Source organism: Puniceibacterium sp. IMCC21224 (assembly GCF_001038505.1).
Classification (GTDB): Bacteria; Pseudomonadota; Alphaproteobacteria; order Rhodobacterales; family Rhodobacteraceae; genus Puniceibacterium.
In genome coordinates, this window is sequence record NZ_LDPY01000006.1 from 1 (window position 1) to 57,671 (window position 57,671).

Below are 57,671 nucleotides of genomic sequence, written 5' to 3' on the forward strand. Positions count from 1 at the left end.
GCAAAGTGGCCGACTTTGATATGCCGACCACATGCTTGGCGGAATTAAAAGCGCGACTGAGTTGCCTTGCCGAGATCGGGTTAATCTTAGGTTTGCCCGGAAACAACCATCCCGCAGGCTGCGCTTCACGCCGATAGTCGCGCAGCAAATCCAGCAGGTCAGGCGACAGCATCACCTTGCGATCCTTGCCCTCGTCAACGTGGATCAGCACCCGGTCGCTATCAATACGCTGACCTTCAGGCTGCAGACCTCAGACGCCCGCAAACCCGCACCATAGCTAATACTGAGGGCCGCGCGATATTTGAGGCCCGGCCCAGGGGCTGCAGCAATAACCTCAGCGATCTTCGTCTTCGTAGCCTTCGCCTGAAGCATCGTTGCCAAGATTCAGCGTTCATCCAGGTTCAATTTTCGGTAGGGTCGTCTCATCACATCCTCCTGATCTGCATCAGAAACATATCCAGTGATGCAATCCAAAATGGAATGTGCCCCGGCTACATGAGAATATCCAATAATCATTGTTATGTAAAATATTTAGACTCTACAACTTAGAGCCGGCCCATGATGGCCGCCACCCAAAGCGCTGCCTGACTGGCAAAGGACTGGCGGTAAAGCCGCAGCCGCCTGAGTCCCGAAAGGCGCCCCCAGAGGCCGGCCTGATGCAACCCCTCGAATTCAGCAAGGCGGGCGCGGTTGAGCGGTGTCAGGCGGTGGGCCGATGCCGACAGTGCGGCGATATTGGCCGCGTTCCATTTGCGAAAATCACCCCGCAGCAACTGGCGGACGCGTTTGACCCGCGCGCGGGTCGTGTCGTTGGCGCCGATCTGGTTCACCCCGTGCTGCCGGTAGAGCAGCGTCGGTTGATCGTCATGCACGATGCGCCCCCCTGCTCCGGTAACGATCTGGTAGATCCACCAGTCATGCACCACAACGCTGTCGGCCTCGCTCGCGGCGGCGCAAACCAGTTCGGCACCGGCGGCATTCAGCAGGATGGTGTTGCCTGCCACCACGTTCTGCACCAACGCGTTGCGGAACGACGGCGGGCGCGGGCGCGGCGCGGACAAACGGCGGGTGGTCAGCGTCTCGTCGGTGATCCAGGTGCGGCTGCAATATAGCGCGGGCCGGTCAGCAGGCAGCGCACTCAGCGCCGCAATCCCGCGCGACAGCCGGTCGGGCAGCCAGACATCATCCTGATCGCAGCAGGCCAGCCAGCTGCCCGTTGGCAGGTGATCCTGTACCCGGCGGATCAGTGACATGAAATTGGCCGGCCCATTGCCCAGCCGTGGCCCCGGCAGTCGGATCAGCGGATGCCCTGCGGCAAAGCGGTCCAGTCGCGCCGGGCTGTCATCCCCCGATCCGTCATCGCTGGCCAGCACCTGCCAGCGCGGATGATCCTGCGCCGCGATACTGCCAAGCTGAGCATCAAGGTTGTCGCCGCCATCATACACCGCCAGCAGAATCCCAACGAGGGGCACCAGCTCGGTTGTCCCGCTGTCGGGGATTATGCTTTGTCCGCCCCGGTTCACGGCCGACGGGCGTATTGGGTGGCAAGCCCCGCCAGATAGGCACCGTACCCGTTCTTGGAGAACAGGCGCGCGCGTTCGGCCAGCGCCTCGGCGTCGATCCAGCCCTGGGCAAAGGCGACCTCTTCGAGGCAGCCGACCTGCTGGCCCTGACGCCGCTCAAGGGTGCGGACAAAATTGCCCGCATCCAGCAGCGATCCGTGCGTGCCAGTGTCGAGCCAGGCATAACCGCGTCCCATCAGTTCGACCGACAGCAAGCCTTCGTGCAGATACATCTCGAGCAGGGTGGTGATCTCAAGCTCGCCCCGGGCCGATGGCTTGACATTGCGGGCGCGCGTCGGCGCGTCGCCATCCAGAAAATACAGCCCGGTGACCGCGTAGTTCGAGGCCGGGACCGCTGGCTTTTCGACAATCGACACGGCCTTGCCTGACGCATCGAAGTCCACCACGCCGTAGCGTTCGGGATCAGCGACACGGTAGCCAAAGACGGTGCCACCGGTGGTCTTGGCATCGGCGGCCGCCAGTTGCTCGGGCAGGCCGTGGCCGTAAAAGATGTTGTCGCCCAGAACCAGAGCCGAGGGTGCGCCGGCCAGAAACTCCTCGGCCAGCAGGTAGGCTTGGGCCAAACCATCGGGCGATTCCTGCACCACATAGGTAAAGTCGACGCCCCACTGGCTGCCATCCCCAAGGGTGCGGCGGAACTGCTCCTGATCCTGCGGCGTGGTGATCACGCAAATCTCGCGGATGCCCGCCAGCATCAGGACCGAGATCGGGTAATGGATCATCGGCTTGTCATAAACCGGCAGCAGCTGTTTGCTGATGCCCATGGTCACCGGATAGAGCCGCGTGCCGGAGCCCCCCGCCAGGATAATGCCCTTGCGTGTCGTCATTGCGCTCATCTTCCGTTCCTTGCCTCGTTACCATTCCTGTATTAACCAGAGTTTCAAAGGCTATGCGACAGGTCTCTTGCGCTTTGGATACCGCTGATCGGTCATAGCCGCCTGTCTGCTGCAGCAGAACAACAGGGAATGGACATGATCACAGTCTGTCCGGTCGGACATTACGCCCATCGCCAGCCTCTTGCCTATGCGCCAATCCGGACCGCTGTTGCGGGGCGGGTTGGCGTGATCGACCGTCCTGAGACGGCGGATATCGTGATTGTCAGCCACAGCAAGGATCTGGACAGCTGCGCCGCCGCGCTGAGTGCCGCGCAACGCAACGGCGCACGCATCGTGCTGCTGTCCGAAGAACCGCTGTGGGACACGGTCTGGGCCCGCAATCCGTTACAGCGTCAGCAGCACCACACCCATCCGCAGGGCAGCTTTGACTTTGCCTATCTCAACCACATGACCTCGGGGCTGTATGAGTTTTTGCAGATCCCCTATTTTCTGCTGACCGACCGCAGCTTTTTTGCCCGCTATGCAAGCTGGTTCGCCCAGACGGCGCAAAAGACCCCGAAGGATTGGCTGGACACCTGGGCCAGGGCCCCGCGCGATGTCGCCTTTGTCGCCGAATACCGCGATGATCCGAAATTCGACCGGGCCTTTGCGGGCATTGACATCTTTGGCCTTGGGGCATGGCGCACCCGGGTTGCCCTTGGCTGCAACACCGGCACTGTGCTGCGCACCGGCGCGGGCTGGAACACGCTGCCACGGCGTCAGGATCTGCCGGACTGGCATCTGGACAAATATCTGGACCTGCACGATGGATGCCGCATGGTTTCGGCGATCGAGAATACCCACCAGAACGCCTATGTGTCGGAAAAGATCTTTGATGCCTTTGCTGTCGGGGCCGTGCCGCTGACCGTTGCAGGGCCCGATCACCGGCTGCACGATCTGGCGCACCCAGACAGTCACCTCAACCTATACGGCCTGACCGAAGCTGATGCGGCCGCCACGATCGGGGCCTTTGCGCCCACGGCAGCGCTGGCCGAAGCCTATGCGCGCGCGCAGGCAAAGCTGCACACGCTCTTTGCCACGCCGGACAGGATTCTGGCGGAATACGCGTGGTTTGCCCAGAAGCTGACGCAGGAACTGACACAGGAGTTAGAGGCTGCGCCGTCACCACAGTCGCACGGATGAATGCGGCACAGGCAGGCATTCCGGCGCAAAGACAGCGACGCTGGCCCGGATCGGGGACAGATCGCTTTCATCATTGGCACAGGCACGCTAGGACCTTTGCGAAATGGCGGATTGAGACCGGGACACCCGGCGCAGACCCCAGACAAAAAGGAAAAGACCATGATCGTCGAGCAGACAGATTTGCCGGAAGTTCTGAAAATCACGCCAAAGCGGCACAAGGATTCGCGCGGATTTTTCTCGGAAACCTGGCAGAGCGACGTGCTCGCCCGCGAGGCCGGGATCGAGGTCGCGTTTGTGCAGGACAACCAATCGTTTTCGATGCTCAAGGGCACATTGCGGGGGCTGCATTACCAATCTCCGCCGGCCGCACAGGACAAGCTGGTGCGCTGTGGTCGTGGGCGGCTTTTGGACGTTGCGGTTGATTTTCGCAAGAACAGCCCCCGGTTTGGCCAGTGGGTCGCCGTAGAGCTGAGCTTTGAAAACGGCGCGCAGCTGTTTGTGCCCAAGGGGTTTCTGCACGGGTTTGTCACCCTCGAACCCGACACCGAAATTCTGTACAAATGCAGCCATGGCTATGCCCCCGTATGCGACGGCGCGGTGCGCTGGGATGACCCTGATATCGGTATTTCCTGGGGCCTCGACAGCCCGCCGATGCTCAGCGATAAAGATGCGCGCGCGCCATTTCTGGCCGATTTTGACAGTCCCTTTATCTACGAGGCATAGGCCATGAAAATTCTGATCACCGGTGGCGCGGGCTTTATCGGATCCGCGGTGGTGCGCCGCGCCATCGCCGACGGGCACGAGGTGGTCAACCTTGACGCACTGACCTATGCCGCCTGTCTCGACAATGTGGCACAGGTGGCGGACCATCCCGGCTATGCCTTTGAGCAGGCCGATATCCGTGACCGTGCTGCCGTGGACGGCGTTCTGGCCCGGCACACGCCGGATGCTATCATGCATCTTGCCGCCGAAAGCCATGTCGACCGTTCGATCGATGCGCCGGACGCCTTTGTCACCACCAATATCAACGGCACCTACACCATGCTTGAGGCCGCCCGCGCCTATTGGCAGGCGCAGGGCCGCCCCGAGGGATTCCGGTTTCACCACATCTCGACCGATGAGGTGTTTGGGTCGCTGGGCGCGACCGGGCAGTTCACCGAAGACACGCCCTATGCGCCCAATTCGCCCTATTCCGCCAGCAAGGCGGCGTCGGATCATCTGGTTCGCGCCTGGCATGAAACCTACGGCCTGCCCACGGTGATGACCAATTGCTCGAACAATTACGGCCCCTACCATTTCCCCGAAAAGCTGATCCCGGTGGTCATCCTCAAGGCGCTGGCTGGTGAGCCGATCCCGGTTTACGGACAGGGCTTAAACGTGCGCGACTGGCTGTTTGTCGAGGATCACGCCGCAGCCCTGCTGCTGGTGCTGCAACAGGGACAGGTCGGGCGCAGCTACAATATCGGCGGCGAAAACGAGGTCAGCAATATCGATCTGGTGCGGATGCTCTGCGCCATTCTTGACGACCGGCGCCCGCAGGCCCGGCCCCACGCTGACCTGATCACCTATGTCACCGACCGCCCCGGGCATGACCTGCGCTATGCGATCGACCCCAGCCGCATGCGCGACGAGCTGAACTGGCGCCCGTCGCTGACGCTGGCAGAGGGGCTGGCGCGCACCGTCGACTGGTATCTGGAAAACGAAGGCTGGTGGCGCGCGTTGCAGGACCGGCAGGGGGTTGGCCAGCGGCTGGGCACCGGCGGCGAAACGCCCGCACCGGCGGTGTCGGCATGACGCTGCTGGTGTTCGGAAAAACCGGTCAGGTCGCGACCGAGCTTGCCCGCCTCTCTGGCCGCGGCGGTCTCGAGCTGATCTGTCTGAGCCGCGCCGAGGCGGATCTGTCCGATCCCGCCGCCTGCGCCGCAGCGATTGCGACGCACACTCCCAGCGCGGTGATCAATGCGGCCGCCTGGACGCAGGTGGACGGTGCCGAAACCGATGAACCTGCCGCCAGAGTGGTCAATGCGGATGCCCCCGCCGCCATGGCGCAGGCCTGCGCCGGTATGGGTATTCCACTGGTCCATATCTCGACCGACTACGTGTTTGACGGCACCGGGGACAGCCCCTGGACCACGTCGGATCCGGTTGCGCCGCAGAACGCCTATGGCCGCACCAAACTGGCTGGAGAAGACGCGGTGCGCACCGCTGGTGGCCCACATGCCGTCCTGCGCACAGCTTGGGTGTTTTCGGCCCATGGGGCCAATTTTGTGAAAACCATGCTGCGACTGGCCGAAACCCGTGACCAGCTGCGCGTTGTCAGCGACCAGATCGGCGGACCAACCCCGGCCCGCGCCATCGCCGAAGCCTGCCATGAGATCGCCCTGACGCTGATCCGAGATCCGGGCAAAAGCGGCACCTATCATTTCTCGGGGGGGCCTGACATCAGCTGGGCCGGGTTTGCCCGCGCGATCTTTGCCGCGACCGGCGCACAGGTCGAGGTTGCGGATATCCCGTCATCCGACTATCCGACTCCTGCCCCGCGTCCGCTGAATTCACGCTTGGATTGCAGCGCCACCCAGCAGGCGTTTGGCATCGCACGGCCCGACTGGGCCACCGGGCTTAGGGATGTTCTGAGCGATCTGAGAGCAATCTGACCCACCGTCGCAGCTGCCGAATCCGTATCAGGCGGCTGCGGGAAATAGGGCGTCAGGCGCCCTGCCGGACAATCTTGCCATCCACAATGTGAATGCCGCATTCGCTCTTTTCACTGTCAGCCCAGCGGCCGGCACGGGGATCTTCGTCCGGGCGCACGGCGCGGGTGCAGGGCGCGCAGCCGATGGACAGATACCCCTGAGCTTTGAGCGGATGCTCGGGCAGGTCATGCGCCTTGAAATACGAGGCGATGTCGTCACGACCCCAATCCAGCAGCGGATTGACCTTGAGCCAGCGATCCTGCGCCTCGAACAGCGCAAGATCGTCACGATCCGCTGTCTGGCCCCGCTTGCGCCCGGTGATCCAGCAGCTAAGGCTGCGCAGGGCCGCCAGCATCGGCAGCGTCTTGCGCACATGACAGCACAGATCGGGGTTGGTTTTGCTCAAATCGCCGTCGGGATCGTCGGCGGCAACCCCGGCGGGGCGCGGCGTCACCACCTGAATGTTGCACAGACCCAGCTTGGCGACCAGCGTATCCCGGTATTCGATGGTTTCGGGGAAATGCTTCCACGTGTCGAGAAAGATTACCGGCACGTAGGGGTCAATCATGGCCACCATATGCAACAGAACCGCAGATTCTGCCCCAAACGACGAGACCAGCCCGATCTTGCCGGCAAAATCCTGACGGATGGCGGATTCAAGCACCTCCTGCGCGGACTGCCCCTCGTAGCGGTTGCTAAGACCATGGGCACGATCCTGAAGTTCAAGCCGTGCGGACGTTTCGAACGCTGCCATGCAATGCTCCTACGGATAAAGACCCCCGGACATCCGGGATCACGAGAGGGGGTTTCGTTCTGTTTCTACCACCGGGCCCTGGGGATCAACAGCGCCCGATGCGGCAATCCGCCGATCTGTCCCGCCAAAATACACGCTGGGGCCGCGCGGTTCAACAAATGTGCGTAAAATATATGCGATCCGCCCAATATCCGGGCGGACCGCCTGTTCCTGCTGACCAGACTTTGGGTCAGCCCCCCGATATCAACGCCAGAGCGAGACGCAGGGGATCTTGGTCTTGTCGCAGCGCTCGGCGTATTTCGAGGCAATTTCCTTGACCTCACCCATGACGCCGTCCGACAGCTTGATCGGCTTGAGGCCCATACCAAGGAACCGGTCGTTGGCGACGTGCAGCTCGTTCTCGGCGGCCTCGTTGCGCGGGTTTTCCAGATAGGCAATCTCGGTGCCCGTCATGTCGTGGATCATCTGCGCCAGATCGCGGACCCGGTGGGTCTCGGTCATCTGGTTGAGGATGTTCACGCGCTCGCCTTCTTGCGGCGGGTTTTCCAGCGCCAGCTCGATGCAGCGGCAGGTGTCCTGAACGTGAATGAACGCACGTGTCTGACCACCGGTGCCATGCACGGTCATCGGATATTCGACCGCCGCCTGCATGATAAAGCGGTTCAGCACGGTGCCGTAATCGCCATCGTAGTCAAAGCGGTTGATCAGACGCTCGTCTTTCTTGGTCTCGTCGGTCTGCGTACCCCAGACGATGCCCTGATGCAGGTCGGTGATCTTTACGCCGTCGTTCTTGTTATAGAAGTGGAAGAACAGCTGATCCTGCGACTTGGTCATGTGGTAGATTGAGCCGGGGTTGGTCGGATACAGGATCTCCTGCTCGGACTCGCCTGCGGGTGTGTCGATCTTGACCTTGAGGTAGCCCTCGGGGATCTGCATGCCGGCGGTGCCGTAGCCATAGACACCCATGGTGCCCAGGTGAACCAGGTGGATGTCCTGACCGGATTCCACGATGGCGGCCAGCACGTCATTGGTGGCGCTGAGGTTGTTGTTGACGGTGTAGCGCTTGTGATAGCTCGACTTCATCGAATAGGGCGCGGCGCGCTGTTCGGCAAAGTGGATGATCGCGTCGGGCTTTTCGTCCTGGATCAGGGTCAGCAGGCGATGATAATTTTCGCCGACAGTAAAGTTGTGAAACTTGATCTCGTTGCCGGTCAGTTCTTTCCACACCCGGATGCGTTCGCCAATCGGGCGGATCGGGGTCAGGCTATCAACTTCGAGTTCGAGATCAATGGCGCGGCGCGAGAGGTTGTCGACGATAATGACGTCATGGCCACGGTTGGACAGGTACAACGCATTCGGCCAGCCGCAGAAACCGTCCCCCCCCAAAATTATTACTTTCATCTTGTAAGCACCTCTTTCGATTAGATAGCCGATTTTCATTGGTCGAATCAGTGCCAATTACTAGCCCAGTCTCAGAAAGATCAAAAGGCCATTAATCGGCACGAAACCGCACATCATCAGCGGCTTTGTCAGCTTGCGAGCCAGAGCGTTATACCGCTGCCTGCCCGGGCACAATCGGCTGAATTCAAAACCGAACCCGCCGTCCCAGACGGCGCCCCAGGCCGTTCCCAAGACTGCGGCGGTCCTGCGCTGAATCCACTCCCCGAGGGGACTACATCCGGCTCTGATACATAAGACGACATGTTCGAATCCCTGAAACCGGCGGGGTCCCCCGGCATCCGCCAGCGCCAATTTTCCCCGCCTCCAGACCACGTCTGCATTCTGCCCATGAAAGCGGCAAAATCCGCCGGTGCGGGAAAAATAGGCGCCAAGACCCTTGAACCTGCAAAGCGATACAGTGCATGAGAATTGCGCAGACAGGCAGGCTCTGCACCCGGTTCTCCGCAGTGTGGGCCATGGATGCGACTTAACAGAAAGGCGATTATGGCACAGTCATTGATCCTCATCGGCGGCCTTGGATTTGTCGGCCGCAACATCCTCGATGTTGTCCGCGACACCCCGGATTTTGCCGATTTCGAACCGGTTGTGGTGGACGATTTGTCCAATGCCGTCCCAGGGCACGAGGCGCTCGATGTTGCGCTCCACATCGGACCTTATCAGGGACAGGCCGCGATCGATTTTCTGGCCGCCCGCGCGGATACGCAGCGCACCTTTGTGTTCCTTGCCGGTGAGACCCGGGTGGCGGAATCCAAAGACCGGCCGATGGATTTTATCGCGGCCAACATCACCGAGCCGTCAAAATTTGTCATGGAAGCGGTCCGCCCCGGCGATCATTTCATCCTGATCTCGACCGCGGGCGCGCTGTTCGACGGCACATTCGAAGTCAGCGTCGATGCCCCCTACTGCCCCAAGAACTTTTACGGTGCGACCAAAGCCGCCGAAGAGATGGTGCTTGAGAAGCTGGTCGGGCTGCGCAGTGCCAGCTTTTCGGTGATCCGCATGACCAACGTATACGGCCGCCATTCCGTCAAAAAGAAAAGCGCCATCCACGCCTTTACCCGCGCCGCCATCGCCGGGGACACCGTTACGCTGAACGGCGACGGCAAGCAGTCGCGCGATTTCATCTTTTCGGGGGATGTGGGTTTCGGCATTGCCACTCTGGCCAACCGCCTGCGTCTGGGGGAAGCCACGAACAAGATCAACATGCTGGGCAGCGGTGTGTCGACCTCGCTTCTGGATGTGGTGCACACCATCGAAAAGGTGACGGGCAACCCGCTGAAATACAACCAGATCCCGGCCGAAGATCTGATCGCCACCGAACCGCGCGACGTAATCGCCAAAAAATCGGATATCCTGGTGCTGCTTGACGGGCACATCACCCCGTTCGACGAGGGGATCCGCGCGACCTATGCATATTATGCGGTGCCCTAGGTTTTAAAGAGCAGGCCCGGGCTCTCGCTCCGGGCTTGCTCTTGAATTTATTTTATTTTGACGCGCGTTTCCGCACTTTCTTCCACGAAAACAAGGGAAAAGCTTTGCTAACTCACCGAGGCATCGTGAAATATGTGTTACATGGATGATCGCAAGAAACTTGTCGGCCGCTACCTCAGCTATCCCGATCTGACCGGTAAACGGGTCGCCGAGGGCGGTCGCCGTCTCGGGGGAATGACCCGCAAAAGTCGGCCCGAAGCGCCGCTGGTCACGATCATCACCGTTTGCTGGAATTCCGCCAAAACCATCGAACAGACGATCCAGTCGGTGCTGCGGCAGACCTATGACAATGTCGAATATGTCATCGTCGACGGCAATTCCAGCGATGCAACACTGGATATCCTGCGCAAATACGAAGACCGGATCGACTATTACGTCTCGGAACCGGATGACGGCCTGTATTATGCAATGAACAAAGGGCTGGAGCTGGCCCAGGGCGATTATGTCCTGATCCTGAATTCGGACGACTGGTTCGCCTCGGACGGGATTGCGGCGCTGGTCGCTGCGCAGAATTACAGCGGCTGCGATTTTGTCGCAGCGCTGGCGCGCTATATGGACGAGGACAAAGGCGAGGCCGAGATCCTGCGCCCGATGCCGTTTGACGATTCCGTCTATTTCCGCATGCCGCTGCGCCACGAGACGATGCTGATTCCGGCCCGGCTCTATGACAAACTGGGCCCGTACAACACCGATTACCGGATCATTGCTGACCGCGACTATACCGCCCGGCTGTTTGATGCCGGTGCCACGTTCTATGAGCTGCCCCGGGCGCTGCTGGATTTCCGCACAACCGGCGTATCCAGCACCAATCTCAAGCTTCTGGCCCGCGAAAAGGATGCGCTTCTGGCGCAGGAGTTTCCATTTCTGACGGCATTGGAACGGCAAACCCTGAACGACCCTGTAAAAGCCACACCCGAAGATTTTGCGCGGATCGCAAACACGCATCTGGACCAGCCGAAATTCGTCAAGGCCTGCCGCGCCGTGCTGGACGACCGCCGCGCCAAAGGCGGCAAGCGTTGGCAGTCGGATGCGCTTGTGACCATCGGCGCCAGCGATCCCGTGGCCTGGCCAAAGGTCAGCGTCATCCTGCCGTTCTACGAGGCCGAAACCTCGATTGCGGCCAGTCTCGACTCGGTCTTGGCGCAAAGCCTGACGGAATTCGAAATCATCTGCGTCAACGATTGCGCGATCGACGGCAGCCAGAGCGTCGTCGATGCCTATGCTGCCCGCGACCCACGGGTGAAATGCCTGCGCAATGACCGCAATATCGGACTGGGCGCCAGTCGGAATGCCGGGATCCGCGCTGCCTGCGGGCGGTATATCTTTCATCTCGATCCTGATGACACCCTGCCGCAGGACGCGCTTGAGCGGCTTTATGACACCGCCGTGCAGCATGGTAGCGACATGGTCAAAGGCGCGTATCGCGCCGGCCAGGGCCTGCACGATCAGCAGGCGGAAAATGTCACCGTCAAATATCCCTGTGGCGTCCGCAAACAGACCATCGTCAACACTCGTCTGGGGCCAACCCCACGACTTTTGCACACCACCGAAGGACACTGGTCCTATCTTTACGAGGCCAACTTTGCCCGCAGGGTGCCCTATCCGACCGATCTGAAGATGGGGCAGGACAGCATCTTTCTAGTGAATGCAGTGGCCCGGGCCCGCAAGGTCACCCTGCTGCCAGTGGTGGTCTACAATTACGAGGCCAACCCCAACAGCGCGATGAACCACTTCACCGCCCGCAAGTATTTCGACGGTCTGGAGTGGCGCCGCCGCGCCTGGTACGTGCTACGCGACGCCGGCTACATCCGCTCGGGCGAACGACTGCTGTTCGCCTTCTGGAGTGAGGCGTTCTTTGACGGTCTTGATGCCACGATGACCGGTGATGAAAAGTTGACCTTTTACAGCCGTCTGGCCCGGTTCCTGCGCGAGGCCGGGTACCCTGGCACGGCACCGCTGACCAACCCGGTGCTGCGGGCGCGATTTGCCGACAGTCTGGCGCGGTTTCCCGCGCCACCCGCCGACATGGCACCACAGGATGTCGTCTGGGATCGGGACAGACCGCTGCGGATCGCGACCTTCTCTACACAGGATCACGGCGGTGCCGGCCTGGGCAGCCAGCGCCGGGTCGAGGCGCTGCGCAACACCCGCGTCGATGCCGAAATCCACTGCGTTTTTCAAAAGACGGACAAAGCGCATGTCCACCGCGTGCCACTGCTCGGCCCGCTGCCCAAAGACCCGGCCCCCGAAGAGCTGCACGCCGCCTGGCGCCAGGCCGCAGTTCTGACCCGCAAGGAACACCCCGGCCTGAAGGCGCGCGAGATGTTCTCAAAACCCGGCACCGTGGCGGATTATGCCGCCCTGGCTCCGGTTTTTGACAAGGCGGATATCGTCCACATGCACTGGGTTTCGGGCCTGTTTGATTTCGAACGGACCGATCTGCTGAGTGACACACCGGTGGCCTGGACCCTGGCGGACATGAACGCCTTTACCGGCGGCTGTCATTATTCCGAGGGCTGCACCCGGTATCGCAACGACTGCCGCAACTGCCCGCTTCTGGAGCCCGGATCAACGCTGGCCCACGAGACCTGGAATATCAAGCGCAAGGCCTATGCCAAGATCCCGAACCTGCATGTGATCTGCCCGTCGCAATGGCTGGCCGATTGTGCGCAGGAAAGTTCGCTGTTCGGCGACCGGCCGATCCATGTGATCCCCAATGCCTTTCCGGTAGACCGGTTCACCCCCACCAACAAACAGCTGGCGCGCCGCAGGCTGGGTCTGCCTCTGGACAAGAAACTGGTGGTGTTCGGGGCCGACAGTCTCAATAACCGGCGCAAGGGCGGCGACATCCTCCGCGCGAGCCTTCAGCACCTCAAGAGTATGGGCAAGGCCGACGGGGTCGAGGGGCTGTTCTTTGGATCGAGCAGCCTCGATCTCGGGGTCAGGGCGCATAACATGGGCCATGTCACAGACGAGCGGAAGATGTCACTGATCTATGCCGCCGCTGACGTGTTTGCCTTCCCCTCGCGCGAAGACAACGCACCGCTGACCGTGGCCGAGTCTCTGTTGTCGGGCACGCCTGTCGTAGCCTTTCCAGTGGGAAATGTGCCGCAGATGATCCAGCACCGCGACACCGGCTTTATCGCGCGCTACGAAGATGCCAAGGAATTCGCCGAGGGTCTGGCCTGGGCGCTTGCAGATCCGCGATCAATCGAGACACTTGAGCGGGGCTTGCGTGGCCACATCCAGGCCAGGGCTCACAACGATCCCAAGACCGCTGTGAACCGGCACCTCGCGTTGTACCGCGAAATGACCAATGATCCGGCGGGCGGCTTGACGCCATAGACCTTTGCCTGGCCCGGTTGTTTCGCGCCGATGCCAAAGGCCCGTCAATCAGTCCGGACAACCGCGCTGCGCCATCCGTGTCCCACAATCGGGGCACCCGGTTTTACAGTCCCGATCCGGCGGGCAGCCCGGGCCAAAGCGCCCGGGATCCACAGTTGACGGGCTACTTGCCTGCTAATACTCAGACGGGCATTATGCCCGTCGTTTGAGCCCAAGAATCGGAGTTTTCCATGCAACAACATCCCATTGCAGCTGGGGGCCAGGGCGATACAGATAGCGGTTTCACGGCGTTTGTTCTGAGCAATCCAGACGGGGTGTTTCAAAAATGCGATGACCTTGCGACCTTCGTGACCATGATGGACACTGACGCGGCCCGCGGCCTGCTGCTTTATGATCCCCCTGCCGAATGTCTTGCCAAATGGCTCGCGTCGGGCCATGTCGGCGGAGCCGAGCTCGACCGATGGGCCACCGGCGCAATGGGCTATCTCAAGCTGCGCCGCAAGGTACCGAACCGATTTGTGATCCTTGAAAAGCCGGGGGATCCGACCGCGCTCGCCGCAGTGAGGGCGGCCTTTGAAAAAGCGTTCCCCGGGGCTGAGATGCCGTTTTCCACGCCGCTCTCCAATCGGGCCGAACCGTTCTATGGTGCGCTTGCAGCGCTGGCCGTCGCGCAGCATGCGATCGCTGCCCGCCTGCACACCGAACTGCAGGCGGGCAGCGCGACCTCTTTTCACCAGGTCCAGGACCCGGCCGACAGCCTGCAAGCCGCCTGCGCCGCCTGGGAACGCCTCATCGCGGATCGCGACAGCATAGAGCTGTCCCAGAGCCAGAGCGGCATCGACATTGCGGCCCTGCAGGACGCGCACAGCACTGCGCGGAGCGAGACCGCCACCATCCGGTCAGAGCTTGAGGCCGCCCTGGCCGCCAAGGCGCAGGCCAGCGATCTGCAACGCCTGATTGGCGGCCAGCTCAAGGAGCTTGAGGGCGAACTGGCCAGCCTGCAATCCGAGAATGCCGCCCTAAGCCAGACCATCTCCAGCATTGGAACCCGCGAAACCGAAGCCCAAGCCGCGCTGCGCGACGCTCGGGACGATCTGGCCAAAGCGATCGCGGCCGAGATTGCGGCCCAGGCAGCCTTGCGCGCTGCGCAGGATCAACTAACCAAAGCAGCCGCAAGCGAGGTGAAGATACAGGCCGCGCTGCGTGACGCCCGGGATGAGCTGACCAGAACACAAACCAGCCTGACAGCCGCCGGCGTGGAACTGCGGATCACCACCGGCACGCTGGACAAAACCCGGACAAGCGAGATCGACGCGCGGGCCACCATCAAGGTCATGGAACGCGACCTTGCCACAGCACGCGCGGACAATGCAGATGGACGGGACCGGCTAAACGCCGTTCTCGAAGAGCTGAGCGCCACCCGGACCAGCGGCAACGCAGCACAGCAAGAGGTGCAGACGCTCAGAGCAGCGCAGGACCAGCACGCCCGCTCGGACTCTGTCCTCGTTGGACAGATCAGGCAGCTGGAAGGGGAACTGCTGCGCGCGCAAACCCGGCAGACCGAGCAGGTCAGACAATTGACCGCCGAACTCCAGAAGAGCGAACAACTGCAGCTCAAAACACTGCAAAAGACCCGCGCTCTCGAAACCCGAATAGGGCAGGACGAACAGAGCCGCGCCGAAATCCTGCACGGTAAAATTCTGGCCGAACAGGCGGTCGAGGCTCTGACTTATGAGCTGAGCCTGGTCTATTCGTCCAGCTCGTGGCGCATGAGCAAACCGCTCCGGTTTTTCAAACGCATGTTCGGAGGCGCAGACTCGACACCCGGAAATGAGAGCAAGACATGATACTTGACGCGCTCTTGCGGAAAACCGGCACCGAGGACTCTGTGATCTTTGTCGGCTCCGGGCTGCTGAACAATCCTGATGCGATCGCTCCGGACGCAGGATGCATCCTGATGTTTGAACCGGATCCAAACCATCTGTCGGCGCTTCAGTTCTATAGCGGCATGCAGGACAATTTTCAGCTGATCGAGGCGTCGCTCGCGGCCCGGTCCGGCATCGCGACATACCACCGGTTCAACATGCCGGAACTGGACGGCTTTTCAGAAGTGTCGGCGTTGCAGACGGTTTTTGAAGAGGTGCAGGAAATCGCGTCCTTCGAGGCCGACTGCCTGTCTGTCGCCGATCTGGCGCAACGCCTGCCAAAACAGCACCGCAGCGGGGACATCCTGATCCTGGGCCTGTTGGCTGAGGAGGCGGACTTCCTGACCGCGCTTGAGGATTCGGGCGTCCTGTCGCGCCTGTCCCACATCGTCCTGCAGACGCCGCGCCCCGCGTCTGGATCTGCGCAACCGGGCCAAACCGCAGAGAGCTGGCTGGCCGAACGCCTGTTTGATCAGATGCTGGAGGTCCCAGCGTCCCACCCCGAAGTATCAATGCGAATATTGGTGCGGAACCCTCTCGGCGCAAAACTGGCGGATCTGTCCGGCAAGATCGCGCAGCAACAAAAAGATCTGGTGGCCGCAAACTCCGCCCTCAACGCCGAGCGCAAGGCCGCTGAGGACAAGCTGAACAAGGCCAAGGCCGAGGCGCAGACCAACGCCGATGCCCTGCGCGAAAAGCTCGCCGCCGCAAACTCCGCCCTCAACGCCGAGCGCAAGGCCGCTGAGGACAAGCTGAACAAGGCCAAGGCCGAGGCGCAGACCAACGCCGATGCCCTGCGCGAAAAGCTCGCCGCCGCAAACTCCGCCCTCGACGCCGAGCGCAAGGCCGCTGAGGACAAGCTGAACAAGGCCAAGGCCGAGGCGCAGACCAACGCCGATGCCCTGCGCGAAAAGCTCGCCGCCGCAAACTCCGCCCTCGACGCCGAGCGCAAGGCCGCTGAGGACAAGCTGAACAAGGCCAAGGCCGAGGCGCAGACCAACGCCGATGCCCTGCGCGAAAAGCTCGCCGCCGCAAACTCCGCCCTCAACGCCGAGCGCAAGACCGCTGAGGACAAGCTGAACAAGGCCAAGGCCGAGGCGCAGACCAACGCCGATGCCCTGCGCGAAAAGCTCGCCGCCGCAAACTCCGCTCTCGACGCCGAGCGCAAGGCCGCTGAGGACAAGCTGGGCAAGGCCAAGGCCGAGGCGCAGACCAACGCCGATGCCCTGCGCGAAAAGCTCGCCGCCGCAAACTCCGCCCTCGACGCCGAGCGCAAGACCGCTGAGGACAAGCTGAACAAGGCCAAGGCCGAGGCGCAGACCAACGCCGATGCCCTGCGCGAAAAGCTCGCCGCCGCAAACTCCGCTCTCGACGCCGAGCGCAAGGCCGCTGAGGACAAGCTGGGCAAGGCCAAGGCCGAGGCGCAGACCAACGCCGATGCCCTGCGCGAAAAGCTCGCCGCCGCAAACTCCGCCCTCGACGCCGAGCGCAAGACCGCTGAGGACAAGCTGAACAAGGCCAAGGCCGAGGCGCAGACCAACGCCGATGCCCTGCGCGAAAAGCTCGCCGCCGCAAACTCCGCCCTCGACGCCGAGAGCAAAGCCGCTGAGGACAAGCTGGGCAAAGCCAGGGCCGAAACCAATCAGGCCAGAAAGGAGCAGCGCGCAGGCTACCGCGATCTGTCACTTGCCCTGCGCGGGCAGGCCCTGCGCGAAGCTGACCTGAAGGATTTGCAAAACCGCTTTGCCACGCTTGTCGACGAGAAAACCGCACAAGATGAACTGCTGAGCAAGCTGACCGTCCGGCTGGACCGTGCCGCCCGCTACCTGGATCAAATCGAAAGCCTGCCGGAGGCCCAATCCGCCAAAGCCGCTCTGGCCTCCTCTGTCGGCAAAGGCTCTGGTGGAAAACCCGCGGCAGCCCGAAAAAAGCGGAACGCACATAAATGAGCGACACCGAAAACTGGGAGCAGTTCCGCGCTCAGATCGGCGCGGCGCGGGCGCTGCTTGGGGACCCGTCTGCGGCGGCACGAGGCCGTTCGGACATGGTTCCCGTTGCCGAGCCGTCTGCGGACGCGTCGCTTCCCAGTTTGCTGGAACAGTGCCTGGATATGCTCGCCGCGCCAAGCCCCGCAATCAGGCCAAGCCTGCGCACCGTTCATCAGCTTGCCTGTGTCGGCGGCACGCTGATCAACCGCTGCATCGCCAGCATGCCCAACACCAAGCTTCTGAGCGAGGTCGATCCGCTCAGCCCGATCGCGTTTAACCAACCGCAGACATTTGTGCCGACTGACCTGATCCGGCTGGACCGGGCCAGCAGCCGACCCTCAGGCGATGATGTCCTGACCCGGATCTTTCTGGCCGGCACAGAAGTGCTGTACGAGGAAACACGGCGCAACGGGGTCGCGTTGATCCTGCGGGACCATGCCCATGGGCAGTTTTCGTTCGGTGACCACACCCAGCACCACCCCACCCTGATGGAGATGCTGGAAGATCGGTTTACGCTGCGCTCTCTGGTGATCGTACGCCATCCGATGGAATCCTTTCTGAGCCTGAGAGCAAATGACTGGCTACATTTTTCACCGCCGTCCCTGAAGAGATATAGCGAGCTTTATCTGGCGTTCCTGGATCATTTCAGCGCGCTGCCGATCCTGCGCTACGAGGATTTTCTGCAAGACCCACAAACCCGGATGCAAGAGACCTGCGACATCCTTGATCTGAGCTACAACCCGGATTTTATCCATCTGTTCCCGGATCTGCAACTGTCAGGCGACAGCGGTCGCGGGGGCGATATCATCAAGGAACGACCGCGCAAGCCGGTTCCACCCGATATCGCCAAAGCGGCGGCAGCGGCCCCCGCCTATCGTGCGCTCTGTGCCCGTCTGGGGTATGCCATCGGCTGAACCGGTCTATCCGGGGCCGTAGCCCGGTTTCAGCAAAAACGCTCAGATCAAAAGCGCAGGCGCTATACGATATCGGCGCGGCCCATCATCTCGCGGTACAGGTCTTGGTGCAGGCGGGCGGATGTTTTCGGATCGTTCAGCGCGGCCGCCTTCAGATGACCGCGGATCCCCTGCAACAGACGTTCGCCAGATTGCGCCCCCCTGAGCGCCCAGGACAGCCCATCGGCAAACGAATGCGCATCTTCGTAGTGGGCGATATAACCGGTTTCGAGATGTTCGACGAGTTCGGTCACATTTCCGACGGGAAAAGACACAACCGGCGTCCCCGACAGCAGCGCCTCGGGCACGGTCTGCGGCGCGTTATCCTCACGCGAGGGAAAGGCAAACACATCCGCCGCCGCATAGACCAGCGACAGTCGCGTCGGATCCGAAATATAGCCCATGTTATGGGTCTTGATCGGCACATCGAGGTTGCTTGCCCCAAAGAAGATACCTTCGATATCCTGACCATCGCTGCGGCCGGTCAGGATGGCCAGGCTTTTTTGCAGGATGTCGCCGCCCTTGCGCAGGTTCTCAAGATTGTCGGCCCCAAAGACGATCAGCTTCTTGTCCAGCGGCAGGCCCAGCTGCCTGCGGGCCACCATTTTGTTCACCAGCTTGAAGTCATTGACCGGGATCGCGTTGGGGATGACATGAATCGGGCGATCACCGAACAGCGAACTCTCCCGTGCGCAATCAGCCAGCCATTGCGACGGGCAGACCACATGCAGGTTCTTGATTCCGGCATAGGCATCCCGCTTGCGTTTCCATGCCTCGTGCGCGCGGTTCGATCCGCTCAGCAGCGGGCAGGCCCGGCATTCGTCACGATACCCTGTGCAGCCTTGGGAATAATGGCAGCCCCCGGTGAACGGATTCATATCGTGCAACGTCCAGGCGACGGGTTTGTCGCCCATGACATCGGCCATCCGGTCATAGTCGATCATGCCCGAGATCCAGTGCAGATGCACGATATCGGCCTTGTCCAGCGGTGCTTGGATCGCGTCGAAATCAACGATACTGCCGACATCCGAAAACAATTCGCGCGCGGTAAGCCCCGGCTCGTCCGCCTCGGTGACAACGGCTTTGGCCCGCCATTTCGGCCGCAGAACCACCTCTGCCAGCCCGCCTTCGGTGACCTCGGGCAGCAGCGGGACACGACGGCTGTGGGGATCGTTGGATTTGGAAAAGACGCACAGACTGCGAGCGTCATGACCAAGATTGCGCAGGGATTCCATGCTGCGCTGGCTGGCCGAGCCGGCTCCGCCGGAATCGCTGGTCGACAGGATTTCAATCCGCAGCAGATCATTGTCAGGCGTGGCAGTCACCGGGGCAGCCACCTGCCCGACCTGCCCGTGACTGGTCAGGTTGTCTTCAAAGATCTTTTTCAGCGCGGGATTGCGGGTTTGCGCACAATCGGATTGGCCCGCCTCGTGAAAGGCGACCCTGAGTTTTGCCCAAAACGTCTGGTACTGTTCGGGCGTCAGCAACACCTTGAGCGCCTCAAAGAACGGCATGTTCCAGTAGTTGAACAGCAGGAAATCCCCGGCCTCGGACTGTCCGGTCTGGTCAAGAACGGCCCAGGCCCTGCGGCGCCACTCGATCTCGTCCATGAACTTGCGGAACGTATAGGTGTTCATCGCGCTGTCGGCATTGGCGCGGTAACGATAGATCACCTTGTCGATCACGCTGATGGTGCGCGCCCGCGCGATCGCCGACACCAGAAAGATGCTGTCCTGACCCATCTTGAGGTCTTCGGGATAGAACACCCTTTTGGCGAAGCTGGCCCGGTAAAGATAAGACCAGTGCCCTTCGGTGCCACGCAGCAGATCCGGGCTGGAGGCCAGAGAGGTATTCACGATATGCGGCGCACCCTCTTCGAGGCCTTTGCGCACAGCTTTGGACTGCGCCTGACCCAGCATCAGCTGTTCGTGCATAAAGGCGCCACGGGTCATGTCGCTGCCGTATTTCTCTGCATGATCGTACAACACGGCCAAGGCATCGGGCGGGATGACGTCATCAGGATCGATGTGAAACACATACTCGCCGCGCGCCGCCGCGATCCCCCGGTTTCGGCTGGCTCCGAGCCCGACATTCACCTGATTGATCAGCGTGACAATCCGCGGATCACGCGCGGCGTAATCGTCGATGATCTCCTGAGAATTGTCGGGGGTGTGATCGTTGATGCAAATCACCTCGAACGCATCCAGCGTTTGTGCCAACAGCGACTCGAGACATTCGGCCAGCGTCGCGGCCCCATTGTAAACCGGGAGGATCACACTGATCCGGGGCGACGGGCGGCTGTCCAGGGGGCCGCTGTCCTGCATCGGTCCCGCGTTCTGAACCGCCACCATCGGCATCGCCGGTTCAAACGCGTCAAAGTTCAGGTTTTTCCAGCGCGGGTGGCGGTTCTTTTGCTGATCGCGGGCATAGGCAACAGCCGCAGCCCGAAATTCTGCTGAGGGGTAGCCGCGGGTGATCTCGCACAGGCGCTCGGGGGTCAGCCGTTCCAGGCTCATCAGGCTGACGATGCTGCCCGGCTCCATTCCCGGGAACTGCTCTTGCAGCGCGCGCTGCCGCTCTTGATAGAGCTTGTCCATATCCGTGCTCGATACACCACCCATGCTGAAATTAAGCAGCGGGTCCTTCAGTTCGAAATGGGTATAGCCCTTCCAGAACAGGCGGGTTGTCTTCATCCGGTCGGCAATGATCCGGTACGAGGGGTCATACCCACCCTCACGGTTGTAGATCTTGGCAGACAATAGCATCGTTTCGTGGCGCAACGGCATCCGCAGGGCGACCCCCGCATCCAGCGGTGAACTGGGCTGTACCCGGATGCGCTCGCCCTGGTCATCCATATAGGCCGCCATCGCCGAGACAAAATCGGCACCCGAGGTGCGCTGCGCCTCGACCAGTTTTTCCACACAGCGCGGCGTGTATTCGTCGTCAGAGTTCAGCATGAGGATGTAATCGCCAGAGGCCAGTTCAAGCCCCTTGTTCATCGCGACATAGATGCCCCCGTCCGGCTCAGAGAGGTAATAATCGATCCGGTCGTCGTATTTGCGAATGATGTCGAGCGTACCATCGGTTGAGCCACCATCGACGATCACGTATTCGATGTTGTCATAGCTCTGCTGCACCACAGAGCGGAGCGCCTTTTCGAGGGTTTTTTCAGAATTCCAGCACACGGTGATCACCGTGATCAGCGGCGCGTCGGGGCGGCTGGCCCGGATATCGCCGCGCAGCCTGCGCCCGCCTTCGGCGACCCTTGCGCCGGTCAGATCCGGGTATCGCGAATATCTGCCGACAAAGGGGGGCGTCTGGGCAGTTTCACCCGTCCGGGCCACAGGTATATTCATTGCTTTGTCCATTCCTCGAAACTCTTTAGGTCCCACCGATAGTGCGGCTTCCCTTAGCGAGGGAAGCCGCCGCCCGGTCGGCTGACGGGCCGGTGCAGACACCGGTCCGCGTCTCAGCTGCGCGCGTAAACGTCTTCGTAGCGGATGATATCATCCTCGCCCAGATAGCTGCCGGTCTGGACCTCGATCAGGACCATCGGCACCTTGCCGGGGTTTTCCATCCGGTGTACCGCGCCCAGCGGGATGTAAACCGACTGGTTTTCAGTCACGAGTTTTACTTCCTCATCGACGGTCACCTTTGCGGTGCCTTCGACCACGATCCAGTGTTCCGACCGGTGGTGATGGCTTTGCAGGCTCAGCGCAGCACCGGGATGCACAACGATCCGTTTGACCTGAAAGCGCCCGCCGATGACCAGGCTTTCGTACCAGCCCCAGGGGCGGTAGTCGCGCGGCAGCTGCACCGCCTGCGTGGCCCCCCGCGCCTTAAGCGCGCTCACCGCCTCTTTCACCCGCTGGGATTCGGATTTGTGCGCCACCAGCACCGCATCCCCCATGGCCACAGCAACGATATCCTTGAGACCGATACCCACCAGTTCGAGCCCTTCGGTTTCCGAACGCAGCAGTGTGTCGGTACAGTCGATCGCCGTGGCCCGGTCCGAGCAAACATTGCCCGCGCCGTCAGGGCCGGATTCAAGCCAGACCGCATCCCAGCCGCCCAGATCGGACCAGCCCGCGCCAAAGGGCATCACGGCAAGGTTTGCGGCCTTTTCCATGATCGCGTAATCGACCGAGATATCCTCGACCTTGCTCCAGGCATCGGGGGCAAGGCGGGTAAAGCCCAGATCGGTCTGCGCCCCGTCCAGTGCAGCGCGCACACCTTTGACCAGCTCGGGCGCGTGCGCCTCAAATGCTGCGCGCATGGTGGTGGCGGTGAACAGAAAGATCCCGGCGTTCCAGAGATAATTTCCGGCAGCCAGCATTTCGACAGCACGGGCAGAATCGGGTTTCTCGACAAACCGGGCAAGCGTCTGCGGCTCGGACGCGCCTGCATCGGCGCCGTCGGCAAGCTCAAGATAACCATAGCCGGTTTCAGGACGCGTCGGGCTGATGCCAAAGGTGATCAGGGCCCCGTCCCGCGCACGCGGCACAGCCGCCTGCACCGCAGCGCGGAAGGCGGCGGCATCGGGGATGACATGATCCGACGGCGCCACCAGCATCAGCGCGTCTGGATCCTGCGCCTCAAGGAACAGCGCTGCGGCAAGGATCGCAGGCGCGGTATTGCGTCCCTCGGGTTCGATCAGGATGTTTGACGGCGCCTGTTCGATCGCCGCCAGCTGTTCGGTCACGATAAAGCGGAACGAATCCCCCGTCAGCACCATGGGCGCGGCAAAGCCCGGTCCGGCGAGGCGGCGGGCCGAAGCCTGGAACAGGCTTTCCTCGCCCATCAGGCGGGCGAACTGCTTGGGGTAGGATTTACGCGAAAGCGGCCAGAGCCGCGTGCCGGAGCCGCCGCACAAAAGGATGGGGGTAATCATATCTCGGGTTTCTCCTGCATCGAATGGAAATGCTGTCTATTGGGCCCCGGCGGGGCATTCTCGGATCAAGAGGGTCAGATCAGATTGCCTCGGCACTTTGCAACCTGATTTGGGTAATCACCGTGATCGGTCCGATGGGCTTCATGACCCGTTCGTTCCGCGCCGGCCACGAGGCGACTTTGCGACGGCAGGTATCATAGTTGGGGTCGGTTTCGGAACAGGTGATATCAAGTTTAAGCACACTGTGTCCCGCGTTGTGAAAATCAGCCATGGTGACAAACGTCTCGCGCGGGTAGTGGCAATACGTATCCCAGACCCGGATTTGGGCGGGCGGCAGGGTATGCCATTGCGGGCTGGCGGAAGTGGGTTTGCCACGCACGGCCACGTCCAGCACCGGCGAAAACGGGCCGATGGTCTGTTGCTGCACGATCCGTATCCCCGTTTTGGCCGATTTTTCCAGAACCAGACGCATCTGCAAACGTCTCAGACTTCCGCTGCGCGCCGCAGATCCGGCCACCCTGCGCACATAAACCATGTCGTCGGTGACTGATGGCGCGGTCATCCCAGCCCAAAGCGCCCCAAGCCCCCCCAGCTTGGTCAGTTGGTCCACGATCTGATCCGCATAAATCCGTGCCCCTGCATGGCGGGTGTGAATATCGTTGAACTTTGCAGGGATATTCGTGACGTCGGACACGTTCACCCGGACAATCGGCAGCCCGTGGTCGTCGCAGATTTTACAGTATTTGAAAAACTCCGGCAATCCGTCCGGAATCCCCTGCTCGGGGAGCGGCAGCATCAGCGTCACCGGGCAGATCCCTGCCTTTAGCAGGCGGCGATAGATATACCGGATCTCGCCCTCGGAAATACGCGTCCCACGAGTCATATCCTCGATCAGCGGTTCAAACAGGCAGATATCGGGCTGATAGGCGATGACATCTTTCAACAGGGCCAGCCCGCCATCAGACGCCCGGTTGCCACCATAGGTGAATTGCCGAATCTCGGTCGCGCCAAGGGCCGCCATGTGTTCGCGGCGCAGAACCTCAGCATAGCCGGTCACTGCTCCGGTCGCGTGATCTATGGTCTGGGCGCTGACAGAGGCGCCATAAATCGCGATCTTCAAGTGTCTGATCCCTCGCCCTTCTGCCTGATCTGGGTTTTGCGGGTCATGGACCAGAGCCGGATCGCCGAGCGGCCACATGACAGGCGGGACGTCCTCATGAAACTAGGATTTTGACGGAACAGGGCTTTCCTTGCCCTCGACCGCAGGTTCGGTCATGGGACACATCTGATCCGCATTCCCAAGGATGGCATCCCACACATCTGCCGAAGAATCCTGAACCGTAGCATATTCGGCAAAGCGATCGATCCGCCCGTAATAGAGATGCGGCCCTTTCCGCACCACGCTGCCCGGCGCCTGATCCCCCTCTTTGGTGACATAAAGCAGATTGGCCCCGCCCCGCGCCGACACCAGATCGGCCAGGTCCTGCACCGCCGACTGGGGTGGCGTATGTTTGTCCTTGTAGATCACGATCGCATTGGGGTCGCGCAGCTTGGTCTGCAGACGCAGACGCAGGTGCATCACCTTGTTGATCTCCTGATCATAGACCGCCCGGTGGTTGGCAACAAATTTCCGGTCGCGCACCATGTCAGAGTGAAACTTGACGCCGGTGCCGCGATCCAGAAGCATCTTGGGCGCGCAGGGTTCGAGATTGTCAAAAGCATACAACCCGGCAAAATCCGTACGCAGCAGATCACACAGCACCGGAATGGATGTGATGGACCAGCGCAGCAGGCTGCTGTAGCCGATCTGGTGACGCTTCAGCACAAACCCCAGCTCGCAATTGTCGCCCAGACTTTCGAAACGGGTGATGTTCATATGGCTGTCCTCATCCTGTATTCAGGCGCTGCGCAGGTTCGCCGCATCCTGTTTCAGGAACCATTCATACGTGCCCTGAATACCCTGTTCCAGCCCTATCCCGGCGCGCCAGCCCATATCCGCCAGACGGCTGACATCCATCAGTTTGCGCATGGTGCCATCGGGTTTGCTGGCGTCCTGAGTGATCCGGCCGGTAAATCCGGTGGTGGCTGCAACCATTTCAGCCAGTTCGCGGATCGACACATCGCTGCCCGAACCGACATTGATATGGCTGAGCATCGGTTGGGTGCTGGCAGCGTAAATATCCTTGGGCAGGTCGAGCACAAACAGCGATGCCTCGGCCATGTCATCGACATGCAGGAATTCGCGGCGCGGCTTGCCCGAGCCCCAGATCACCACCTCTTCGGCGCCGCTTTGGGCCGCCTCGTGAAACCGCCGGATTAGGGCGGGCAGAACGTGCGAATTCTCGGGGTGGAAATTGTCGCCCGGACCGTACAGGTTCGTTGGCATGACCGAGCGATAATCGACCCCGTGCTGGCGGTTATAGCTTTCACACAGCTTGATGCCGGCGATCTTGGCCACGGCATAGGGTTCGTTGGTCGGCTCAAGCACCCCGGTCAGCAGCGCATCCTCGCGCATTGGCTGCGGCACGGCGCGCGGGTAGATGCAGGATGATCCCAGTTGCAAAAGGCGCGTGGCGCCGCTGGCAAAGGCCTGATGGATCACGTTACATTCGATCATCAGGTTGTCGTAGATGAAATCCGCCGGATAGGTGTTGTTGGCATGAATACCCCCGACCCTGGCAGCCGCGAGGATCACCACATCTGGGCGCTCGGTCTGCATGAAATCCCGCACGGCGGTCTGATCGGTCAGGTTCAGATCGGCACTGGTGCGGGTGATTGTCTCAATCGCCTCACCACCGGCTTTGCGCGCCTCAAGCTGGCGCAGGATTGCGCCCCCCACCATGCCGCGATGGCCTGCGATATAAATTTTTGTTCCGTCGCTCATATTTCCAGCCTGCTCTACCAAGAAAATGCCTGCCTTTTGGTCCGGTTCAATTCAAGAGGTCGCGCAGGCCTTGGATATAAAGCAGCCTGAGGCATCGGGATCGTTCGCGTCTATATTATCCCGCAGACAGCTACCCAAAACATCCGGGAACTTAAACCATGAAAATGCGCTTGTGCGGCAACTGACAGCCGGTGTCATACCGGGTCCTGGAGACGGCAGCACCTGTCGGCGCATCGACGCTGCAGACCCCGAATGCCGCCCAGCATCAAGCGGCAGCTGTCCTGACCAGATGGGCCTCAGGTCGGGCGGTGTTGGGGCACATCCGGCCACAGACCTGCCCGCGCGCCTTCGGTCATCGCCAGCACAAGGTGATACATCAGCCGGGTCAGCGCCTGCGACCACAGGCTGTTGCCGTCGGCGTCCAGTCGATTCACAAAGCTCGGGCGTCCCTGGAACCAACTCTCGAACATCAGGCACAGCAACGCACGGGCGCGCGCGCCTGCCTGCGGATCCCCGGCCATATGGCGGATCGCCAGCGTCTTGATCGCCTCGGTCTGGGGCCACAGCAGAAAGCTGTTTTCGGTCACGTCACCCGCAGCCGAAACAGCGTCGAATGCCGCCCCCTTGAGTGCGCCGTCCCGGGCAAATCCGTGCCGATCCGCGAACGCGATCAACCGGGCCGCAGGGGCATCAGGGGCGGGATCACCGGCCAGACGGGCCTCTTCCAGCAGCAACCAGGCCCATTCGCACTGATGGCCGGGTTCGCGCCGCACCCCGTCGGCACCGGGCAGGGGCCGCAGGTCGGGTGTCAGGAACTCCGCAATGCTGCCGCTGTCCTGATCCATGAAATGCCGCAGCCCCAGGGTGCGCAGATCAGCGGCGCGCGACAGCCAGATCGCATCGCCGCTCATGCGGTTGGCTTGCAGGCAGGCCTCATAGAGGTGCATATGCGGGTTCTGAGCCGGATTGGTCCCGGCTCCGGTGTCATCGTTCAGCAGCAATCCTGTTTCGGGGTCCGTCAGCCGCGATTTCAGCGCCTCCCAGCACGCGTTGATCAGCGTCGCGGTTTCATCCGAAGGGGACACACGGTGCCACGTCACCAGCCCCAGAATGACAAAGCTGTGGTCATAGCTGCGCGCGGCGGCGTCTGCGGCCAGTGCTGTCGGACTGCCATCGCGCTGCGCCATGCAGCGATAAAGGCCCGGTGCCTTGCGGAACCGATCCAGAAACACCGCCTGCTGTCGCGCAGCGGCAACCAGCATCGGGTCATCTGAAAGCAGGGCTGTGTGCGACAGGGTGAACAGGGTACGAGCCTGTGTCAGAAGGGATTTTCCTGTCGTGCTGTCCGGATTGCCGTCTGCGTCCAGCGCGTCGAAAACCCCCGCCTGTCCGTCCTGAACCCGCCGTAGCCAGTCCGTCAGGAAATCGCCCCAGAACCATGCCGACCATTCCTCTGCGCTGCGGCGGCGTGTCTTCATCGGTGTTCTCCGGCTCGCTCTGCCCTGGCATACTTGTATGGCAGTTCGCAGGCTCTACGCAAGTGCCCCCAGATATTTGGCGGCGACACCCGCCCAAAGCATCCAGGCAGGACATCACCAAACCTGACGACGTATCTGCGTCAGGCTTCAGTGCCGCCACAATCCGGTTCAGGGACGGCGCCGACTCTTCCTTGAATCCGGTTTCGACAAAGAACCCCTTGTTGGACCTTCAGCGCACAAAACCTGCTCTCCTGGGGGTCAGTGCCTCAGCCGTTTTCCAGCGACACTGGCAGACCAAAACCATGCGCCTTGAGCAAGGCGTGGCGCTGTGCGGATTTGAGGTCTTCGGCCACCATTTCCTCACACATTTCCTGCGTGGTGATCTGCGGCGTCCAGCCCAGCTTGTCCTTGGCCTTGGCCGGGCTGCCCAGCAGCGTCTCGACTTCGGCGGGGCGGAAATACTGCGGGTCGATGCGCATGATCACATCGCCGATCTTGACGCCGGGGGCCTTGTCGCCCTCGACCTTGGCCACGACGGCCTTTTCGTTGATGCCCTCACCCTGGAAATCCAGCGTGAGACCCAGATGTTCAGCCGACCATGTGATGAACTGGCGCACGGTATATTGCACGCCGGTGGCGATGACAAAATCGTCGGGCGTGTCCTGTTGCAGCATCATCCACTGCATCCGCACATAATCCTTGGCGTGGCCCCAATCGCGCAGCGCGTCGATATTACCCATATAGAGGCAGTCTTCGAGGCCCTGGGCGATATTTGCCAGACCGCGGGTGATCTTGCGGGTCACAAATGTCTCGCCGCGGCGCGGGCTCTCGTGATTGAAGAGGATGCCGTTGCAGGCATACATGCCGTACGCCTCGCGGTAGTTCACGGTGATCCAGTAGGCGTACATCTTGGCGACGGCATAGGGGCTGCGCGGGTGGAATGGCGTGGTCTCGGTCTGCGGGATTTCCTGCACGAGGCCGTATAGTTCCGAGGTCGAGGCCTGGTAGAATTTCGTCTTCTTCTCAAGTCCGAGAAAGCGGATCGCCTCAAGCAGGCGCAGGGCGCCGATGGCATCCACATCCGCAGTGTATTCCGGTGCCTCAAAGGACACGGCCACATGGCTTTGTGCGCCGAGGTTATAAACCTCGTCCGGCTGTACCTCGGACAGGATCCGGGTCAGGTTCGAGCTGTCGGTCAGATCGCCGTAATGCAGCTTGAGCAGCGGGCGGGTTTCATGCGGATCCTGATAGATGTGGTCGATCCGCTGGGTGTTGAACAGCGAGGCGCGGCGCTTGATCCCGTGGACCTCGTACCCCTTTTCCAGAAGGAACTCTGCCAGATAGGATCCATCCTGTCCGGTGATACCTGTGATAAGGGCCTTTTTGCGCATTCTGCCATCCACTCAACTGTCAAAAATCTATCGGACCTGCCTGCCCGCACAATTTCCGGGCAGACCACTCCTAAACTTCGCCCGAGCGACTAGCAAGGCTGCCCTGACCGCGCAAGCGTAATCCCCCGACCCGCTCAGGTGCCCTTGCAGGTGGCCGCAGCGCTGCCTAAACTGCCCGGAAAAGAGGCTGGGACAGTGGCAGAACCGGGGATACAGAGTCGCGATAGCGATGAACAGGACCTGGGCGCAGACGGGATGCTGCGCGATCTGCTGGCGCTGCTTCAGGAGGCTGCCCCCCTTGGGGATCGGCTGCGCCGCGCACAGAGCCACATCGCAGACTGCCCGCCGTCCGCCCTGACGCAGGTTCTGGGACCGCTTCTGGGCGCGGTGGCGGTGGAGCAGATCCGCGATCACGCGGCACTGTCCGCACAGTTGCAAAAGGCGCAGTTCCTGGCGCAGCATTTGCGCCCCGCAGGCCCCCTCCAACCCGGGCGGCTTGACGGGGATGCCCGCGCCATGGGTCAGCTTTTGGCCGGGGCGCTGACGGCGCTGGCCCCCGATCAGCGCGCTGCGTTTTTCGACGCGCCCGCGTATCTCGGGGCCAATCCGGACGTGGCCGCCACGGGGATGGATCCGCTAGAGCATTACCTGTCGAGCGGCGCCGCAGAGGGGCGCAGCCCTGCGGATCTGCACCGCCGCTATCCTGAATCTTACGGCGATCAGCCCGATCCCGCCACGCTGGCAGAGCTGCTGCGCGTCCAGCGCCCCGGATTTGTCGAGGAATTTCCCGCCGCGCTGCGCGACGCCGCGCTGGCTGGTGCTGCGCGTGACGGGCGCGACATCAGCGTGATCATGCCCAGCTGGAACCGCAGGCATGTGGTGGCCCATGCAGTCAGCAGCGCGCTGCTGCAATCGCGCGCGCCGCGCGAAGTGATCGTGATTGATGATGGCAGCACCGACGGCACCTGCGACCATCTGCGCGCGCGCTTTCCCGAACCACTGTCCGAGGGGCGGCTGGTGCTGATCGAGGCCCCCCATGCCGGTGTCGCCGCAGCGCGCAACACCGGGCTAACCGCGGCCAAGGGCCAGATCATCGCCTATCTCGACAGCGACAACACATGGGAGCCGGACCATCTGCTGTTTGCCTGCGCCGGAATATCTTTGGGCGCGGCAGACCCAGAGACAGCGAAGGCCCCGCGCATGGCTTATACTGCGCTTTGTCGTCACAACCTGCGCGATGGCTGGAGCGACATCCTGTTCCAGCCGTTTGACCGCGCCGCGCTGGAGGCCGGGAATTACATCGATCTCAACAGCTTTGTGCATGACCGCGCGCTGTTCGATACGCTGGGCGGCTTTGACACCGGCCTGACCCGCTTTGTCGACTGGGACCTGATCCTGCGCTACAGTTCCGGGGAACACCCGGCTGCTGTGCCGGTGATCACCGGGCAGTATTTTGTCGCTGGAAAGGGGGCTGCCAGCATCACCCATGACGAACCCGCCGAACCCAATCTGGCGCGGATGCGCGCCCGGCTTGCCCGGGACCAGCCGCGCGATGTCTGATCCCCGCGACCAGTATATTCGTGATCTACAGGTGCAGATGCGGCTGCTTGGCCAGCAGGCCGATGCCATGCGCACCGAACTTGAAGCGCGCGAAGAGGACATCGTGCGGCTAAGCGCCCTGCTGATCGCCGCGCAGGACGCTGCACGGACCGCAACCCGCCCCACGATTCTGGCCTGGCTGATCCGGCTGGCCCGGCGGGACACATAAGGTTGGTGTCGTCTATCCCACCCCCCCAGAATGATGACGCGGGTTTTGGCGCCCTGCTCCACCAGAGCGGGCTGTTCGATGCACTGTGGTATCAGCACCGCTACGGCGATGTGGCGCGGGGGCGGCTGGACCCTCTGAGCCATTACCTGCGTCTGGGTGCGGCTCTGGGTCGCGCGCCGGGTCCGTTGTTCAACCCGCAGGCCTATCTGGCGGCCAATCCCGATGTGGCCGCCGCCGGGGTGGACCCGCTGCGACATTACCTGACAGCCGGGCGGATTGAGCAACGCCCGCTGCACCCCCCCACCAGAATGCCCGATTCCGGCCCGGCGGCCAGAGTGTCCCATCTGCGCGCGCTGCTCGAAACCGGGGGCTGCAGCATCGGGCCAGAGGCCGCACTGGGTGAACATGCCCAAAGCGCCGGCCCCGAAGCGGCACTGGCCGCCGAGGTCCTCGCGCTTTGGACATTGCGGCAGGGGGACTACGCGGCAGCGCTGCGCTGGTTTGCACGCTGCCCTGGCGCGCGGCTGGATCCGCTGCGGATAGTGGCGCTTGTGCAGGCCGGGGATCGCGCCGGGGCACGGCGGACGGCACGGGCGGAGATGCGCAGCGGTGACCTTGATCTGGCGACCACATGGCTGGCGCAACGGCCCGCCGCGCGGCTGGCCTGCCTGAACGCAGCACTGGGTCGCAGCGGGCTGGCCCCGGTGCGACTGGGGCCGGGTGCAGCGCCGCTGCTCGACCGGCTGATCTCTGCCGCGCCCCCCGCAGCACGGGGCACCGATGCCGACGCGCCACTGGTCAGTGTGATCCTTGCCGCTCACAATGCCGCCGCCACCCTGCCGACCGCGATCAGATCAGTACTGGGGCAAAGCTGGCGCGCGATTGAACTGCTGGTGGTGGACGATGCCAGCACCGATGACACCGCCGCCATCGCCGCTGCGCGGGCCGATGGCGACCCGCGCCTGCGGCTGATCCGCCTGCCCCGCAACCGCGGCGCTTACGGCGCGCGCAACGCCGGGCTCGCCGCCGCCCGTGGCCGCTATGTCACCCTGCATGATGCCGATGACTGGGCCCATCCAGAACGCATCGCACAGCAGGTCGGTTTCCTGCACACCCACGGCGGCTATGCCGGTTGTCTTAGCATGCAGGCGCGGATGACGGACGATTTGAAGGTCAGCCGCTGGACAGGAACCGGCGCACTGATCCACGAAAACCTGTCGTCGCTGATGCTGCCCGTCGACCTGGTACGCGATACGCTGGGCGGCTGGGACCGGGTGCGGGTCTCGGCCGATAGCGAGCTGTTGCGCCGGGTGCGGCGGATCTATGGCAACCGGGCGGTCCCGGTTCTGCCCGGCGGGCCGCTGGCGCTACAGCGCGACGGGACGGGCAATGCCACACAGGATGCGGCCACCGGCATGGGCTGGTTCTACTACGGCGCGCGGCGCGAATATTACGAGGCGCAGCTGGCCCATCACGCCAGCGCCACCAGTCTGCGCTATGACCCGGATGCGGATCGCCCGTTTGCCGCCCCGGCAATCCTGGACCCCGATTTTGTGCCCGGCACGGTACAGCACCTGGACCGGGTCTATGCCGGTCTTCTGAGCCTGCGGGATTCGGGCCTCGACACTTTGCTCACGTGGCTCGATGCGGACAGGATTGCGGGGAGGCGTGTCGGGCTGGTGCCGCTTTACGGGCTTGGGCAGCCGGTCGGCGGGGGACTAAGCATCCATCCGGAACTGCGGGCACGGATCGACGGCGACCGCGTGCGGGTGCTGTGTTTTGGCGAAACGGCAGAAACCGACGCCCTGCGGTTTCCGCCGGGACAAGAGGCGCTGGCAGATGGGCTGCGCTATCTGCCCGTGGTGCTCCGGGATGGGCAGCAGGGGCTGCCCCCTGCCCCGCCCGTCGGCGGTGCTGGTTAACAACGCCTTGCGCGAGCGCCCGGAGGCATGACCAACCGCTAAGACATGCCTTCGCAAAGTGGCGCCAGATTGCAGCCATCTCCGGAGACCCCAGATGCCCGACAGCTCGGCCCGCCTGTCCCTGCCGTTCCTGATGCCGTCGCAGGCGCAGAAACACGTCACCCACAACACCGCGCTTGAGCGGCTTGATGTGCTTGTGCAGCCGCAGGTCCTTGACCTTGCCGCGACCATCCCGCCCGACCCGCCCGGAGCCGGGGCAACCTATGTTCTGGGACTTGGTGCCACCAACGCCTGGGCTGGCAAAGACGGCATGCTGGCCAGTTGGAATGACAACGCATGGCTGTTCCTGCAACCGCAGGAGGGCTGGCAGGTGCTTCTGCTGCCCGAGGCGCGGCTGTACGTGCTGGTCGCGGACATCTGGCAGCCGGTCGCCGCGGCAACGCAGAACCTGGACGGCATCGGTATCGGCACCGCCTCGGATGACATCAACCGGCTGGCGGTTGCAGCGCCCGCAACCTTGCTGACTCATGACGGTGCCGGGCATCAGATCAAGGTCAACAAGGCCAGCGCCACCGACACCGCCAGCCTGCTCTACCAGAGCGGCTATTCGGGGCGGGCGGAAATGGGGCTGGCCGGATCGGACGACTGGTCGGTCAAGGTCAGCGCCGAAGGCACGACCTGGACCACGGCGCTGCGTATTGACGCAGCGTCGGGTGCGGTTGGCATCGGGCCGGATGCGCAGACCGACTACACGCTGAGCGTTGCGGCGCAGACGGTCGAGCCGACGATCCTCGTACGCAATGCCGGCGGTATCGGTGGCGCCGCTTTCAGGATGATCGACGATCTGTCGGGAGGGGACTGGAAGTTCAAGACCACCAATGACGGGTCATTCAAGCTGCGCAACCAGACCGACGCCGTGGACCATCTGTCGCTGGATAAAACCACCCGCCGCACCGATTTTGCCGGCGCCGTGCGCCCGGCCAGCTATACGGTGACCACGCTGCCCTCGGCCGCTGCGGTCGGTGCCGGAGCGATTATCTATGTTTCCGACGCCAGCGGCGGCGCGGTCATGGCGTTTTGCGACGGCAGCACCTGGCGGCGGATGACCGATCGCGCCGTGGTGTCCTGAACCGGCAAGGGCCGCACCCAGGGGAACCTGGGTGCGGCCCTTGGCCAGGCTTGCGCGCATGTATTTTGCTCTCGCGCGGCTTGCGCAAATAGCTTGACTATCGCGCGGCTTGCGCGCGCACCCACCCCAGGAACGCCGCATCCGGATCCGACAGTCGCTTGCGCCCCCTGTCAGCCCACCAGGCGCGCCACGCCGCCTCAAGTGCATAGACATCCCGGCCCGGCACCAAGGTGCGGGCCTGATCCAGCACCGCAGATGACAGCGCCGGCGCCCCAACCTCTGGAGCCCGCGCCGCCTGCCGGGTAAAGCGCATCAGATCCCCGGGATCCTCGCTCATTGTATAATCTGGCAGCAGCGCATCCGTGATCATCCGGCGCAGGGCGGCGCGAAACACCCGCAGCGGCGACGCTGACCCGGATTTCTTGTGCAAGGTTGCCACGCTGACCCGCCATTCCGGCTGGCGGCCACAATGCTTGCGCGCCAACTCGTAGATCCGCCGCTCAAGCGGCTTGCGCAGGCGGAAATAATCCCGGCTCAGCGTCAGCACCGACTTGGCCAGAACCGCGCGGAACAACCAGTCCGACAGCGTCACCGTCACCGAGATCATCCGCCCGCCGCGCGAGCGCCGCACGATCTCCCAGCCCTCGATCAGGCCGAAACCGCGCGTGGTCTCAAAGCCACCGGTGGCAAGGTTGGTGGTGATACGCGTGCCGGCCAGCCGTTCAAATGCTTCCTTGAGGCGGGTGTAAGCATCGCCGCTGGTGTCGCGATTGGTGGCGACCAGCAGATCATGCGCCTTGAGGTGCAATGTGCGGCTCAGCGCGCGGCCCGCGTTCAGCGCCGCCATCAGCTGGCTGACGCAGTAGATCAGAATGTCCTTGTCGTGGATTGTGGCGCGCCCCTTGACCGATGGCGTAACCTCGACCTCGGCACCGTTATGTTCGTAATTCAGCACCCGACGATCAGGGCGCGTGCTGAGCGAAAAGATCGGATGCTCCATACTGCCCAGATCATCCTTGGGGCTCGCCCCGAAGATATCGCATACAAAGAAATCTGCCGTCGGGTGCCGGTCGGGCAACAACCCACCTCCGCCACCCGCGATCACATCTGATCCGGTCATCTGCCTGTCCTCGCGTCCTTGCGGCCTGCTCTGCCACACTGCCCCCGGATTTTCTGAGCGACCGTTTTGACAACGATTCTGCTATCGGGGTTTCAGTGACACCCAGCCTAGAGTTATCCACAGGCAGCGTCCAGCCATGCGTCGGGGGATCAGAGTCACTCCAGCGGGGGATCAGAGTCACCAGAACGGGGGATCAGAGTCACCCAAGCACAAAAATTGATCACAAGACCCCTGAAAAACAAGGCTTTGTCGCCCCTGATGGAATCCCGTAACACATCAAATAACAAAAAAATAACAGCGCTGATATGAGTCAATTCCCTAACGCCGCTCTTGCGCAGATGGAAACCAACGGAAATTGCTGAGAAAAGCAGGTGGTGTGCGGGTTTTTCTTTCATGTTCGGACTTTTGTGGTATCTTTCCGAAAACCGCTAACATAGCCCGAAACCCTCCCAAGGGGATAACATTGGGCAGACCCGAGAGCAGAGCATGAAGCCATCCACAAAACCCGAAAGCCGGGGCCCCCTGCCCCCCTATTTCAACATCGATCCCGATCTGGCCCTGTCCCATCTGGGTGCCCCCGCCACCACTGCCGCCTTTGGAGAGATGGCCCGTGCCTGCACTGCGGGCCGCGAGGATCTGGCCAGCCGGGGTCTTGAGGCTGATGGCCGCCGGTCGCTGCGGTTGTTTTCCACCTGGGAGATCACCCGCTATCTGATCCCGGTCGCCACCGGACATTTCCGCCGGGTGCTAAAGCAGAACCCCGATCTGCCGCAGGGCGAATCCGAAACCGCAGGTGGGGCCAAGTGGTTCACCCTCGACGAGGTGCTGCGCCTGCGAGCGCATTTCGGCACCGAGGGATCCAAGGCCAAGGAATACCTGCCCTACCGGCCCAAAGGTCAGCCCGCGAAGATGGTCGCCGTGGCCAACTTCAAGGGCGGCGTTGGCAAGACCAGCACGGCGGCGCATCTGGCAATGTCCGCAGCACTCGACGGCTACAAGGTACTGGTGATTGATCTCGACTCTCAGGGTTCGATGACCTCGATCTTTGGTGGCAAGGTCGCGGATGAATGGCAAACGGTATTCCCGCTGCTGGCGCGGCATTACGCGCTGCACCTGCGCAGCGAAAACCAGCGCCGCATGGATCGCGGGGATCCGCCGCAGCCGCTGGATGATACGTTGTCCGAGGCGCTTGAGATCAAGGCGCAGTCCCTTGTTCAAAAAACCCACTGGCCCAACATCGATCTGATCGGCGCGCAGCTAAATCTGTATTGGGCCGAATTCCAGATCCCGGTCTGGCGCATGGCCGGGCGGGGATGGAAGCTCTGGGATGCGCTGACCGACAGCCTCGCTGCTGATGGCATTCTGGACGACTATGATATCGTGTTCCTCGATACGCCCCCCGCGCTGGGATACCTGACGATCAACGGGCTGGCCGCCGCCGACATTCTGCTGGTGCCGCTGGGTGCGTCGTTCCTGGAATTTGACAGCACCGGTCGGTTCTTTGACATGCTGCATTCCACCTTTGGCTCCATCGAAGAGGCCGAAAATATGGCCGCACGCGCCCTGGGGCGCGACGGGCTGTCGTTCCAGTGGGATGCGGTGCGCGCGGTGGTGACGCGCTATGACGGCGCACAGCAGGCGGAACTGGCAGCACTCATGCAAGCCTATCTGGGGCAGACGCTGTCGCCGCACCGGCAGGATTTCACCGCCCTGATCGGTCAGGCCGGGGAACAGGTGCAGGGCATCTACGAGGCGGATTACCGCGATTTCAACCGCGAGACCTATGTGCGCGGCCGCGAGACCTTTGACGCCACCTATGCCGCGTTCAAGCAGTTGCTGATCGGGGCCTGGCGCCGCGACGCGCTGGCCGATCAAGCCGCCCCGTCGGCAGCAGAATGAGGAGAGAGCCATGGCCAAACGCAAACGCCTGACGCCGCCCAATCCGGTCTGGCGGGACGAACCTGCGGGTGCGCTGCCCGGCCCTTTTGCCGCGCCGCGCAATGCTCCCATTGCTGATGTGGCGCGCGATGCGGCGGGATCGGCCGCCTTTGATGAGCTGGCCGAAACGCTGGCCCGCGCTCGCGCCGAGGGGCGGATGCTGCTGCCACTGGCGCTGGATCTGGTGCAGCTCGATTATCTGGTGCGGGACCGGCTGGTGGTCAATGATGAGGACATGGCCGCCCTCAAGGACAGCCTGCGCGCCCGTGGCCAGCAGACCCCGATCGAGGTTGCCGATCTGGGAGAGGGACACCCCGGCGGGCGCTATGGCCTGATCTCGGGCTGGCGGCGCTGTCAGGCGTTGCGGCAGTTGCACGCCGAGACGGGTGAGGCGCGGTTTGCCACCGTGCTGGCACTGCTGCGGCGGCCGGAACAATCCTCGGACGCCTATCAGGCGATGGTCGAGGAAAACGAGATCCGCGTTGGGCTGAGCTATTACGAGCGCGCCCGGATCGTGGTGAAATCCGTCGATCAGGGTGTGTTCGGCTCGGAAAAGCAGGCTTTGCAACAGCTCTTTCAGTCGGCGTCGCGGCCCAAGCGGTCCAAGATTGGCAGCTTTCTGGGAATTGTGCGGGCGCTGGATGGCAGCCTGCGCTACCCCGAGGCGATTGCCGAACGCGCGGGCCTTGCGTTGTCCCATGCGCTTGAGGCGGATCCGGGGCTGGCTGCGCGGTTGCGTCGGGTGCTGGAAAGCGACCCGGCCCCGGATGTTGCCGCAGAACAGGCGGTGCTGAGCGCCGCACTGGCCCCCAGAGGCAAACCCGAGGCTGGTATCGTGGCCCCCGCTTCAGCGCCGGTGGTAGCGACACCTGCGGTCTCTGCGTCACCGGATCCTGCGCCAGACCCTGCCCCGCTGTCACATCCCGACGTTCAGGTTGGGGACGGGCCGGATGGCTCCCTGATGCTGCGCGGTTCCGGGGTCACTCCGGCACTGCGTGCAGCACTGGAACGCTGGCTGGCACGGGGCGACTGGTAGGCCCAGGGCCGCTATCACAGGGGCCATTTCGCCGGGGCGTGGCATTTGCTATGCCCTTTCCACGACCTGCTGCTCTGACCAAGGATCTGCCATGCCTGCTTTTGCTGCCCCCCTAGCCGCCTCGGACGCCGAAGGTGCTGCGCGCGATGTTCTGACGCTTGAGGCGCAGGCCCTGACTGCACTGGCCGAGGCGTTGCCGGGTGATTTCAGCGCCTGTGTCGATCTGATCCTGGGGGCGCCGGGCCGGGTCATCGTCTGCGGCATCGGCAAATCCGGCCATGTCGGGCGCAAGATCAGCGCCACGCTGGCCAGCACCGGCACGCCCAGCTATTTTGTCCATGCCGCCGAGGCGAGCCATGGCGATCTGGGCATGATCGCGACCGGCGATGTCTGCCTGATGCTGTCCAATTCCGGTGAGACGTCGGAATTGGGGGACGTGCTGGCCTATTGCACCCGCTTTGCCATTCCCATCGTTGCGATCAGCAGCCGCGATGGCAGTACGCTGATGCGCGCCGCCACGCTGCAATTGCTGCTGCCGCCAATGCCCGAGGCCTGCCCGATCGGTATGGCACCCACCACGTCCACCACGATGATGCTGGCGCTTGGTGATGCGCTGGCGGTGGCGCTGATGAAGGCGCGCGGGTTCGAGGCGGTGCATTTTCGCGACTTCCACCCCGGTGGCAAGCTGGGCGCGCAAATGACCCGTGTCGCGGATCTGATGCACCCCGGGCCGTCGCTGCCGCTGGTCGATGCCGACATGCCAATGTCCGAGGCGCTGCTGGTGATGTCCTCCAAGGGGTTCGGCATCGCCGCCGTGGTGTCCGAGGATGGCGCATTGCTGGGCATCGTCACCGACGGCGACTTGCGGCGCAACATGGATCATCTGATGAGCCGCAGCGCCGGAGAGATTGCCACAAGGAACCCCGTCACCGTCACCCCCGACACGCTGGCCGCCCGGGCGCTGGCGGTGATGAACGAGCGCAAGATCTCGGTTCTGCTGGTGGTCGATGGGGACAGCCGCCCGGTGGGTGTGCTGCATATCCACGACTGCCTGCGCGCCGGCGTCGCCTGAATTACCCGCCATCTGGAGCCTGCCATGAAATCCGTGATCCTGATCCCCGCCCGCTATGCCTCGACCCGCTATCCGGGCAAGCCGCTGGCGGAACTGACCCTGCCCGACGGCACAAACAAGAGCCTGATCCGCCTGAGTTGGGAGGCGGCACAACAGGTGCGCGGGGTGGATGCCGTCTATGTGGCCACCGATGATGACCGTATCGCGGATGCGGCGCGGGCCTTTGGTGCAGAGGTGATCATGACCTCATCAGACTGCCGCAATGGCACCGAACGCTGCGCCGATGCGCTAGAAAAAGCCGGGATAGAGACTGATCTGGTGGTCAATCTGCAAGGCGATGCGCCGTTGACCCCGCCCTGGTTCCTTGAGGATCTGATTGCCGCCATGGCGCAGGATGACACGGCGCAGGTCGCGACCCCTGTGCTGCGCTGCGACGCCACCACCTATGGCCATTTTATTGAGGATCGCCGCGCGGGTCGCGTGGGCGGCACCACTGCGGTCTTTGGCGCGCAGGGCCACGCGCTCTATTTCTCGAAAGAAGTTATTCCCTATATCAACCCGGGTGCCCTGCCCGATCCGATCCCGGTGTTTCATCATGTCGGGGTCTATGCCTATCGCCCTGCCGCCCTGCGGGACTATATGGGTTGGGCATCCGGCCCGCTTGAGGTGCTTGAGGGGTTGGAGCAGTTGCGGTTTCTGGAAAACGGCGTACCCGTCGCCTGTGTCGAGGTTAAGGGCCGTGGCCGGGTGTTCTGGGAGTTGAACAACCCCGAAGACGTTGTCCGGATCAACGCCGCCCTGAAGGAGCTATGATGGATATCCTGAACACCCGCACCGTGACCGTCGGCGATATTGCCATCGGCGGCGCTGCGCCCTTTGCCCTGATCACCGGGCCCTGCCAATTGGAAAGCCTCGATCACGCGCGGATGATGGCGGAACGGATTGCCGAGGCCTGCGCGCCAACTGGCACCCGCTTTATCTTTAAGGCGAGCTACGACAAGGCGAACCGGTCTTCTCTGGGCAGCATGCGCGGCCTGGGCATGGAGGCCGGTCTGGACATTCTGCGCCGCATCCGGGACGAATTCGGCTGCCCGGTGCTGACGGATGTGCACCTGCCCGACCATTGCGCCCCGGCCGCGCAGGTCTGTGACGTGTTGCAGATCCCGGCGTTCCTGTGCCGTCAGACCGACCTGTTGCTGGCAGCAGGCGAAACCGGGCGCGCCATCAACATCAAGAAGGGGCAGTTCCTGGCCCCTTGGGACATGGCCAATGTCGCTGCCAAGGTGGCGAGCACCGGCAATGAGCGGATCCTGCTCTGTGATCGGGGCACCTCGTTCGGGTATAACACGCTGGTCAGCGATTTCCGCTGTCTGCCCACCATGGCTGCGACGGGGTATCCGGTGGTGTTTGACGCCACCCATTCGGTGCAGCAACCCGGCGGACAGGGCGCGACCTCTGGCGGGCAGCGCGAATTCGCTCCGGTGCTGGCGCGAGCGGCCTGCGCTGTGGGGGTGTCTGCGCTGTTTATCGAAACGCATGAAGACCCGGACAACGCCCCCAGCGACGGGCCGAACATGATCCCTGTGGATCAGATGGGCGCGTTGATTGGCCGTTTGCGGGCGTTTGACGATCTGCGCAAACAAGGCGAATAAATTTGACCAATTGGTCAAATGTTTCGCACGCGAAACACTCAGAACAGGGGCGATGTTATGCGGTTCAGGCCGATGTTTGTGACTCTGACGTCGCTCTGGATGATATTTTCAGGTGGGGCCGGGGCTGAGGCGATGGGCAACTCCCCCCGCCAGCTGACCGCCACCTGTGGGACTGAGGGAGCCAAGACCGCGCTGCCTGACGGGCTCTGTGCGCTGTTTCTTCAGCGGCTGGCGGTCGCCTATCCTGATGCCCGCGTCACCGAAGGGAGCGAGCTGCGCCTTGTGGTGCAAAAGCTGAGCGGCGTGAGCATCACCGCGCGGATCGACACCGTACAGGCCGACGGGGTCACGCAGCAGGGCGCGCACCGTGCGATGATGCGCCGGGGCGCCGCGCCGGATCAGGCGGCCCTGAGCCAATTTCTGGATGCGCTGATCGGTGCTACCCCTCTTCCCTGAAGCGATGATCTGAATCTGGGGCCAGAATGTGCAACCTGACCTCTCTGGCCCGCATGATCGGTCCTGTTCCCCAGCGGGACATACCGCAGCTTTGATGCGGTTTTGAAAAGAATTGCGCGTAAGAAACGCGATTTGGACACGTTCCGGTAAATCTCATACCGCAGCCGTTTGGCATCAATCCCAGTGCGTGGGGGCACGCATGGGGTAACGGGCAGTGCCGACGGGATTGCAGCATTTGGGAACGAGTCTGACGGGCAGCTTTGCGGCCCCGTCCAGCACCGTCACACTAACACGGATCGAGACTGCGGCAGGCCTTCGGCTGGCCGTCACCGATCATACATTTGGCGCGACGCAGACGGTGAATGTCACCGGTGCAGGTGCGGCGCAGATTGTGGGAACGATCTGGCATACGCCCGAATCCCGTATCGCGGTGAATGTCGAAGGCGCGGCGGGCAGTCTGCCCACCGCGGTGATCGGCATGGCGCAGCAGGCCTGGGCCGCCGGGGATGTCAGCGGTCATCTGGCCTATCTGGGCACTGGCGCGTTGCAGGCGCAGGCCGCCAGCGTACTTGCCGCCGGGATCAACGGTCAGTCACTGCTGTTTGTCGCGCCGCAGAACGGCAGCGGGATCACCAGCTTTGTCGTGAACGCGAACGGCACGCTGGGGGCGCGGCAGGTGCGCGCGGACACCGATGCCGCATATCTGGATAAACCCAGTGATCTGACCGTGATCGAGACTAATTCCGGCAGTTTCCTTTATGCCGGATCAGCCAGCGAACACGGGCTGAGCGGTTATCGCATTGGGGCGGGCGGCGCGCTGAGCGAGGTTGTGCATCTGGGCCGTGATCAGAGCCTGCCGGTGCAGACTGTCACAGCGCTGGACAGTGCCGAGATCAACGGTCGCGATTTCCTGATTGTCGCGGCCTCGGGCAGTTCCAGCCTGACGGTGCTTGAGGTGGCCGACAATGGCACCCTGCGTGCCGTCGATCAGGTGATTGACGATCTGAACACCCGCTTTGCCGGGGCCGCACAGCTTGAGGTGGTGACGGTGGAGGGGCATGTCTTTGTGTTGGTGGCGGGCAGTGACGATGGCGTCAGCCTGTTCCGCCTCACCCCTCAGGGCTGGCTTGTCCATGTTCAGAGCCTTGCCGATAGCGATGCGACGGCGCTGGCCGGGGTTTCTGCGCTTGGCGCGCAGGCGGTGACGGGCGGGTTCGAGGTGCTGGTGACCGCAGCGAACGAACCCGGAGCGAGCCTGTTTCGCTATGATTTCGCATCGCCGGGGCTGGTGGCCCATGCGGCATCCGGCGGGCTGACCGGCGGTGACGGCGACGATATGCTGTCCCTGGGTGCTGGCAACGGCACAATCACGGGTGGGGCAGGAGACGACATATTGGCGGATGGCACCGGATCTGACCGGCTGGTCGGCGGAGCGGGGGCGGATACCTTTGTGTTGCGCCCGGACGGGCAGCGCGATGTGATCGCGGATATCGACCCTGCACAGGATGTTCTGGACCTGTCGGGCTGGGCGTTTCTGTATTCTGCGGACCAGATCACAGTGCAGACCACAAGCTGGGGCGCAGTATTGCGCTTTGGCGACGAAGAGTTGGAATTGCGCGGCCATGACGGCCGCGGTCTGGATGCCGGGGCGGTCGCGCAGCTGTTGCCGCCGTTGTTGTCCCACGTCCGGGTGGTGACCGGTCCGCTGCTTGTCGCTGCAGCCGAGGTTGATCCTGATCCGTTTCCCGACACGGTGCCGGGGTCCCCCGCTCTGCCCGTACCCGCCCTGCCCGTCAATGTCGATCCCGATCCCACCCCGGTGCCAGACCCTGAACCGCAGCCGGACACCACGCCCAAGCCACAGGCCGGCGGCACTATGGTCGAAGGCAGTGACAGCGACGATACACTGACTGGTGGGTCCGGGGCGGATATCATGCTGGGGCGCGACGGGCACGACCTGTTGCGCGGCAATGCCGGGAACGACAATATCGCCGCCTCGGGTGGAAACGATGCCGTCTGGGGCGGCGACGGTCATGACAATATCGGCGGTGGCACCGGCAATGACACGATCAAGGGTCAGGACGGCAATGACACGCTGGGCGGCGGGCAGGGCAATGATGAAATCGAAGGGGGCGATGGCAAGGATGTGGCCAGTGGTGGCCCCGGCGACGACCTGATCGAAGGTGGAGCAGGTGACGATGTGCTAGCGGGCAGCTTTGGCAACGACACCGTGCAGGGTGAGGACGGCAACGACAACATCGGCGGCGGCTCCGGGCGCGACCGGCTGACCGGAGGGCCCGGCAATGACACGCTGGGCGGCGGCGAAGGAGACGACACCGTCAAAGGCGGCGAAGGTCACGATTTCCTGGCTGGTGGCGGGCGTCACGACCTGCTGCTGGGCGAGGACGGGCAGGACACCCTGAACGGCGGCACCGGCAATGACACGCTGACCGGCGGCGCGGGGGCGGACGTCTTTGTGTTTAATCAGTTCATCGCTGGTGAAGTCGATGTGATCACCGATTTTGGCACTGGCGCTGACGTTCTGCGCCTGTCGGGGGTGGCGGGCGCGACCAAGGCGGCGCGGTTCGACGCGCTCGATATCACGGATGCAGGCGATGGTGTCGAAATCCGCTATGGCGGGCATCTGATCGTGCTGGACGGGATGTCGGCCGATGACCTGGACCTCAGTGACTTTCTGTTCTGAATGTGACGTCTTTCGCAGCGAACGCCAGCCGGGGTGCTGCGTTGCGGGTGTGGTCAGCGCAGCCTATTCCGGGTAGGACTTGATCCGATATCATCCAAGGCAGGCGTCCCCATAATGTGTGTTCTTTGTACTTCTCTTGATCAGGTGATGCTGCGCGCTGCCACTGACAAACCGCTGCCCGGCCTGGCTGGCTCTGAGGGGTCAGGGTTGGTGGCGCATGCCGTCTCAAAGGCGGATCTGAGCGAGGGGGCCGATGCTGCCGGGGGCACCAATACCGCCTATGTTGTCGCTGTCGGAGAGACGTTCGCGGGATCACTTAACACCGCCAGTGACCGTGATTGGGTCGAAATCAGTCTTGAGGCGGGCGAAGAGTATGTTTTTGTCGCCTTCGGGGTCGATGGCGCCACGCTGGGGCTGGACGATACACTGCTGACCCTGCGCAGCAGTACTGGTGGGCAGCTTGCCACCAATGATGATCTGGCATCGAGCCTGGGAAATTACTTTTCCGCCATCGAATACACCGCGTCGACCAGCGGCACCTACTACCTTGAGGTGCAGTCATTCAGCAGCACCGAGGCGGGCAATTACCACCTTCAGACCAGCACCGATGTCTTTAGCGTGGATCAGGTTGCCACCTATATCACACAGATTGACTGGGGGGCCTCGGCCCCGATCCGGCTGGACGCGACATCCGGGGAACAGGTCAGCTATAATTTCAGCAATCTCACCTCTGCAGGCAAGCAACTGGCCCTTTGGGCCCTGGAAGCCTGGGAGATCGCCACCGGGCTGGAATTTATTGCCACCACCAGTCTGACGCCTGACATCTATTTTGATGACAATCAGAGCGGCGCCTTTGCCGGACCGAACAACAACGATACTGACACCGGAATAAGCACGCCCGATTTTGCCAACAGATTGCCCGCCGCGTCGGTCAATGTCAGCACGGCGTGGCTGAGCCAGAACGGCACCACAATCGACAGCTATTCCTATCAGACCTATCTGCACGAAATAGGTCATGCGCTGGGTCTGGGACATGCCGGACCCTATGATGGTGTGGCGGTTTACGGCGACGACAACCTGTATCGCAACGACAGCACATTGCTGTCGGTGATGAGCTATTTCAGCCCCGAGGACAATCCGACCGTGGCAGGCGGCGATCTGGCGATACTAACACCGATGCTGGCCGATCTGGTGGCGGTGAAGGATCTGTATGGCGTGACCCAAGCCTATCAGGGGAACACCGTCTGGGGCGCAAATTCGAACGTCGGCGGCTGGATGGGCACGCTTATGGGTATCCTGTTTGACGGCGACAGCGCCGGATCGGGGTTTTATGCCGGGGCGGATGTGGCGCTGACGCTGTTTGACACTGACGGCATCGATACGCTGGATCTGAGCCCGGTGAACGTGGCGCAGCGTATCGACCTGCGGGCGCAATCCGTCTCGAACGTGGGCGGCGTCGTGGGTGGTCTGTCGGTGGCCCGCGGCACGGTGATCGAGGATGTGATCGGCGGCTCGGGGGCGGACAACATCATCGGCAACAGCGCCGACAACCGGATCACTGGCGGTACGGGCAATGACACGATCAACGGCGGTACAGGGACTGATACCGCAGTGATGAACGTGGCGTGGGCCAGTGCGACCGCAACGCAGCAAGGCACGTCGATCGAGGTGGTGTCGGGGCAGGGCACAGACAGCTACAGCAATATCGAGTTTTTTGAGTTCACCGACGGCACCGTCAGCGCAACTGCGCTTTTGGGCCTGGCCGGCGTGCCCACGGCGGGGGACGACGACCTGACCGGAACCGATGGCGGGGATATAATTGACGGGCTTGCCGGTGATGACACGCTGCGCGGCGGTGGCGGTAGCGACCATCTGACCGGTGGTGCTGGCAATGATCTTGTCGACGGGGGCGAAGGGGATGACATCTTTGTCGAAGGAGCGGGCGATGATACCAGTCAGGGCGGTGCAGGCTCGGATACCGTGACGCTGGGGGTGACCCGGGCCAGTGTGACCGCCACGGCGCTGGCGGGCGGCGGCGTGCGCATCGTGTCGGCCCTGGGCACCGACGATTATACCGGAGTCGAGGTTTTTGTCTTTGCCGACAGCAGGGTCAGCGCCGAGGCGTTGCTGAACCCCGAGGGCGGTGGTGGCATCCTGCAACAAGGGACGTCCGGGGCGGATACGCTGACCGGGACCAACGGACCCGATACGCTGGCGGGGCAGGGCGGCGATGACGTGATCAACGGCCTTGGCGGTGACGATAATCTGGCCGGATCGGACGGAAACGACACTGTATCCGGCGGATCGGGGCGTGACGCCATCGGCGGCGGAACCGGCAGCGATGTGATCGACGGCGGCGATGACAACGACACCATCGGCGCCGGGCAGGGTGACGATCAGGCCACGGGCGGCGCTGGCCATGATATTGTCAACGGCGGTGCGGGTGACGATCTGATCCGGGGCGGTGACGGGGATGATACCATCGGCGCCGGTTTTAACAACGATACGGTTTTTGGTGAAAATGGGGACGATTCCCTCGGCGGTGGCACCGGCCGGGATTATCTGGACGGCGGCGCGGGCGACGATGCGATTGGCGCTGGTGAGGGGGACGATACCGTGCTGGGCGGCAGCGGTGACGATTTCCTGGCAGGCGGTGGGCGCGACGACGTGATTGAGGGCGGCACCGGTGCTGACCGGATCAATGGTGGCGCCGGGAATGACACGTTGTCGGGGGATGCGGGCGCCGATCTGTTTATCTTTAACGCGCTGGTGGTCGGGGAACGCGACGTGGTCACCGATTTTCAGAACGGCATTGACACGATCCGGCTGAGCGGTGTGCAGAACGCGCCGGGCTCGGGGCTCGGCGGGTATGTCGATGCGCTGGAAATCACTGGGACCGACAATGGCGTGCAGCTGGCCTATGGCGGTCATGTCATCGTGCTTGAGGGGGTGACGGCGGCGCAGCTGGACAGTTCGGATTTTATCTTTGTCTGAGGGCGGGCCCTCACGCCGCGGGATTTCGCGGCGAAACAGGCACTGACAGAATGGCTGGGCGGCGTTGGCATGTTGTGCGGGATGCACTGGGTTGGCGGTACGCACGTGAGCCACGCGCTGTGGCCGGGGGGAATCGCTCTGCCGCTTTCGTTCCGGCCCGGCGCTTTGGCGTTTGACAGCCGGGCCCTACTCTCCCTACGATTTCCGCAACAAAAAAACACACTCTTGTGTCACAGCAGGGGTGAGGGAAGTGTCCCGGCAAGATTTCTGCCGGACGGTTGAGAAAAGAGAGCAGCATGTCGATGATTCAAAAGGGGATGATCCCCGATGCCGAAACCCAGCCCGATGCCAAACCCGCAGACCCGGCCGCGCTGGTGCGGCAGCAGCAGGTGGTCAACGGCACGGATGGCAATGATACGCTGAACGGGTCATCGGATGTCGACCTGATGTTTGGCAATGGCGGCAACGATCTGCTGCTGGGGCTTAGCGCGAATGATATTCTGCTGGGCGGCGCGGGCAATGACACGCTGGATGGTGGTGACGGCAATGATGGGCTGTTCGGCGGCGACGGGTCGGACACCCTGCTGATCAGCGCCGGCAGCGATACTCTGGCCGGATACCTGCTGGAGGATGCGGCGTCCGACAGTTCAATCGACACGCTGGATGCCAGCGCCGTGTCGCTGGATATCCTGGATACCAGCGGAATCACGGTGACTTATACCGGGGTGGGTGAGGGCAGTGTCGACTATGATGGCACCAGCCGGTTCTTCGGGATCGAGGCGGTGGTGGGCACGTTGCTGGGCGATGTGATGACCGGCGCTGCCGGCAACGAGATTTTTTCGGGTGGTCTGGGCAACGATACGCTGTCGGGCGGCGCGGGCAATGACCTGTTGCAGGGCGAGGGTGAAAACGACACCCTACTGCTTGGTTCAGGGGCCGACACTCTGGTCGGTGGCACCGGGTCGGATACGCTGAGCGGGGCATCGCTGGGCAGCGGCATGTCGCTGGTCTTTGACGGGGTCGGATCTGGACGTGTCACCGTGGAGTCAGACGTGTCGGAATTTTCCGGGATCGAGGCGGTGCAGGGGTCGGATCTGGCGGATACGCTCACTGGCGGCAGCGGCTCGGACAACCTGTCCGGCGGGCTGGGCAACGATGTGATCATCGGCGGGGCGGGCAGCGACACCACAACAGTGTCGGCCAGCCTGCTCGACACGACGATTTACAGCACCGATAGCGGGTTCCGCATTGTTTCGGATGATGGCGACGACAGCTTTGCCGGGATCGAGACGTATATCTTTTCCGATGTGACCCTAAGTAGCACCGAACTGGCGCAACTTGCCTCTCCCGAGCCCGAGGATACCATCACCGATGGCGGCACCGACACCGTCGACGGCGGTGACCCGGGTGAGACGCTGACCGGCGTCCGCTCGCCGGTTGGTGATGCCATTTCCAGCCGCAGCGATCCGGCGATTGGGGAGGTGCTGTTCGCCGGTGGAGGCGTCACGCTCAGCAGCATTGATTATGTCGGTGCCCCCGAGGCGATCGGCCTGCTGCCGGATGGCCATGTGATCACCGATGGCACGATCTCGGTCGGGATCGAAAACGGCGTATTCCTGTCCTCTGGCGGTGGCCCCGGTTCGGAAAACACCTCGGGCAGCTTTACCGTGAACCATGGCACGGCTGGCAACGCTCTGCTGGACGCGGCTGTGGCAGGGGCCTTTGACGATGCGGGCGGCACCAACGACGCCGCTGTGCTGACGTTTACCTTTGACTCCAGCGAACTGGACGGGTTGACCACGCTCAGCTTCAACGTGTTCTTTGGTTCGGACGAATTTCCGGAATTTGCCGACAGCTCTTTTGTGGATATCGCGGCGGTCTATGTGAACGGCGTGAACTATGCGCTGTTCAACAACGACCCCGGCCAGCCGCTGGCCATCGTCGGCGAAAGCATCAACACCGCCGGCAACTTCTTTTCCAATGGCGGTGACACATTCGACACCGAATATGACGGATTTTCGACCCTGCTGACGGTGTTGGCGCCGGTGCAGGATGGCACCAACACCGTGGTGATCGGCATCGCGGACACCGGGGACAGCGCCTACGATTCCGGTATCTTTGTCGGCAACCTCGCCGGGTCCGAGATCCAGGCCACCGGCAGTTTCGTCAATGTCTTTGGCACGGACGAGGATGATATCCTGTACCTCAACATTGCGCCGCAAATCGTCGATCTGGCGGGCGGGCGTGACACGATCACCGGCGATCTCGACGAGGTCGACAATGACGTGATCTATGGCTGGGGCGACAACGATCTGCTGATCTATCGCGAAAGCTTTGATGTTTCGGCGTTCAGCGTTGTGGCCAATGCGACCACTGCGGTGCTGACGGTTGACACCAACGGGGACGGTGTGGCCGAGGCGGTGACAACGCTGTACGGCAATTTCAGCGTGGCCGAATTTGTCGTCACGCAGGTCGGCAACACGGTTGAGGTGGTGACTGTCGGCACCCTGCCGGATCCGCCGGTTGTATTGACCGGTGGTGCGGATGACGAGACCCTGCGCGGTGGCTCTGGCGGTGACCTGATCCAGGGCGGCGGCGGTGATGACGTGATCGACGGCGGTGAGGGTGACGACCGGCTGGGCGGTGGCGCAGGCAATGACGATATCGAGGGTGACTTTGGCGAGGATCAGCTTGGCGGTGGTCCGGGCAACGATCTGGTCGACGGTGGCGATGGCAATGATGCCCTTGGTGGCGGCACCGGTGATGACCTGATCTATGGCGGTGCGGGGACTGATACGATCGGCGGTGGCGATGGTGACGACTCTGTGCTGGCGGGATCGGGCAACGATATCGTCAACGGTGGTGCGGGCAATGATCTGCTGGACGGCATGTCCGGTGACGACACTGTCGGCGGCAGTTTTGGCCATGACGAGGTGTATGGCGGTTCGGGCGACGATTCTCTTGGGGGTGGTGCCGGGCGTGACACGATCCATGCCGGCGAGGGCAACGATATTGTTGGCGGCGGTGAAGGCGACGATGTGATTTACGGTGTTGCAGGGTCGAATTTCCTGGCAGGCGGCGGGCGGAATGACCTGATTGTCGGCGGCCACGACGCGGACACAATCAACGGCGGCACCGGGAACGACACGCTTGCAGGCGGTGCCGGAGAGGATCTCTTTATCTTTAACGGGCTGCGGGTGGGCGAGGTTGACACGATCGACGATTTCACCATCGGCGAGGACCTGATCCGCCTGGTCGGTGTGCAGAGCTTTTCCGCCCTGAGTTTCGAGAATACCGAGATTTACGAGGGCGCCGGTGTCACCATGACTATTGCGGGCCACACCATCATGATCGCAGGCGTGACCATGGCGCAGCTTGACGCGGACGACTTCCTGTTTGGCTGAGTACTGGGGGTAATTCCCCGGGGCCGTCTGGGGGGCTCCGTCGGCCTTTCTCAGGGGGCTGTTGCGAGCTGAAACAGAGGTTGCTGCCCTGATTGCTTAGGGCGGCTTATGACCCTTGTATCGGTCACGCCCTTTTTCGAACCTCCGTCCCTTTTGACCCCCGCCACTTTTCGAACCAATGCAGGCCGAGGATTGCCATGACCACCTACACGCTTGATGCTTATTTCTATCGCCCTGTGACGGGGGTGCAGGATTTCGCCTTTTCTGAGCTGGCGATTGTGATGGCGCCTGCGGTCAACAGCGTGACCTATAGCTACGCCGACCCGCAGGGGACGGGGATGGCGACGCCGGTGACGCTGGCGGGCGCGGGGTTGTATACCCTGTTGCTGGGCGGGGCGGTGATCCCTGAGAGCACACGCAGCGACAGTGTGGTCACACTCAACTGGGGGGCGGGGCAGACCAGCGTCGCCTATCAGATTGATCTGGGGCCGGATCTGGGCCGTTATCTGGTGCCGCTGGGGGGGGATCCGATCGGCGTGGCTGACGCGGCGGGCTTTGCCACCTTTCTGGCCAGCATCACCGCGGTGCGTGACGTGACCTCGGGCGGTTTTGCCGCCGGAGCCGAAATCGCTCTGGGTGGCCTGCCGGGGGTGCGACTGACGCAGAACGATATCATCGTTGGCAGCACCGGCAACGACACGCTGTCAGGGGCGGCGGGCGCGGACCTGATCACAGCCCTCGATGGTGACGATCTGTTGAATCCGGGCAGTTGGGCCCACAGCGGGATGGGCTCCGACAGCCTGCTGGCGGGGCCGGGGAATGACACCATTGCGCTGCCTGGAACCGGTAGCCTGGACATCGCCTTGCTGCATTACGATCTGGATGCCGGGATCAGCGTCAACATCGGCGGGCCGGGGACCAACGGCATCATCGACAAGGGTGTCAACGGCATCACCACCGTGGCGGATATCCGGCCGATGAACCTGCTGATTGGCGGCACCTTCAGCGATGATGTGATCACTGCGACAAATAGCTTTGCGGGCAGCATCACCGTGGTCGGGCTTGAGGGCAACGACACCTTTCACCTGCCGACAACCGGCAGCGCCAGCGTCGGGCTGGATTACAGCGACCCACGCAGCACCAGCGGCATTGTCGCTGATCTGGGCAGCGGTATCATCGCCAATGACGGCTTTGGCTTTTCTGACATTCTGACTGGCCGTGTCACGCATCTGATCGCCACCATGCAGGCCGACGACATCACTGGCCATGGCCCGGCCGAGCAGTTTTACACGCTGATGGCAGGCGATGACACGCTGGACGGCGGGGCGGGGCGCGATTGGGTGCACTACGATGATCCCGCAGCAGGCGCGGTGACTGTCGATCTGGGGCTGGGCACCGCCACAGGCACCTGGGCTGGTCAGGCCTTTGTTCACACCCTGATCAATGTCGAAGGTATCTATGGCTCGGCGCGGGGGGACAGCCTGACCGGTGGCGCCGGGGGCGACACTCTTTATGGCGAAGGCGGCGATGACACCCTGACCGGTGGTCTGGGGGATGACAGCCTGATCGGCGGCGGTGGAACTGATACCGCGATCCTTGGTGTGATGCTGGCGGATGTGGTGATCACGATCCGGGGGGCATCGGTGCAGATCGTCTCGGCTATGGGCAGCGACGTTTATTCCGATGATATCGAGCGGTTCCAGTTCACCGATGCGCTGCTGGCCTATGGCGATCTGCCGATCGGTGGCCCGGGGCGGCCCGGTGTGCTGCGGATCGGCACTGACCGGGCGGACTGGCTGGAGGGCACCAGCAGCGATGACACTCTCGCCGGGGGCGCAGGTGATGACAGGCTGGAGGGGCACGAGGGGCACGACAACCTCTCGGGTTCGGATGGCAACGACAGGATCGACGGCGGCGGCGGTGACGACCAGATCGGTGGTGGCACCGGGAGCGACACACTGGACGGCGGGGCGGGCAATGACACCATCGGTGCCGGTCAGGGCGATGACAGTGCAGCCGGTGGCGAAGGCGATGACATCGTCAACGGCGGCGCTGGCAACGACACGTTGGATGGCGGGGCGGGCAACGACACCATGGGCGCCAGCTTTGGCAACGATTTTGTCCGGGGCGGTGCGGGGGGTGACAGTCTGGGTGGCGGCGCGGGGCGCGACACGCTGGACGGTGGCACCGGGAACGACAGCATCGGCGGTGGCGAAGGCGATGACCGCATCACCGGCGGCGATGGTCGTGATTTCCTGGCCGGTGGCGGGCGCAACGACGATATCAACGGCGGCACTGGTCGCGACACGCTGAACGGTGGGGCTGGGGATGACACGCTGACGGGCGGTGGCGGCGCGGATGTGTTTGTGTTCAACGCCTTTGTGGCCGGAGAATATGATTTGATCACCGATTTCACCGCCGGATTAGACAGTTTCCGCATGACCGGGGTGCAGAACGCCCCCGGAACCGGGCTTCAGGGCCGGGTCGATGCGCTGATGATTACTGATGCACTGATCGACGGCCAGGCCGGGGTGACACTGACCTGGGAGGGGCATGTGATCGGGGTTGTGGGCGTGGCTGCGGCTGATCTCGGGACCGGTGATTTTGTCTTTGTCTGACGCCCCGGTTGCCGCGTCACACCCCGAACCTTAGACACCGGGCCTGCTCAGCGGCGGGTTCAGAGGTGCGCCCTGCGACGGGCATTTCAGGGATTTTTTCCTTGCGACCGAAGTCGCGATATGAATTCATGCACCTGTAAAACTCCCCCGTTATATCGGGGCGGTCAAATGCAGTTTTGGAGGAAATGATTATGAATATCACCTATTTTGGCACCAATAGCGATTTCCTTTCGGATGGATTTTTTCAGCCCGGTGATGGGGACCTTGATGTCATCAGCGCGTCCAGTACGGAAATCGTGGTGCGCAATCCGGATACCGGGGTGCTGACGACCCTGACCGGGACGGGTTTTGCGCTTCAGAACGGCGAACCCGCCGGTGGCACGATCACCAGCATGACCATCCGCGAAGGCACGAACACCCTTGCCACCTTTAGCAACATCGCCTGGTCTCTGGTTGCATTTGAACAAGCCGCTGTCGCGGCAACCGAGGACGATAATTTTGCCCCGCTGGGCGCGCTGATGTCGTCATCGGGGAATATCATCATCGACGCCAGTGGTGCGACCGATCCGTTCGAGATGGACGATTTCGAATATTTTTCGCAATTCCTGACCACGTCGGTGATCCTGACCGGGACAGGGGGCGACGATGAGCTGATCGGCGGCAACAACGCCGACACGATCAACCCCGGCGCCAATGACGGCTATGACCGGATCCACGGCACCCAGGGCAATGACACGATTGTCTTCGGCGGGGCCGACAGCAACAGCTATTACGAGATCGAATATGATCGCGTGGCGGGGCCGCTTACCGTGACCGCAGATACCGGCGCGGGCAGCGTCAGCGTTGTGGGGGCGGGCTTTACCGACACTTACCAGAATGCGGCAGCGGCCCTGACCGCGCCGGATGGCGGTCTGGGGATTGTCGGATCGCGGGGCAATGACGCGTTCAACATCACCACAGCCCTTGGCACCTGGATCACGATTGGTGGCGGTGCGGGGCGCGACGTCTACAACCTGACCCTGAACGAGAGCATGCGGCTGTTTTTTAACTGGGATGGGGTCAACGGGGCCAATCAGGGTCTGGTGATGAACCTCGCCACCGGCGTGGTCAGCAATGACGGGCTGGGCTTTACCGACCAGATCAACGTCAGCGGCCCTGCCCGGCTGGAAATCCGCGCCACCGATTTTGCCGACCGTCTGACCGGCAGCGACCGCGACGAAAGCTTTATCACCGAACGGGGCAACGACACCGTGGACGGCGGCGGCGGGTTCGACCGCGTGCGCTATGACCGCAGCGGAGTGGATGCGGTTACGGTCGATCTTGTCGCAGGCACCGCCACCGGCACCTGGGACGGCTTTGGCTTTACCGATACGCTGACCAGCATCGAATATATCCGTGGCTCGCGCTACGGCAACGACGTGATCCTGGGAACCGGCGCGGACGAACGGTTCGAAGGCGAGGGCGGCAACGACAGCCTCGTCGGGCGCGGTGGCGATGACCGGCTTGAGGGGGATTCAGGCAACGATACGCTGATTGGCGGCGACGGGCGCGACCGGCTTGATGGCGGGGATGGCAATGACCTGCTCGACGCTTCGGGCGGGGATGCCGCGACACAGGGGTATGGTGACTACATCCGCCCCGGTCTGGGCAGCGACACCATCCTCGGCCATGCCGCACTTTATGCAAACGATGCCGGACTCGACATCAGCTATGGCCCGCTGTCGGGCATTGGCGGGCTTACCATTGTTGTTGGGGCCAACGGCACCGGCACCGCTGTCAGCGGGACGGCAGGCGCTGTGAACGACACCTTCACCTATGCCAATTATTTCGAAGGCTCCGGCGACGGCGACCTGATCACCGGCTCTGACGCGGATCATTACGAAGGCTATGCGCCGCTGGGCGGGGCCGACACGGTCCATGGCGGCGGTGGCTTTGACGAGCTGAACTACAGCTACGAGGCCGAATACTATGGCGGCAATGGCAGCGGCATCACGGCCAACATGGGGGCCGGCACGGTGATCGACACCCAAGGCTTTACCGACCGCTTTAGCGGGATCGACCAGATCCGCGGCTCGGCCTTTGCCGACAGCATGGCGGCGGGCGGCGTTGCCGGTGGCGTGCGGTTCTATGGCGAGGCTGGCAATGACACGATTGTCGGCGGCGCGGGCGATGATTACCTGAACGACGGCGCAGGCAACGACAGCCTGACCGGCGGGGCCGGCAACGATTTCTTCGTGAACGAGGGCGGCACCGATGTCTTTGACGGCGGGGCCGGGGTCGATACGCTGTTCACCGATGTTACGGGCACGGCCGCCGACGCTTATACGCTTGTCGCCAACCTGACCACGGGCGAACAATACGGTCTGGAGTTTGCCGACCAGAATGTCGACACGCTGGTGTCGATCGAAAATTACCAGCTGGTCGGCCTGGTCTCGGCGCTGGTGACCGGGAATGCCGACAACAACCGCCTGACCACGGATGCGGGCGACGACACCATCACTGGTGGTCTGGGCAATGACACCGTTGATGCCGGGTTTGGCACGGATACCGCAGTGCTGGCGGTGAACCGCACCGACGCCACCGCGACCGAACAGACTGACGGGTCGATCCGCATCGTCTCTTCGCAGGGTACGGATATCTTTGTGGCTGTGGAGTTCTTTGAATTCAACGACGGCACGGTGGCTGCGGCAGACCTGTTCGAGGAAGAGGAAGAAAGCAACGATGCCCCCGGCGAACTGGTCCCCGGCACCGATGGTGACGACACGCTGACCGGCACCGCCAACAACGACACGGTGGCGGGGGGCGCTGGCAATGACACGCTGAACGGCGCAGGTGGCAACGACAACATCTCGGCCTCGGATGGCGATGATGTGGTTGATGGCGGTGCGGGCAACGACAGTATCGGCGGTGGCACCGGCAATGACACCATCCTTGGCGGATCGGGCAATGACGTCATCGGCGCGGGTCAGGGTGATGACGATGCCGATGGCGGCACCGGCAATGACGTGGTCAACGGCGGCCCCGGTAACGACACGCTGATCGGCGGCGAAGGCGACGACACCATGGGGGCCAGCTTTGGCAATGACCGGGTCGAGGGCCGTGGCGGCGACGACAGCCTGGGTGGCGGTACGGGCCGCGACACCCTGCTGGGCGAAGGCGGCGATGACGCCATCGGCGCGGGTGAGGGCAACGACAGCGTGGATGGCGGCGCGGGCAACGACTTTCTTGCTGGCGGCGGGCGCAACGACGTGGTGCTGGGTGGCACCGGCAATGACACGATCAATGGCGGCGCGGGGAATGATACACTCGATGGTGGCACGGGATCGGATGTCTTTGTGTTCAACGATTTTGTCAGCGGCGAAGTCGACCGGATCCTGAATTTCGAGGATGGCAGCGACAGTTTCCGCATGACCGGGATTATGAACGCACCGGGCACCGGGCTTCAGGGCCGGGTTGATGCGTTGAACATCACCGATGTCACCATCGAAGGCGAAGCCGGGGTCAGCATGACCTACGCGGGTCACGAGATCCTGCTCACCGGCGTCAGCGCCGCCGCTCTCGGGGTCGAGGACTTCACCTTCCTCTGAAGAACTTTGCCCGGCCGTCAGGCATGTCCGGCCGGGCAAAACAATCGTGCGTCCTATTGTGGACCGGTATTTTGCGCCAATTCATAAAACGATCAATTGACTTGGATCGCGGCCTATTCCTTTCTGGAGGCGTTGAAGCGCGAATCTTTTGGAAGGTATATTGAAATGGCAGATATTCAGGAAACCACCGACGCTCTGGGCAGTCTGGGCACGCAATACATAATTTCACCGGGCGACAGGTTTCTGGGGGATATCTCGCCCAGCGAAGACCGCGATTTTCTGCGTGCCGATCTGGATCTCGGTTTTGGCTATTTCTTCCGGATGAGTGGCGCAGGCGGGGCAGGCAGCCTGAACAGTAATTTCCTGAACCTGTTCAACGACGCAGGCGCCTATTTGAAAAATTCCGGAAACAATAACAGCCAGACAGCAATTCTGGACGTGACGCCGTCAGAGACGCAAACGTATTTCATTGATGCGAACCCCGTAGGCAGCCCCACCGGAAGCTATCAGCTGGAACTGATCCAGGAGATTGCCAACGGGTTGACCACCAACGTGATGCTGGGGGGCGGGGAAACGATATTCAGCCAGATTGACTACGATGGGGACCGTGATTTTTTCGAGGTCGAGCTTGAGGTGGGGTCGGGCTACTTTTTTCGGATGAGCGGCGCAGGCGGGGTTGGCAGCCTGAACAGCAACTTCCTTAATCTTTTTGATGACGCAGGCGCCTATTTGAAAAATTCCGGAAACAATAACAGCCAGACAGCGATTCTGGATGTTTCGCCGTCAGAGACGCAGACGTATTTCATTGATGCGAACCCCGTAGGCAGTCCCACTGGCGCATACAAAATTGAAATGATTGAAGAAATTTCAAATTCCTTGGCCACGGATTCGACCCTTGCAAACGGTCAACTGGTCGAGAGCAGCATTGACTACGACTCTGACCGGGATTTTTTCGAAATCAGCCTGAATACCGGGGTCAGTTACTTGTTCCAGATGGCTGGTGATGGCGGGGTTAGCAGCCTGAATAACAACTTCCTGAATCTTTTTGATGGCGCGGGCGCTTTCCTGGATGATTCGGGAAACAACAACCAAACGGTGGCGTCGATTATCTACACGCCCACCGTCGCGGGAACCTATTATTTGGATGCCAATCCAGTGGGTAGCCCCACCGGCGACTACAAGATTGGTTATATCGAGGAAGTGTCCAACACCTTTGGCAGCGCCACGGTCGAGCTGAGCACCACAGCCCCCGTCGTCAGCGAACTGGATTACGAGACGGATATCGACGTGTTCCGCATGACGCTCGAGGCCGGGGCGATTTATACCGTCACGATGGCGGGTGACGGCGGCCCCGGTGCCATCGGGCGCACCGATATGCGAATCTATGACGGTGACCGCAATCTGCTGCGCGACGTA

Annotated in this window: 38 protein-coding genes and 1 pseudogene (1 of these 39 running past the window's edge); 25 read left to right on the plus strand and 14 right to left on the minus strand. The window is 62.5% G+C overall.

What is annotated here, in order from left to right; translation table 11 throughout:
• The 3 genes and pseudogenes from IMCC21224_RS28725 to rfbA all read right to left on the minus strand — a co-directional run.
• Positions 1-327, minus strand: a pseudogene (locus IMCC21224_RS28725) (tyrosine-type recombinase/integrase); the annotation flags it as partial.
• A gap of 218 nt (positions 328-545) precedes the next feature.
• Positions 546-1,472 (minus strand): glycosyltransferase, encoded by a 927-nt coding sequence (locus tag IMCC21224_RS25085; RefSeq protein ID WP_231582230.1) that lies wholly within the window; start codon positions 1,470-1,472, stop codon positions 546-548.
• A 47-nt stretch (positions 1,473-1,519) separates the two neighbouring features.
• The gene (gene rfbA, locus IMCC21224_RS25090) at positions 1,520-2,410 is read right to left on the minus strand and encodes a glucose-1-phosphate thymidylyltransferase RfbA (RefSeq protein ID WP_047998341.1); all 891 of its coding nucleotides are present in this window, start codon (positions 2,408-2,410) and stop codon (positions 1,520-1,522) included.
• A gap of 144 nt (positions 2,411-2,554) precedes the next feature.
• Between rfbA and IMCC21224_RS25095 the strand changes: the two genes are divergently transcribed.
• The 4 genes from IMCC21224_RS25095 (at position 2,555) to rfbD (ending at position 6,255) form a co-directional block, all read left to right on the plus strand.
• Positions 2,555-3,601 carry a hypothetical protein gene (locus tag IMCC21224_RS25095; RefSeq protein ID WP_047998342.1) on the plus strand — a complete coding sequence of 349 codons (1,047 nt, stop codon included), beginning with the start codon at positions 2,555-2,557 and terminating at the stop codon, positions 3,599-3,601.
• A 159-nt stretch (positions 3,602-3,760) separates the two neighbouring features.
• Positions 3,761-4,324, plus strand: coding sequence for a dTDP-4-dehydrorhamnose 3,5-epimerase (rfbC, locus tag IMCC21224_RS25100; protein ID WP_047998343.1), 564 nt, complete (start codon positions 3,761-3,763; stop codon positions 4,322-4,324).
• A 3-nt stretch (positions 4,325-4,327) separates the two neighbouring features.
• Positions 4,328-5,395: a dTDP-glucose 4,6-dehydratase gene (gene rfbB / locus IMCC21224_RS25105; protein ID WP_047998290.1), complete on the plus strand. Its 1,068-nt coding sequence runs from the start codon at positions 4,328-4,330 to the stop codon at positions 5,393-5,395.
• Positions 5,392-6,255 (plus strand): dTDP-4-dehydrorhamnose reductase, encoded by an 864-nt coding sequence (gene rfbD / locus IMCC21224_RS25110; protein ID WP_047998291.1) that lies wholly within the window; start codon positions 5,392-5,394, stop codon positions 6,253-6,255. Before rfbB ends, rfbD begins: the two co-directional genes overlap by 4 nt.
• Before the next feature lie 52 nt (positions 6,256-6,307).
• On the opposite strand, the gene IMCC21224_RS25115 is transcribed toward rfbD, so the two are convergent.
• Together IMCC21224_RS25115 and IMCC21224_RS25120 are read right to left on the minus strand one after the other, a co-directional pair.
• Positions 6,308-7,048 carry a phosphoadenylyl-sulfate reductase gene (locus IMCC21224_RS25115; protein WP_047998292.1) on the minus strand — a complete coding sequence of 247 codons (741 nt, stop codon included), beginning with the start codon at positions 7,046-7,048 and terminating at the stop codon, positions 6,308-6,310.
• Positions 7,049-7,291: 243 nt separating this feature from the next.
• Positions 7,292-8,449 carry an NAD-dependent epimerase/dehydratase family protein gene (locus IMCC21224_RS25120; protein ID WP_047998344.1) on the minus strand — a complete coding sequence of 386 codons (1,158 nt, stop codon included), beginning with the start codon at positions 8,447-8,449 and terminating at the stop codon, positions 7,292-7,294.
• A gap of 543 nt (positions 8,450-8,992) precedes the next feature.
• Here IMCC21224_RS25120 and IMCC21224_RS25130 point away from each other — a divergent pair.
• The 5 genes from IMCC21224_RS25130 (at position 8,993) to IMCC21224_RS25150 (ending at position 18,172) form a co-directional block, all read left to right on the plus strand.
• Positions 8,993-9,940, plus strand: coding sequence for an NAD(P)-dependent oxidoreductase (locus tag IMCC21224_RS25130; RefSeq protein ID WP_047998294.1), 948 nt, complete (start codon positions 8,993-8,995; stop codon positions 9,938-9,940).
• Positions 9,941-10,081: 141 nt separating this feature from the next.
• The gene (locus tag IMCC21224_RS26815) at positions 10,082-13,345 is read left to right on the plus strand and encodes a glycosyltransferase (RefSeq protein WP_053079209.1); all 3,264 of its coding nucleotides are present in this window, start codon (positions 10,082-10,084) and stop codon (positions 13,343-13,345) included.
• A 230-nt stretch (positions 13,346-13,575) separates the two neighbouring features.
• The gene (locus IMCC21224_RS25140; protein WP_047998295.1) at positions 13,576-15,192 is read left to right on the plus strand and encodes a hypothetical protein; all 1,617 of its coding nucleotides are present in this window, start codon (positions 13,576-13,578) and stop codon (positions 15,190-15,192) included.
• Positions 15,189-17,219: a hypothetical protein gene (locus tag IMCC21224_RS25145; RefSeq protein WP_047998296.1), complete on the plus strand. Its 2,031-nt coding sequence runs from the start codon at positions 15,189-15,191 to the stop codon at positions 17,217-17,219. The genes IMCC21224_RS25140 and IMCC21224_RS25145 overlap by 4 nt, the downstream gene beginning before the upstream one ends.
• The gene (locus IMCC21224_RS25150; protein WP_047998297.1) at positions 17,216-18,172 is read left to right on the plus strand and encodes a sulfotransferase family protein; all 957 of its coding nucleotides are present in this window, start codon (positions 17,216-17,218) and stop codon (positions 18,170-18,172) included. The genes IMCC21224_RS25145 and IMCC21224_RS25150 overlap by 4 nt, the downstream gene beginning before the upstream one ends.
• Positions 18,173-18,234: 62 nt before the next feature.
• Here the strand turns inward: IMCC21224_RS25150 and IMCC21224_RS26820 are convergent, their stop codons facing one another.
• From IMCC21224_RS26820 to gmd, 7 genes are all read right to left on the minus strand, one after another.
• Positions 18,235-21,567, minus strand: a complete 3,333-nt coding sequence (locus tag IMCC21224_RS26820) for a glycosyltransferase (protein ID WP_197089334.1) — start codon at positions 21,565-21,567, stop codon at positions 18,235-18,237.
• Positions 21,568-21,680: 113 nt separating this feature from the next.
• Positions 21,681-23,102 (minus strand): mannose-1-phosphate guanylyltransferase/mannose-6-phosphate isomerase, encoded by a 1,422-nt coding sequence (locus tag IMCC21224_RS25160; protein WP_047998298.1) that lies wholly within the window; start codon positions 23,100-23,102, stop codon positions 21,681-21,683.
• A gap of 79 nt (positions 23,103-23,181) precedes the next feature.
• Positions 23,182-24,222, minus strand: a complete 1,041-nt coding sequence (locus IMCC21224_RS25165) for a hypothetical protein (RefSeq protein WP_156178431.1) — start codon at positions 24,220-24,222, stop codon at positions 23,182-23,184.
• 102 nt (positions 24,223-24,324) lie between these two features.
• Positions 24,325-24,978, minus strand: a complete 654-nt coding sequence (locus IMCC21224_RS25170) for a hypothetical protein (protein ID WP_047998300.1) — start codon at positions 24,976-24,978, stop codon at positions 24,325-24,327.
• A gap of 21 nt (positions 24,979-24,999) precedes the next feature.
• Entirely contained in the window at positions 25,000-25,986 is a 987-nt protein-coding gene (locus tag IMCC21224_RS25175; RefSeq protein WP_047998301.1) for a GDP-L-fucose synthase, read from the minus strand.
• 296 nt (positions 25,987-26,282) lie between these two features.
• Positions 26,283-27,464, minus strand: a complete 1,182-nt coding sequence (locus tag IMCC21224_RS26825) for an AGE family epimerase/isomerase (protein WP_053079211.1) — start codon at positions 27,462-27,464, stop codon at positions 26,283-26,285.
• 266 nt (positions 27,465-27,730) lie between these two features.
• A complete protein-coding gene (gmd, locus tag IMCC21224_RS25185; RefSeq protein ID WP_047998302.1) occupies positions 27,731-28,855 on the minus strand; it encodes a GDP-mannose 4,6-dehydratase in 1,125 nt (374 codons plus the stop codon).
• A gap of 150 nt (positions 28,856-29,005) precedes the next feature.
• Between gmd and IMCC21224_RS25190 the strand changes: the two genes are divergently transcribed.
• The 4 genes from IMCC21224_RS25190 to IMCC21224_RS25205 all read left to right on the plus strand — a co-directional run bounded on the left by IMCC21224_RS25190 (position 29,006) and on the right by IMCC21224_RS25205 (position 33,674).
• Positions 29,006-30,415 (plus strand): glycosyltransferase family 2 protein, encoded by a 1,410-nt coding sequence (locus tag IMCC21224_RS25190; RefSeq protein ID WP_156178432.1) that lies wholly within the window; start codon positions 29,006-29,008, stop codon positions 30,413-30,415.
• The gene (locus IMCC21224_RS25195) at positions 30,408-30,623 is read left to right on the plus strand and encodes a hypothetical protein (RefSeq protein ID WP_047998303.1); all 216 of its coding nucleotides are present in this window, start codon (positions 30,408-30,410) and stop codon (positions 30,621-30,623) included. The genes IMCC21224_RS25190 and IMCC21224_RS25195 overlap by 8 nt, the downstream gene beginning before the upstream one ends.
• Before the next feature lie 5 nt (positions 30,624-30,628).
• On the plus strand, positions 30,629-32,545 hold the full coding sequence (locus IMCC21224_RS25200) for a glycosyltransferase family 2 protein (RefSeq protein ID WP_231582231.1): 1,917 nt from the start codon (positions 30,629-30,631) through the stop codon (positions 32,543-32,545).
• 94 nt (positions 32,546-32,639) lie between these two features.
• Positions 32,640-33,674 (plus strand): DUF2793 domain-containing protein, encoded by a 1,035-nt coding sequence (locus IMCC21224_RS25205; RefSeq protein ID WP_053079213.1) that lies wholly within the window; start codon positions 32,640-32,642, stop codon positions 33,672-33,674.
• 97 nt (positions 33,675-33,771) lie between these two features.
• On the opposite strand, the gene IMCC21224_RS25210 is transcribed toward IMCC21224_RS25205, so the two are convergent.
• Together IMCC21224_RS25210 and IMCC21224_RS25215 are read right to left on the minus strand one after the other, a co-directional pair.
• Positions 33,772-34,794 (minus strand): replication initiator protein A, encoded by a 1,023-nt coding sequence (locus tag IMCC21224_RS25210; RefSeq protein WP_047998304.1) that lies wholly within the window; start codon positions 34,792-34,794, stop codon positions 33,772-33,774.
• 155 nt (positions 34,795-34,949) lie between these two features.
• Positions 34,950-35,189: a hypothetical protein gene (locus IMCC21224_RS25215; RefSeq protein ID WP_047998305.1), complete on the minus strand. Its 240-nt coding sequence runs from the start codon at positions 35,187-35,189 to the stop codon at positions 34,950-34,952.
• Between the two features lie 91 nt (positions 35,190-35,280).
• Here IMCC21224_RS25215 and IMCC21224_RS25220 point away from each other — a divergent pair, with 91 nt between their 5' ends.
• The 12 genes from IMCC21224_RS25220 to IMCC21224_RS28900 all read left to right on the plus strand — a co-directional run.
• On the plus strand, positions 35,281-36,693 hold the full coding sequence (locus IMCC21224_RS25220) for an AAA family ATPase (protein WP_047998306.1): 1,413 nt from the start codon (positions 35,281-35,283) through the stop codon (positions 36,691-36,693).
• Positions 36,694-36,703: 10 nt separating this feature from the next.
• Positions 36,704-37,768, plus strand: a complete 1,065-nt coding sequence (locus IMCC21224_RS25225; RefSeq protein WP_047998307.1) for a ParB N-terminal domain-containing protein — start codon at positions 36,704-36,706, stop codon at positions 37,766-37,768.
• 91 nt (positions 37,769-37,859) lie between these two features.
• The gene (locus tag IMCC21224_RS25230) at positions 37,860-38,840 is read left to right on the plus strand and encodes an SIS domain-containing protein (protein WP_047998308.1); all 981 of its coding nucleotides are present in this window, start codon (positions 37,860-37,862) and stop codon (positions 38,838-38,840) included.
• Between the two features lie 24 nt (positions 38,841-38,864).
• A complete protein-coding gene (locus IMCC21224_RS25235; protein WP_047998309.1) occupies positions 38,865-39,653 on the plus strand; it encodes a 3-deoxy-manno-octulosonate cytidylyltransferase in 789 nt (262 codons plus the stop codon).
• Positions 39,653-40,492 (plus strand): 3-deoxy-8-phosphooctulonate synthase, encoded by an 840-nt coding sequence (kdsA, locus tag IMCC21224_RS25240; RefSeq protein WP_047998310.1) that lies wholly within the window; start codon positions 39,653-39,655, stop codon positions 40,490-40,492. The genes IMCC21224_RS25235 and kdsA overlap by 1 nt, the downstream gene beginning before the upstream one ends.
• A gap of 57 nt (positions 40,493-40,549) precedes the next feature.
• Positions 40,550-40,948, plus strand: a complete 399-nt coding sequence (locus IMCC21224_RS25245) for a hypothetical protein (protein ID WP_047998311.1) — start codon at positions 40,550-40,552, stop codon at positions 40,946-40,948.
• A 235-nt stretch (positions 40,949-41,183) separates the two neighbouring features.
• A complete protein-coding gene (locus IMCC21224_RS28105; protein ID WP_156178433.1) occupies positions 41,184-43,652 on the plus strand; it encodes a calcium-binding protein in 2,469 nt (822 codons plus the stop codon).
• A 114-nt stretch (positions 43,653-43,766) separates the two neighbouring features.
• Complete coding sequence (locus IMCC21224_RS26830) at positions 43,767-46,646, plus strand: M10 family metallopeptidase (protein ID WP_053079214.1); 2,880 nt, start codon at positions 43,767-43,769, stop codon at positions 46,644-46,646.
• Positions 46,647-46,942: 296 nt separating this feature from the next.
• A complete protein-coding gene (locus tag IMCC21224_RS25260; protein ID WP_053079215.1) occupies positions 46,943-50,050 on the plus strand; it encodes a choice-of-anchor L domain-containing protein in 3,108 nt (1,035 codons plus the stop codon).
• A gap of 197 nt (positions 50,051-50,247) precedes the next feature.
• A complete protein-coding gene (locus IMCC21224_RS28895) occupies positions 50,248-52,668 on the plus strand; it encodes a calcium-binding protein (protein WP_053079216.1) in 2,421 nt (806 codons plus the stop codon).
• 191 nt (positions 52,669-52,859) lie between these two features.
• Positions 52,860-56,255: a calcium-binding protein gene (locus IMCC21224_RS28375; protein ID WP_047998312.1), complete on the plus strand. Its 3,396-nt coding sequence runs from the start codon at positions 52,860-52,862 to the stop codon at positions 56,253-56,255.
• Between the two features lie 165 nt (positions 56,256-56,420).
• Positions 56,421-57,671, plus strand: the 5' portion of a protein-coding gene (locus IMCC21224_RS28900) for a calcium-binding protein (protein ID WP_156178434.1). 1,041 nt of this gene lie beyond the right edge of the window; only the first 1,251 of its 2,292 coding nucleotides appear in the window; it begins with the start codon at positions 56,421-56,423; its stop codon lies off the right edge, out of view.

Coding starts and splice junctions, on each gene's coding strand:
- IMCC21224_RS25195 (WP_047998303.1), top strand. CDS start 30,408: ATGTCTGATCCCCGCGACCAGTATATTCGTGATCTACAGGTGCAGATG.
- IMCC21224_RS25120 (WP_047998344.1), bottom strand. CDS start 8,449: ATGAAAGTAATAATTTTGGGGGGGGACGGTTTCTGCGGCTGGCCGAAT.
- IMCC21224_RS25145 (WP_047998296.1), top strand. CDS start 15,189: ATGATACTTGACGCGCTCTTGCGGAAAACCGGCACCGAGGACTCTGTG.
- IMCC21224_RS25170 (WP_047998300.1), bottom strand. CDS start 24,978: ATGAACATCACCCGTTTCGAAAGTCTGGGCGACAATTGCGAGCTGGGG.
- rfbB (WP_047998290.1), top strand. CDS start 4,328: ATGAAAATTCTGATCACCGGTGGCGCGGGCTTTATCGGATCCGCGGTG.
- IMCC21224_RS25150 (WP_047998297.1), top strand. CDS start 17,216: ATGAGCGACACCGAAAACTGGGAGCAGTTCCGCGCTCAGATCGGCGCG.
- IMCC21224_RS25220 (WP_047998306.1), top strand. CDS start 35,281: ATGAAGCCATCCACAAAACCCGAAAGCCGGGGCCCCCTGCCCCCCTAT.
- kdsA (WP_047998310.1), top strand. CDS start 39,653: ATGGATATCCTGAACACCCGCACCGTGACCGTCGGCGATATTGCCATC.
- IMCC21224_RS25245 (WP_047998311.1), top strand. CDS start 40,550: ATGCGGTTCAGGCCGATGTTTGTGACTCTGACGTCGCTCTGGATGATA.
- IMCC21224_RS25175 (WP_047998301.1), bottom strand. CDS start 25,986: ATGAGCGACGGAACAAAAATTTATATCGCAGGCCATCGCGGCATGGTG.
- IMCC21224_RS25115 (WP_047998292.1), bottom strand. CDS start 7,048: ATGGCAGCGTTCGAAACGTCCGCACGGCTTGAACTTCAGGATCGTGCC.
- IMCC21224_RS25205 (WP_053079213.1), top strand. CDS start 32,640: ATGCCCGACAGCTCGGCCCGCCTGTCCCTGCCGTTCCTGATGCCGTCG.
- IMCC21224_RS25230 (WP_047998308.1), top strand. CDS start 37,860: ATGCCTGCTTTTGCTGCCCCCCTAGCCGCCTCGGACGCCGAAGGTGCT.
- rfbA (WP_047998341.1), bottom strand. CDS start 2,410: ATGACGACACGCAAGGGCATTATCCTGGCGGGGGGCTCCGGCACGCGG.
- IMCC21224_RS25225 (WP_047998307.1), top strand. CDS start 36,704: ATGGCCAAACGCAAACGCCTGACGCCGCCCAATCCGGTCTGGCGGGAC.
- IMCC21224_RS28895 (WP_053079216.1), top strand. CDS start 50,248: ATGACCACCTACACGCTTGATGCTTATTTCTATCGCCCTGTGACGGGG.
- rfbD (WP_047998291.1), top strand. CDS start 5,392: ATGACGCTGCTGGTGTTCGGAAAAACCGGTCAGGTCGCGACCGAGCTT.
- gmd (WP_047998302.1), bottom strand. CDS start 28,855: ATGCGCAAAAAGGCCCTTATCACAGGTATCACCGGACAGGATGGATCC.
- IMCC21224_RS28375 (WP_047998312.1), top strand. CDS start 52,860: ATGAATATCACCTATTTTGGCACCAATAGCGATTTCCTTTCGGATGGA.
- IMCC21224_RS25095 (WP_047998342.1), top strand. CDS start 2,555: ATGATCACAGTCTGTCCGGTCGGACATTACGCCCATCGCCAGCCTCTT.
- IMCC21224_RS25235 (WP_047998309.1), top strand. CDS start 38,865: ATGAAATCCGTGATCCTGATCCCCGCCCGCTATGCCTCGACCCGCTAT.
- IMCC21224_RS26825 (WP_053079211.1), bottom strand. CDS start 27,464: ATGAAGACACGCCGCCGCAGCGCAGAGGAATGGTCGGCATGGTTCTGG.
- IMCC21224_RS26820 (WP_197089334.1), bottom strand. CDS start 21,567: ATGAATATACCTGTGGCCCGGACGGGTGAAACTGCCCAGACGCCCCCC.
- IMCC21224_RS25130 (WP_047998294.1), top strand. CDS start 8,993: ATGGCACAGTCATTGATCCTCATCGGCGGCCTTGGATTTGTCGGCCGC.
- IMCC21224_RS25140 (WP_047998295.1), top strand. CDS start 13,576: ATGCAACAACATCCCATTGCAGCTGGGGGCCAGGGCGATACAGATAGC.
- IMCC21224_RS25210 (WP_047998304.1), bottom strand. CDS start 34,794: ATGACCGGATCAGATGTGATCGCGGGTGGCGGAGGTGGGTTGTTGCCC.
- IMCC21224_RS26815 (WP_053079209.1), top strand. CDS start 10,082: ATGGATGATCGCAAGAAACTTGTCGGCCGCTACCTCAGCTATCCCGAT.
- IMCC21224_RS25160 (WP_047998298.1), bottom strand. CDS start 23,102: ATGATTACCCCCATCCTTTTGTGCGGCGGCTCCGGCACGCGGCTCTGG.
- IMCC21224_RS25260 (WP_053079215.1), top strand. CDS start 46,943: ATGTCGATGATTCAAAAGGGGATGATCCCCGATGCCGAAACCCAGCCC.
- IMCC21224_RS26830 (WP_053079214.1), top strand. CDS start 43,767: ATGTGTGTTCTTTGTACTTCTCTTGATCAGGTGATGCTGCGCGCTGCC.
- IMCC21224_RS25215 (WP_047998305.1), bottom strand. CDS start 35,189: ATGAAAGAAAAACCCGCACACCACCTGCTTTTCTCAGCAATTTCCGTT.
- rfbC (WP_047998343.1), top strand. CDS start 3,761: ATGATCGTCGAGCAGACAGATTTGCCGGAAGTTCTGAAAATCACGCCA.